Raw genomic sequence first — 57,383 nt, forward strand, 5'->3', positions numbered from 1 at the left:
ACCAGCGGGCCCTCCGGGGGCTCGTGGTGAAGTCCTCCGAGCCGCCGATCCCCGTGAGTCCCTGGTCCACGAGCTCGGTGGGCGCGTGTTCGAGCGGCAGCACGAGGTCGAGGATCTCGTGCACGTTCTCGAGTGTGCCCACGGGCAACACCGTGGAACCGAGCCCCTCGGTGCCCTCGGAGCCGCCTTTACCCGCGGTGATCACCCGGACGTGGTGGCCGTCGAAACCGCGCCACATCAGGGGTTTACCGACCTCCAAGGCCTGCACCCTCCCCGTGGGAATCGTGGAGGAGCGCTCGTTGAACAACCCGGATCGGGTGCGCACCCCGGAGGGGACCACGCTGAGCGTGAACCCCCAGCTCTTCTCGAGCCGCGAGTACACCGTGGAGACCACGCCGAGCAGCAGGGGGACGAAACTGGGGATCATGACCCGCATCACCTGGACGTTCCAGAACGCGGCGATCACCGCCGCCACCGCCATGAGCAGCAGGATCACGGCGGGCGGGGAACACACGAGGCTCAGCAGCACCCGGCTCGTGGGCACCGTGAACACGCGCCGCAACTCGTCCTGTTCACCCAACAGGCCGTACTTCCGGGCGGCCCGCACGTCCACGGTGTCGCGCCGGCCGCGCTCGCCCGTACCGGCCGCGGGGTTCCCCTGGTACGCGGGGTAGCGGTCGGTCGCGCCGGAGTCCACGGCGGGGACGACGGCGCTCGCCGCCGAACGGTCCCACGGCGCCACGCGCCCGGGGCGGGTGACCTGCGGATCCCGGTACCGGTCGGCAGCCGCCTCCCCCGTTGCTTGGCCGTCATGAGCGGCCGACGCCTCGTGGGCGTCCGGGGCGGTGTGCGGGATCGGCGCGTCCGACGCGTGGTGCGCGGCCACGAGCAGTTGTTGCCGCAGCTGGCGGGCGTGGTCGCGGCGAAGGTAGGACAGCTCGAGGACGCTGGACCCGCCGTCTGCGACGTCGAACTTCAAGGACGCGAGACCCAGGATCCGGGGGACGAACTTGCGCTCGATGTCGATGCCCTGGACCCGGTCCAGGCGGGCCTGGCGGTGCGTGCGGAACAGCCACCCCGTGCGCAGGCGCACGTGTTCGTCCGTGATCTGGTAGCGGATGAACCACCACGAGAGTAGACCCAGACCGATGAGCAGGCCGAGCACACCGCACAGGATCGCGATCGCAAGGCCCGCGCCCGCGAGCTGCACCGCCCCGCCCACGTCCATCTCGATGGGGTCCCCGTTGAGCACCGCCGTGACGAGGTCGTCCAGGAACACGTTGCCGAAGCCCCACGCGAGGGCCACCACGAGTAGCCAGCTGCGCACGAAGGGCGTGAGCGGGTGCACCCGGTGCCACGCGCCGTCGGCGTCCGCCCCGGGGCTTGGACCCGTGCCAGTGCGCTGGGCGGGCCCGGGGAGCGGACCGGAGCCCGGGTCTGCCGGCGACCCCGGCTGCGCGTAGCGGTGGGACGGGTCCGGGCTCATCACAACCCCACCATGTGCTCTTCCCCGCGCTCCGTGAGCTGCTCGCGCAACCGGCCTGCCTCCGCGCGGGGTAGCCCGGGCAGCACGGCGTCCGTGGCCGCGGACGCGGTGTGGAGCGTGAGCGTGGCCAGCCCGAACGCGTTGAGCACCGGCCCGGTCTTGATGTCCACGTACTGCATCCGCCCGTACGGCACCACGGTCAAGCTGCGGAAGAACAGGCCCTTGCGCAGCCACAGTTCGGTGGGTGCCTCCGCGTAGCCGATGGCCCGGACCCGGCGCGGAATCAGGGACAGGTTCACGAGACCCACCCCGAGCACGATCCCGGACAGCACCCACATCCACCACTGCGGGCGGTCGCCCCAGGTCCCGAGCAGACCCAGGATCAGGGGGATCGAGAAGACCGCGGTCCACACGACGGTGGAGATGGCGGAGCTGATCAGGCGTACGGAAACGTACTGGGGCGCCGCCCGGTGCCAGGTCAGTCCCGGAGGTGACAGTTCATCGGTGGCGGGCATATCCTCCCTCTCCTGGGGCGTACGGGTCCCGCCGTCCACCGTAGGGGGTTTCCTCCTCCGCGTCGGGGTCATCGGGTGGGAGCCGACACGATTTCTCCACGATCCAGCCCACGACCGCCAGCACGATCCCCGCCGCGCCTTGGGCGATGCACAGCCACAACGGTTCCTGCGTGGAACGCACCCCGAGCAGGGTGAGCTGGTCCACGCCGATCCCGGCGTGCCACCCGGCGGTCAGCGCTCCGTAGTACGCGATCGCCTGCGCCGCCGCTGCCGTGCCCACGGCCCACACGGGATCGTACGGTTTGCGCCGAGCCGGGTCGCGACGTCGCCCGGCACCGCGTTCGGGGTCCCGGTAGGCGCGCAACCGCAGCCCCAGGTACCCCACCACGAGCGCGGCCGCGAGTTCGGCGAGCAGACTGAGCCACGGCAGGATGAGCAGGCTCTGGTGTTGCCCGCTCACCACGTGATTGAGGCTCCACCCCACGGCCGCCGCGACCGCGGCGGCCGCCACGAGGGACAACACGTTCAGGTATCGCACGGGGACCCCACCTCCGGTCGCACGCGGTGCTCGGTCACGGTCAGATCCGCGAAGTCCGAGGCCTCACGGGCCAGCTTACGGACGGGACGGCCGTCGAGGTGGGCCCGCGGATCCATGAGGGCCCACGGTTCGAGCACGAACGCGCGTTCGTGGGCCCGCGGGTGCGGCAACTGCAAACGCGGATCGTCGCTGTGGACGTCCTCGAACCACACGACGTCCAGGTCCAGGGTGCGCGGCCCCCAGCGCACGTCACGCGTGCGACCGTGCTCGGCCTCGATGCTCTGGCACACCGCGAGCACCTCGAACGGCGTGAGCCGGGTACGCAGTTCCACGACCGCGTTGAGGTAGTCCGGGGAGTCCTGCGGTCCACCCACCGCGCGGGTCTCCACGACCGGTGAGCTCGCCGTGACACTGATCCCGGGTGTCGCGTCCAGCGCCCGCACGGCCTGCCGCAGCACCGTCAACCGCTGCCCCAGGTTCGCCCCCAGGGCCACAACACACCGGGCCGTCATCCGTCCGCGCCCGCCTCGTAGTGTCCGCGGCGGCGGTGGATGCTCACGGCCACGTCCGAGAACGTCACGTCGATCGGCGCCTTGGGTTTGTGGACCGTGACCTCGAGCTCGGCCACCGCGGGGAAATTCTCCACGAGCGCCCGCGCGATCTCCTCCGCGAGGGCCTCGATCAACTGGAACCGGGTCCCGATGATGATCTCCCGCACCATTTCCGCGACCTCCCCGTAGTGCACGGTGCGGGTGAGGTCGTCGCTGGTCCCGGCCGGTCGCAGGTCCACGGAGAGCACGAGGTCCACGAAGAACGGCTGACCGCTGCGGCGTTCCTTCTCGAACACGCCGTGATAGCCCACCGCGCCCAGGCCGGTGAGGGTGATCCGATCGCGATGGTTCTTGTCAGGGGCGGGTGTGTTCATGGCGGGCTCAGTTTCGCATATCCCGGGGGTGCAGTACGGCCGGGACGACGCCGCACCACGCGTGGGCCGCGGCCACCGCGTCCACCGTGGTCGGGACGTCGTGAACGCGCACGGCCCAGGCTCCCCCGAACGCGGACAGTGCGCTGATGGCTGCCGTGGCAGTGTCCCGCTCAGCCACGGGACGCGGTCCGTCCTGCGTGGCCAGCAGGGCGCCCACGAAGCGTTTGCGGGACGCGGCGATGAGGACCTTGCCGAGACCGGTCAGCCGGGGCAGGGCGCGCAGCAGTTCCCAGTTCTGCTCCCCCGCCTTGGCGAAGCCGAGCCCCGGGTCCACCATCAGGTGCTCCGGGCGGATCCCCGCGGCGAGGCAGCGCTCCCGCAGCTGCTCGAGCTCGGCGAGCACCTCGGTCACGGTGTCGTCGTAGTCCGCGAGGGACGTCATGGTCTGGGGGGTCCCGCGCGAATGCATGAGCACGTACGGCACGCCCCGGTCCCCGGCCAGCTCGATCATGCGGGGGTCCAGGTTCGTCCCGGAGACGTCGTTGATGATGTGCGCCCCGGCGTCCAGGGCGGCCTCGGCCGTGTCCGAGTGCAGGGTGTCCACGCTCACGACCACGCCGCGGTCGCTCAGTTCGCGGATCACGGCCAGCACGCGCCGCTGTTCCTCCCGCGGATCCACCCGTTCGGAGTCGGGCCGGGTGGACTCCCCGCCCACGTCCACGATGTCCGCGCCCTGTTCGGCAAGCAGCAGCCCGTGCGCCACCGCCGCGGCCTCGGTGTCGTGGCGACCGCCGTCACTGAACGAATCTGGGGTCACGTTGAGGATGCCCATCACGAGTGTGCGTCCGGTGGGCAGCGCGTCGAACGAACCCCAGCCAAGCGCGTGCCGAGCGGGCCCGGCATGGTGGGCCCGAACGCCGTCGGGCGAGCTCGCGGCGTCGTGCGGCGCGCTCATTGCGCGTGCCCCGCCTGGATCAGGTTCATGGCCTCGGCGCGGGTTGCCGGGTTACGCAGTTGACCGCGCACGGCCGACGTCACGGTCTTGGCACCGGGTTTGCGAACCCCCCGCATGGACATGCACAGGTGCTCGCACTCGATCACCACGATCGCCCCGGCCGGGTGCAGGTGCTCGCTCAGGGCCTCAACAACCTGGGTGGTGAGCCGCTCCTGGACCTGGGGACGCTTGGCGTAGAGGTCCACGAGCCGCGCGAGCTTGGACAGGCCCGTGACCTTGCCTTCCGGACCCGGGATGTACCCCACGTGAGCGAGCCCGTGGAACGGCACCAGGTGGTGCTCGCACGTGGAGTAGAACGGGATGTCCCGCACGAGCACCATCTCGGAGTGGCCGATGTCGAAGGACGTGGCCAGCAGGTCCGCGGGGTCCTGGTGCAGACCCGCGAAGACCTCGGCGTACGCGCGTGCCACCCGGGCCGGGGTGTCCCGCAGACCATCGCGGTCCGGGTCCTCCCCCACGGCCAACAGGATTTCGCGCACCGCGGCCGCAATCCGAGGTTGGTCGATCGCCGGATCGAGCTGGGGGGCATCGGCGTAGTCCGCGTAGGACCCCGACACCGGCTCGTGCGGATCGTCCTCGTGGGTGCCGTGCATCAGGGGTTCTCCCGCCGCACACCGCCCGGTTCCTGTCCGGACGGCCCGTCCGGGCCCGCGCCGGAGGCGTCGGTCCCCGGTTGTGGGTCCTGGTGCTCGGGCACCTCGAGCGGGTGTTCCGGCTTGGCGGCCACGGCCTGGTCCTGCGGTGCCATGGTGCTGGGGTCCTGGAGGTTCTTGCGGCGGGCCTCCTCCCGTTCGGCGGACGTGACCACCGGCGGGATGTCGGAGACCTCGCGCTCCTCCCCGGAAAGCCACACCGGGCGCAGGTCCCGCTTGGTGACGTCCCGGAAGATCTCCTGGATCTGGGCCTCGTTGAGGGTTTCCTTTTCGAGCAGCTCCAGGGCCAGGCGGTCCAGGACGGGACGGTTCTCGAGCAGGATCTGGTGTGCCTCGGTGTGGGCCTGGTCGAGCAGTGCCCGCACCTCGTCGTCCACGACGGCCAGCGTGTGGTCCGAGTACTCCTTGGAGCCCGAGCCCATCTCGCGGCCCACGAACGGGTCCGAGTTGTCCCCGCCGATCTTGACCGAGCCGATCCGCGAGCTCATCCCGTACTGGGTGACCATCTTGCGCGCGGTGTCCGTGGCCTTCTGGATGTCGTTGGACGCACCCGTGGAGGGGTCGTGGAACACGATCTCCTCCGCCGCGCGACCGCCCATGGCGTAGGCCATCTGGTCCAACAGCTCGTTGCGGGTCGTGGAGTACTTGTCGTCCGAGGGCATCACCATGGTGTAGCCCAGCGCGCGGCCGCGCGGCAAGATCGTGATCTTGGTGACGGGGTCCGTGTTACGCAGTGCGGCGGCGACGAGCGCGTGGCCGCCCTCGTGGTACGCGGTGACCTTGCGCTCGAGTTCCTTCATCACGCGGGAACGCTTCTGCGGGCCGGCGATCACGCGGTCGATCGCCTCGTCCACCGCGCGGTCGTCGATCAGCTGCGCGTGGGAGCGGGCGGTCAACAGCGCGGCCTCGTTCATCACGTTCGCGAGTTCCGCACCCGTGAACCCTGGCGTGCGCTTGGCCACGGAGGCCAGGTCCACGTTGTTCGCGAGCGGCTTGTTCTGGGAGTGCACGCGCAGGATCTGCTCGCGGCCCTTCATGTCGGGGGCATCCACGCCGATCTGGCGGTCGAAACGGCCCGGGCGCAACAGCGCGGGGTCCAGGACGTCCGGGCGGTTGGTCGCGGCGATCAGGATCACGTTCGTGTTGGCGTCGAAGCCGTCCATCTCCACGAGCAACTGGTTCAGGGTCTGCTCGCGTTCGTCGTTGCCGCCGCCCATACCGGCACCGCGCTGGCGGCCCACGGCGTCGATCTCGTCCACGAACACGATGGCCGGGGCGTTCTCCTTGGCCTGCTGGAACAGGTCGCGCACGCGGGACGCACCCACGCCCACGAACATCTCCACGAAGTCGGAACCGGAGATCGAGTAGAACGGAACACCGGCCTCACCCGCCACGGCCTTGGCCAGCAGGGTCTTGCCGGTACCCGGAGGGCCGTAGAGCAGCACACCCTTGGGAACCTTGGCACCCACAGCGGTGAAGCGGTCGTGCTCCACCAGGAACTGCTTGATCTCGTCGAGCTCCTGGACGGCCTCATCCGCGCCGGCCACATTCGCGAACGTGACCTCGGAGTTCTCCTTGTTGAACATCTTGGCCTTGGACCGGCCGAACTTCATGGCCTGCCCGCCGGTCTGCATGCGGGCGAAGATGAACCAGAAGATACCCAGGATGATCAGGAACGGGAGCAGGAAGCGTACGAGCGACAGGAACCAGTTGTTCTCCACGGGTTGGTCCGTGAAGCCGCTCAACTGGGCGTCGTTCATGGTCCGCACGACGTCTTCCGCGCGGGGCTGGACGTAGAAGAACTCCACGTCCTTACCGAGGTTCTGGCCGTCCCGGTTCAGATCGTCCCTGAGGCTGAGCTCCACCTTCTGCTCGCCGTCGTAGATCTTGGCTTCGTCGACCTTGTGGTCCCTGAGCAGTTCCAGACCCACGTTGGTGTCCACGCGGGACGAGGTGGGGCTGAACACGCTGGCGCCCACGGGAACCAGGACCACAATGGCCAGCAGGATCCAGAAGAGTGGACCCTTGAAGAAACTCGTGGGTTTTTTTGCCGTGGCCAAGCCGTTGATCCTCCCATGGACGTGACACGTTTCGTCACGGCCCGCTCGTGCACCTGTCTCCATGGGGCGGAGGGGTGGGGAACGGTGGCCGTGACGTGTATGGCACAATCTATCGCTTCGAATGGCGCTGCGACGCCGTGCGTGCGGTCCGTTCTTTCACAGCGCACACGATTGGGCCACGGTACACGCCTCTGCCCGACATTGGCTGGGCGTGAGGGTCCGTGCGCGACTCACTCGTAAACGTGCGGTGCGAGCGTGGCGATGCAGTCCAGGTTGCGGTACTGCTCCGCGAAGTCCAACCCGTACCCCACCACGAACTCGTTGGGGATGTCCCAGCCCACATAGCGCACGTCGATGTCCGTCTTGGCGGCGTCGGGCTTGCGCAGCAGCGTGCAGATCTCCACCGAGGCGGGTCCGCGCGACTCCAGGTTGGTGCGCAGCCAGGACAGTGTGAGGCCCGAGTCGATGACGTCCTCCACGATCAGCACGTCCTTGCCGTGCAGGTCCGTGTCCAAGTCCTTGAGGATGCGCACCACGCCCGAGGACTTGGTGCCCGAACCGTAGGAGGACACCGCCATCCAGTCCATGGGGTACTGCCCCTCGAGCTCGCGCATGAGGTCCGCCATGACCATCACCGCACCCTTGAGCACCCCCACGAGCAGCACGTCCCGCCCGTGGTAGTCGCGGTCGATCTGCTGGGCGAGTTCACGGACCTTCTGCGCGATCTGTTCCTTGGTGAACAGGACGTTGCTCAGGTCGTCGTGGACGTGTTCGGCCTTCACTGTGCACTCCCGGGGTCGTTCGTGGGTGGACTTGTCTCCAGCGGGCGAGGTCCGCGCTCACCGCGCAGCTCGAGGCACCCTCGCGCATGGGTCGCGTCCGAGCGGTGCCGCCACGCTGCCACCTTACCCGCCATCTGCACCGGCCCGGCCGCCCCGTACCCGAGCGCGAACTGCTCGAGCGCGCTCAACCGTTCGAACGTGGGCGTCTCCCCGCCCGCGAGGACACATCCCTTCGCGAGCATGCGTCGGCGCAGTGCCGCCGGGGTCCCCTGGAGGACGGCACCGTCCAGCACGACCGACGAGCCGGACGACGCCGCGGGCACCAGGGCGGCGTCGAACGCCAGGGACGCCTGTTCGTCCAGGTAGTCGGCATCGGCGCCGAGTACCGACGCCGTGCGGGCCAGTGCCCTGCCCACCCCCGGCCCCAGCTGGGACTCGAGATAGGGCAGGACCTCGTGGCGCACGCGTGCGCGGGTCAGTGCAGTGTCCGCGTTGGTGGGATCGTGCCATGGCGACAGCCCCTCGGCCGCGCACACCGTCTCGGTCTCGGCGCGCGTGACGTTGAGGAACGGACGCAGGTACAGCACGTCGTCGACATGATGCCGCTCGGGCATCCCGGACAGCGAGCGCGTTCCCGAGCCCCGGGCGAGGCCCAGCAACACGGTCTCCGCCTGGTCGTCCCGTGTGTGTCCGAGCAGGACGGCGGCAGCGCCGGTTCGGCGCGCGACATCGCTGAGGGCGCCGTAGCGGGCGAGGCGCGCGGCCATCTCGGGGCCGTGGTGCTCGCGCACCACCGTGACCCGCTCGACCGCGACGGGCTCGAGGCCGAGCTCCCGCACGGTGCGCGCCGCGTCACGGGCCACCTCGGCCGAGCCCTCTTGGAGTCCATGGTCCACCACGACGGCGCCCACCCGCACGCGGCCGCGCCGCGCGAGGTGCGCAGTCGCTGCGGCGAGCGCGAGGGAATCGGCGCCACCGCTGCATGCCACGAGCACGAGGGGCGGGCGGGGATCAGTGCCCGCCCGCGCGTGCTCGGTAGTTGTTTCCCGCGGGGTCGTTGAGGGGTCCGGACGCATCGGATCACGTGCGTCCGCTCCCCCGGCCGACGTCTCACGGGGTAGGTGGTCGACGGCGCGGGCCACCGCACGCCGGGCGCGGGCGACCACGGGATGGAGGCGACCGGTCCGTCCGTGCTGCACCCCGTCAGTCCTGGGCGGACCTGGCGCGCTGCGCCGTTTCCTCGGCCATCCCCAGGACCTTGCTCAGCACGGGGGTGGTGTCACCGAGCATGACCAGGGCGCGTTCCAGTTCCCCCACCGGAACCACCGAGGCGAGCGCGGACACGGCATCCGTATCCGTGGTGATCCGCGTGCGGATCTGTGACGTGGACAGCACCGGTTGGGATGCCTCCACCCTGTTCAGGACAGCCTCCTGGTCCGAGGACCCTGCGCTGTCCTCGAGCATGACCAAGCGTTCGTAGACCGCAGGGTTACCGATCTTGATGCGTCTGCCGCTGATGAGTTGGGAGAGCATGGGCGCGGACAGGCCCAGGACCTGGGCCAGCCTGCGCTGCGTAATACCGTAGACCCCCACCACGGCGCCAAAACGCTCTGATAGCGGCTGACCGTACAGCCGGATCTGTTGATTGATGTTTTCAGAGCTCACACGGTCATCTTGGCACAGACAACCGGGGGAAAACCCGAGAGCACGTCCCGGGTTCAACCCAGGACGCGATCCATCCAGGCCTGCGGGTCGTGGATCTCCACCTCGGTGGGCAGGGTCTCGGGTGAGGTCCACACCGTGTTGAAGCGCTCCATGCCCGCACGCTCCACGATGTACTCCACGAACTTCTGGCCGTTGCTGTACTGGCGCATCTTGGCGTCCATGCCCAGCAGGGAACGGATGAACCGGTCCAGGGCGCCGTGGGTCGCGGAGCGGTCGTCGAAGCGGCGGCGGATGGTCTTCACGGAGGGCACGATGGACGAGTCCACGGCGTCCATGACGGCGTTGGCGTGACCCTCGAGCAGGGACATCACCGCCGTCACGTGGGAGACCGTGTCACGTTCGGCGTCCGTGAGCAGATGGGTCATGGGACCCAGACCCGCGTCCGGGCGGCCGGCGGAGCGGCCCGTGATCGACGCCGCGGCGGCGCGCAGGCGATCCCACGCGGACGCGTCCAGCGAACCCAGGCGGGAGATCTGCTCGAGCATGTGATCGCGCAGCCACGGGGCCGCCGCGAACTGCACACGGTGGGTCTGTTCGTGCAGGCACACCCACAATCGGAAGTCCTCGGGGGCCACGTTGAGTTCGTGCTCGGTCCACAACACGTTGGGTGCCACGAACATGAGCCGACCCCCGGGATGGGAACGGGCCGCCTGTTCGGAGACGAGCCCGGCGTAGGGGTCGTACTGCCCCAGGACCTTGGCGGACAGGAAACCCACCAGGGCCCCCATCTCCGCGGCGATGGCCGTGGGCGCCACGCCCCGCAGGGCGGCGTCGAACGTGCCGGGGTCCTTGGCGTGCAACCGGTCGAAGACGGGCTGGACGAGCACGGAGAACGTCTGCGTGTTGGCCTTGGCCCAGCCCGCGCGATCCACCACGAGCACGGTGGAGTCCCGCAGGTTCTCCGCGGCGTCCAGACGCGTGATCGCGTGGACGTGGTGCACCGATTCATGTGCGAAGTAGCGCAGGGACTCCACGGCGCGGGACATCTCACGCGGCCCGGGTGTGGGGCCCGGCGGGGTCAGTTTGGCAGCGATCTGGGCGGCTGCGTCCCAGTCCACGAGCGAACGACATGTCAGTTCTTGGCTCATGCGCTCACTCAATCACACCCGGGCGGTCACGCGAATGGGCGGAGGCTGGAAACTCCCGGGGCACGGCGCGTTCCGCGAGTGGTCGGCTCACGCAGATCTCGCGAGCGCGGCCACCGTGCGATCCACGGTGTCCTTGGCCCGGGTGGTGTCCCCGCTGACCCCGTTGAGCACCAGGGAGTACACGAGCACGCTGCCGTCGGCGCGCTGCACGTACCCGGACAGCGCCACGACGTCCAGCAGGGTCCCGGTCTTGGCCCGGGTGACACCGCGCGCCGCGGCCTCCGCCGGGTCGTCGAAGCGCTCCGAGAGCGTTCCCTGGGCTCCCGCCAGTGGCAGCCCCCGGCCGTACGGACCGTAGCGGGGATCCGTGACCAGGGTGTCCACCGCGCGGGCGAGTGTGGTGGGGCTGACCCTGTCCTGCTGCGCCATCCCGCTCGCGTCCGCGGCCCGCAGGCCCTCGGTGTCGATCCCGTGCTCGGCCAGGGCGGCCGGGATCAGCTCCTGCACACCCGTCACGCTGCCCTCACGTCCGGAGGCCACCGCGGCGACCCGCGCGAGGCTCTCGGCGAGGGAATTGTCCGAGTGCGCGAGCATATAGGCACTCTGTTCGGACACGGGCGCGGATGCCACGCGCGCGAGCCCCACGGCGTCCTCCGGGGCACTCGCGGCACCTCCCACGGTGACGCTCGCCCCTGCGCCCAGGCGCTGTTCGAGCTGGCGCGCGAATTCTCGCGTGACCGCGGCCGCGGGGTCCTGGGGCCGTTCGCCGCGGGAACCCGGGTCCGCGCCGTCCGCGGTGGGCACCCGGTGGGAATACAGGGCCACGGGCGCCACACGGGTGATCTCCCCGGCGGCGATGTCCTCCCCCTCCCACGCGGGGTTCAGCTCCGGTCCGGCGAACAGGTCCGTGTCCAGTTCCACGGTCCACTGCCCGGAGGCCGCGGCGTCGGGATCGTCCTGTCGCAGTGCCTGCGCGGTGCGTTCCGCGAGCGTCCCCAGTCCCGCATGACCGTTGACCGCATCCGCCCGCCCCTCGCCCGGAGCGAGCAGGGTGTCACCACCGGCCACCAGGACGAGTTTGCGCGGCTGATCCCCCCGGACCACGGTGGTCTCCAGTCGTTCGTACGGGTCCACGGTCGCGGCCAGCGCCAGGGCGGTCAGCACCTTCTGGTTCGACGCCGGCACCATGGGCCGCTCCGGCGACCGCCCCGCGACCACGGTGTCCTCCCCCGCCACCGCCACGGCGGCTGCCACGGTTCCCGGGGCCCCGGTCAGACCCGCGTCCAGGGCCTCCGCCACGCCCTCGGCATCCACCGTCCCGGACGCTGCCGCCAGACCGGCCGCAGCGGGATCGGGCGACGCCGCGGCGTCGTCCGCGTCCTGCGCGTGCTGCCATGCCGGCCGTAGCTCCGCGACGACCGCGGGCACGGCGAATGTTGCCGCGACGAGCACCGCGAGCGCGAGCAGTGCACACGCGAGGGGCCAGGAGCGGCGACGCACGGAGGTACTCGGTGGGGGTGCGGGCATGGCCCTCATTCTCCCGTACCCGCCCGACACGGACAACGCACCGAGCGCCGTCGTACGCCGAGCACCGGACCGCTGCGGGCGGGCGCTGCCCTACGGCGCGGCCACGGCCGGTATCGTGGGAGCATCCGATCGAACGCGCGGCGGCTCGGCGCTGTCCCGCGCGGTGCCCGGGTGCGCGAACCGCCCGGCACACAGCACTACGACCCGAGGAGTTTGACCATGGAGCTTGACGTCACCATCGAGATCCCGCGGTATTCCCGCGTGAAGTACGAGATCGACCACGAGACCGGTCGACTCCGCCTGGACCGCGTACTCTTCACCTCCATGCAGTACCCCACGCACTACGGCTACTTCGAGAACACCCTGGGCGAGGACGGCGACCCGCTGGACGCCATGGTCATCCTGGACGTGGACGTGGTCCCCGGTGTGATCGTGGAGGCCCGGCCCATCGCCGTGTTCAACATGACGGACGAGGCCGGCGGGGACGCCAAGATCCTGTGCGTGTCCACGGACAAGCGCTACGACGAGATCCAGGGTCTCGAGGACGTCAACGAGTTCAAGCAGAAGGAGATCCAGCACTTCTTCGAGCGCTACAAGGACCTGGAGCCCAACAAGTGGGTCAAGGGCGAGGGCTGGGACGGCAAGGAGGCCGCGGAGCGGCTCATCGTGGAGGCCCAGCAGCGCTTCGAGCAGTCCCACTACGACAGCGCCGCGGAGGCCGAGCAGGACGACTGAGTCCGTCCCCCTCCACCCGGGGTCCCCGTGGTCGGTGTGCGCACCGAGCACGGGGACCTCACCCGTGCACACCGGCTCGGTGACGGTCACGCCCGGTGCCCCCCACGCCCAGTGACTCCGCATCCCGCGCCCCTCGGAACCGCGGGCGCTTATGCCTGTCGGCGGGCCGTGGTGGGATGATCCTGCGGGACGCGGCCGCGAGAACCCGGCGGTCCCCTGCGCTTCGGAAAGGTGGTACCCGTGTTCGATCCGCACGCACGTGAACACGGGCACGTCTACGTCTTCCACGGCACCGAGTCCACGCAGGTCCTGGGCCCCGAGCACCTCATGGGTCAGGTGCGCACGCTGCTGTCGGCGGCCGGAACCGATCCGGCGCCCGAGCCGTCCCTGCACCCGGACATCGTCCCGCGCCCCTACACCTCGGAATCCCAGCAGGATCCGGGTGACCCGGCACCCGAACACTGGACGGACGTGCGTAGCACGGTCACGGAAGTCTCCGTGGACCTCGGGGCGGACGCCTTCTGGGACCGGGTGGACAAGGGCAGCTGGGCCACGTGGCAGGACCGCTGGCCCGATCCCCCGGGGGGACCGTTGTTCCCGCCCAGCGCACCGGACTGGCTCGTGCGCGCCCCGCGATGGGAACTCGATCCCCTGGCTCCGGCACTCGGCCCCGCGGCGTCGGGCGGGTGGGTACGCAGTCCCGCGCGGGCGTGGGGTTCCGGGGAGCCCGCGGTCCCCCGCGACCCCTCTGACCGGCCCGGTGATCCCGCCCGCCCGGAGCCCGGAGGCACCGGCGTGGGGCTGTTCCAGCTCACGGACCTCGAGTCCTTCTGGGTCTTCGCCCCCGAGGCGGACGTCGCGGACATCATGGCGCGCTGCGAAGCGCTCGCCACCGACCACCCCGCCTTCACGTGGCTCACCGGGTACTTCGACGTCCGGGACGTCGCCGGGTCACTGCGGCTGCCGTCCCCGTGCCTGCCCATCCTGGAAGCGGACCTCGCGAGCGCGGGTTATGCCGTGGACACGTGGTGGTGACGCCACAACCACCCGCTCACGCGAGCAGGCATTGACGTGTTCGACCGCTGACCCGGCCGCCGTTCCCCGACCGGGCATCGCCTCGGACGCCCATAGCGCGGGTACTCATTGGCCCAGGGCTCACTCGCACAGGCGCAACAGCGTCGCGGCCGCCGGACGGGCCTGCCACTCCTCGTTCCACAGGGAGCGCACCACGGCCTTGGACACCGCTTGGGGTGTGATCCCGAGCTGCTGGGCCACGGTCTTCTGCTGACCTCTGGCTCCGGGGACCAGCAGGTCCACCACGCGCCACTCGGCCTCGCTGCGCTCGCTCACGATCCGACCCACGAGCTTGAGCACCGCCTGGGCCTGCTCCGCGGCCGTCGCGTCCACCGCGCTGACCCGCACGGCCGCCCGCTCGGTGTCACGGCCCGGTTGCGCGGCGAGGTGACCGTGGTTCATGCCCGGCCCCTCGGCGGTCACGGCCACGCGGCCGTCCTCGTGGTCCACGCGCGTGAGGAACACGTCCCCCACGCCGATGCCCACCGCATAACGGTCCTCGCGCACGGCGGTCATGGCCGCCGCGACCGCGGCGTGGGCGTCCTCGGTCAGACCGCGCACCTCACCCGGCGCCATGGGCTGGAACGGGGCGCGCGCGGGCACGTCACGCAGGCGCCGACACAGTTCCTGGTCCATGGCGGGGTCGGGGCGGGACGCGTCCGCCACACGCTGGGTCAGGGTCAGGACGAACACGGTTCCAGTATCGCAGTTCCGCACCGGGCAACCCGGCCACGACGCCGCGCATTTCCCGAACCGGACGTCCCGCTCAGAGCAGCGTGCACAGGATGGCCGCGGCGCCGTCGTCGTACACGCTGCCGGTGACCTCGCGGGCGACCTGCTCGACCTCGTCCGGTGCCTGACCCATGGCCACACCGCGCGCGGCCCATTGCAGCATCTCGATGTCGTTACGCCCGTCCCCCATGGCCACGGTGTGCGGGGGGTCCACGTCCAGCTGCTTGCGGATCTGCTCCAAAGCGCTGGCCTTGGAGACGCCGTTCGCGGCGACGTCGAGCCACGAGGACCAGCCCACAGAGTAGGCGACGCCGTGCAGACCGGCCTGCTCGATGGCCTGGGCGAAGTCTCCGGGGGCGTCCGTGGCGCTGTAGACCACGAGCCGCACCGCGGGCATCTCGGAGAGCTCCTGAAGGTCCACGCCCACGGCCTCGATCCCGAAGGACGAGTCCTGGAAGCGTTCGGTCGAGTAGAACTGCCCATCCACGCCCTCGAGGGCGAACTTGGCGGTGGGCAGCTTGCTGGACAGCGCCCGCAGCGCGTTGGAGGGGTCGAAGCTCACGCGGTCGGTGATCTCGTAGCGCTGCTCGAGCTGCGGGTCCAATCGCAGGGTCACGCCCCCGTTGGAGCACACCGCGAACCCGGAGTGGATGTGGCCCTGGCGGATCACGGGCAGCGTGGCGCCTTTGGAACGGCCCGTGGCGATCACTACGTGGTGGCCGGCGCCCACGACGGCGCGCAGGGTGTCCTTCACGCCGCGGGACATGTGGCCGTCGTGGTCCACGAGGGTCCCGTCCACGTCCAGCGCCACGAGGTACCGGACGCCCTCTTCCCTGGTCCAGGAACTCGAACGGGGGGTCTGCATTTTCATGGGCGCGAACGCCGCTGCAGCACTCTGCGCCTTCTCCTCGGTGTGCCGGTCATCGATGCCGGCCTGGATATCAGTCATGACAGTCATGGTGTCACATCACCATCGATGCATGTCTTGCGATGGACCGCCCGGTGACGGGAGCGTGAAGTTCCCGTCACCCGACCGGGCGCAGGACCTCCTGGCCGCGCAGGTACGGGCGCAAGATCTCGGGGACGACCACGGAACCGTCCTGTTGCTGATGAGTCTCGAGGATCGCCACGAGCCAGCGGGTCGTGGCGAGCGTCCCGTTGAGCGTGGCCACCGCGCGGGTCCCGCCCTTCTTGGTCCTGCCCTGGGCGTCCGTGGTCTCAGGCAGGCGTTCCCGGATGTTGAGCCGGCGCGCCTGGTACGTGGTGCAGTTGGATGTGGAGGTCAGCTCACGGTACTTGCCCTGGGTGGGGATCCACGCCTCGCAGTCGAACTTGCGGGCCGCGGAGGTCCCGAGGTCCCCGGCCGCGGTGTCGATCACGCGGTAGCTCAGCCCACACGCCCGCAACATCTGCTCCTCCCACGCGAGCAACCGCTCATGCTCGGCGGCGGCGTCCTCGGGGTGGCAGTAGACGAACATCTCGAGTTTGTTGAACTGGTGCACGCGGATGATCCCGCGGGTGTCCTTGCCCGCGGAACCGGCCTCGCGGCGGTAGCACGAGGACCAGCCGGCGTAGCGCAGCGGCCCGTCGCTGAGGTCCAGGATCTCGTCCGCGTGGTAGCCCGCGAGCGCGACCTCGGACGTGCCCACGAGGTAGAGGTCGTCCTTGCCCACGCGGTAGATCTCGTCGTCGTGCTCCACGTCGAATCCCGTGCCGTTCATGATGGCCGGGCGCACCAGGTTGGGCGTGGACATGGGGATGAACCCGTTGTCCAGGGCGAGGTCCTGGGCCGCGAGCAACAGTGCCGTCTCGAGGCGGGCGACGTCCCGTTTGAGAAAGTAGAAGCGCGAGCCGGAGACCTTGGCCCCGCGTTCCATGTCGATCCCGTCCAGCAACTCCCCCAGCTCCAGGTGGTCCCGGGGTTCGAAGCCCTCGGCCTCGAAGTCGCGCGGGGTGCCCTCGGTGCGCAACAGGACGAAGTCGTCCTCGCCGCCGGATGGGATGCCCTCCACGATCAGGTTGGGGAACTGGGCCACGAGCTCCTGCTGGGTGAGCTGGGCGGCGTCTGCCTCCGCCTGGGCGGCCTTGACGTCCGCGGCGAGCTGCTTGACCTGGGCGAGCAACTGCTGCTTCTCCTCACCCTGGGCCTTGGCCACCTTCTTGCCGAACGCGTTCTGCTCCGCGCGCAGGGACTCGAAGTCGGTGATCGCCCCGCGCCGCCGGGAGTCCGCCTCCAGGATGCGGTCCACCAGTCCCGCGTCCGCCCCCCGGGCGGTCTGGGAAGCACGGTAGGTCTCAGGGTCGGCGCGCAGGTCGTTGATGTCGATCACCCGTCCAGGGTATCCAACGAAACGCGCGGGTGCGCGATCCGACGTGGAGGCGGCGCCCGGCCCGCGCGCCAGTAGACTGGCCGCGTCCGACAGCCGCCTTTCGAACGATCCAGGAAGGGGACTCCCGTGCCGCAGCACACAGTGGAACCCCAGCGAGTGGCCGTGGTGATCAACCCCATCAAGGCCCAGGCAGACGCAGCACGGGACGCGGTGATCATCGCGTGCCGCAAGGGTGGTTGGGCGGATCCCGTCTTCTACGAGACAGAAGTGGACGATCCCGGGTTCTCCATGGCCCGCGGCGCCGTCGAGGAGGGCGCGGACGTCGTGCTCGCCGCGGGCGGTGACGGCACCATCCGTGCCGTGGGCGAGTCGCTGGCCGGCGGGGACATCCCGCTGGGGCTCGTGCCGCTGGGCACCGGCAACCTGCTGGCGCGCAACCTCAAGGCGGACCTCGCGGACCCGCACCACTCCGTGGACGTGGCGCTGTTCGGGTCCCAGAAGGCCATCGACACCGTGGCCGTGCACCTCGAGACGGACGACGACCGCACCGAGGACCACCGCTTCCTGGTCATGGGCGGCGCGGGTTTCGACGCCCAGATCATGGCCGACACCAAGGACGACCTCAAGGACCTCGTGGGGTGGGCCGCCTACGGCGAAGCCGGCTTCCGGCACCTGTTCAACCGGCCCCGCTGGGCGCGCTACAGCATCGACGACGGCCCCTGGGAGTCCAAGCTCGTGCGCTCCGTGATGGTGTGCAACTGCGGCGAACTCACCGCCGGGTTGGTCCTGGTGCCGGAGGCCAAGATCGACGACGGCGTGCTGGACCTCGTGGTGATGACCCCGCGCTCGCTCGTGGGCTGGCTGGGCATGGTTGCCAAGGTCGCGTTCCGCCACCGCCACGAGCTGCCCGTGATCGACTACCGCAGCGGCAAGAAGGTCCGGGTGGAGTTCCACGAACCCATCGAGTACCAGGTGGACGGCGATCCCCTGGGGCGGATCAAGGCGTTCGAGACCACCATGCACCACAAGTCCCTGCAGGTCCGCGTGCCACCGACCCAGGCCGACTGATCCGCACGCGAACGGCCCGGTCCCTCCTCTCGGAGGGACCGGGCCGTTCGTTCATGCGGGCCTCAGGGCCGACGACGCCGCGCGGGCATCATGTGCCGCACGGGCGCCACGCCCTGCACAGGCGCCACGCACCGCGCCGGCTCAGACCGCGCCTGCGAGTCCGAAGATCACCGCGGCGATCGTGAAGCCCAGCACACCGATGATGGTCTCGAGCACCGTCCAGGTCTTGAACGTGGTGCGCACGTCCATCTCCAGGAACCGGCCCACGAGCCAGAACCCGGAGTCATTGACGTGGGAGAGCACCACGGAACCGGCGGCCACGGCCACGACCATGGCCGCGAGCTGCACCACGTTGTAGTCGGCGGCCAGCACCGCCGGGGCGATCAGACCCGCGGCCGTGGTCAGCGCGACTGTGGCGGAACCCTGCGCCACGCGCATGACCGCGGCGATCAGGAAGCCCGCGATGATCAGGGGGATGCCCAGGTCCGCGAGCACGTCCTCGAGGGCGTTGCCGATCCCGGAGGTGCGCAGCACACCGCCGAACATGCCGCCGGCGCCGGTGATCAGGATGACCGAGCACACGGGGCCCAGGGCGGACTCGAACGTCTTCTCGATCGCGGAACCGCTCACCCCTCGGGCTTTGCCGATGGTCAGCGCGGCGATGATGAGCGTGAGCGTCAGGGCGATGGGCGTCTCACCGATCGCGCGCAGCAGCTCGAACCACGCCTGGGACGAGGTCTCCTCGGAGACCGCTCCGGACTTGGCGAGCGTGCCCAGGCCGGTGTTGAGGAAGATCAGCAGCATGGGCAGCAGCAGCATGGCCACCACGGTGCCCACCGCAGGAGGGTTGCGGACGTCCTCGGCCTGGCCCAGGATCGCGGGGACCGGGAGCTTGATCCGGCGCCCCGAGAACTTGCCGAACAGGTAGGAGGAGACGTACCACGTGGGGATCGCGCAGATCAGGCCCACCAGGATGATGTAGCCCACGTTCGCCTCGAAGAACGTAGCGGCGGTGACCGGACCCGGGTGGGGCGGCAGGAACACGTGCATCACGGAGAACGCGCCCACGGCGGGCAGCGCGTACGTGAGCACGCTGCCGCCCAGTCGGCGTGCGACCGAGAAGACCACGGGCAGCATGACCACCAGACCGGCGTCGAAGAAGATGGGGAAGCCGAACAGTAGGGAGGCCACACCCAGGGCCAGCGGCGCGCGCTTCTCCCCGAACGCGCGGATGAGTCGGTCCGCGAGCACCTGGGCGCCGCCCGAGGTCTCGAGCAAGCGGCCCAGCATGGCTCCCAGCCCTACGAGCAGCGCCACGCTGGCGAGCGTATTACCGAAACCGTAGAGCAGGACGGGCACCACCTGGGAGGTGGGGATGCCCGTGGCGAACGCCGTGAGCGCCGAGATGATGATCAGCGCGAGGAAGGCGTGCACGCGGAATGTGATGATCAGCACCAACAACACTGCGATGGCCGCCGCCGCGATCAGCAGCAACGGCCCGGCTGTCAGTGTCTGACTCCAGCCCTCGATCTCCATGGACGTCAATGTCCTTTCAGGTTGTTGACCCACGAACGGGCCTGGATGAAGGCGGCGTCGCTGTAGTGCTTGGCCACGTGGACCGCGCGCCCGTCGGCGCGGGGGTAGGACCCGAGGAACCGGGTGCGGGGGCAGATCCGGCGCACACCCATGAGGGCTTCGGAGACCCGGTCCTCCCGGATGTGGCCGTCGATGTCCACCGAGAAGAAGTAGTCGCCCAGGTGGGTGCCCGTGGGGCGGGACTCGATGCGGGTCAGGTTGACCCCGCGCGTGGCGAACTGCTCGAGGATCTCCAGCAGCGCCCCGGGACGGTCCTCCCACAGCGGGATCACCAGGGACGTCTTGTCCGCCCCGGTGGGCTCGGGCATGGGTGCATCTGGGCGGGCCACGAGCACGAAACGCGTGACCGCGTGCTCGTTGTCCCCGATGTCCTCGGCCAGCACGTTCAGCTCGGGGTGGCGCTGCACGACCACGGGGGAACACACGCCGGCGTCGTAGCCCAGGCCCTCGGTGCTCACCCCGCCCGTGCCGTCCAACATGTCCATGGCCGAGGCCGCCGTGGAGGACGCGGGGACGTAGCTCACGCCTGGGAGGTTCTGCTCGACCCAGCCGCGGATCTGCGCCCAGGCGTGACTGTGGGTCGCCACGGCGTGGACGTCGGACAGGCTCACGCCCGGCGGGGCCACGAGGACGAACTGGATGGGCACCAGGATCTCGCGCAGGATCCGCAGTTCGGCACCGAAGGAGACGTCGTCGAGCGTGGCGGTCACGCCGCCCTCCACCGAGTTCTCGATGGGCACCACGGCGGCGTCCACACGTTCCTCTCGAACGGCCGCGAGCGCGGCCGGGACGGAGCTCATGGGGGTGCACGCGGCGTCGTCGACCCCCGGGACCTGCCTCAGTGCCGCCTCGGTGAACGTGCCCTCGGGGCCCAGGAAGGCGTACTCACGAGCGCATGGCCCCGGGTCCACAGGACCCGAGGCCACGCCGGACAGTGCTGCGTTCACAGAACGCGCGCCGTTTCCCCGGTCTCGGACACGATGGGCTTCTCCGCGTCCGCCCACGCGCCCATGCCGCCCACCACGTTGACGGGGTCGTACCCGTACTGCGCGAGGTACGCGGTGGCGCGCAGCGAGCGGCCGCCGGAACGGCAGATCACGTAGACGTCCTGGTCCAGCGGGACCTCGTCCGTGCGCTCCGCGAGCTGCGACAGCGGCAGGTGCTGGGCACCGTCGATGTGCCCGGCATCCCACTCGTCCTGTTCGCGCACGTCCAGGATGGGTGCGCCCGCCGGGATCTCGTCCACTGTGGCGGACGGCAAGTTGTTCACGTTGTCCATGGCGTCCCTCGTCGTTCGACTGCTCAGTTCACTCGGACCCCCACCATAGCGGCAGGGCGCGGTGTTCGGCGCCGACGGCGCGGGGTGCCGCGGGCGACGTCGCTCAGCGCACGTCGGTGCCGATCTTGTCGTGCTCGGACGGGTGCGAGCGCCCCAGCTCGGACAGGCCGTGCTTGGCCACGTGACGCGTGGAGATCTCGTAGCCGATGTCGGTGCCCACGAGGATCACGATGCCCGCGATGAGGCTGTAGTACCAGTGCGGGTTGGTCATGCCGAACATGATGTACAGGCTCAGCAGGATCAGGAACGCGAGGCACCCGTAGGTGGTCACGGGAGCGTCGGGCAGCGTGAAGGACACGCCGCGCACCTGACCGTGGGCCGCGAGGTTGCGCAGCGAGCGGGCGCACGCGTACAGCGTGGCGTTCACGCGTGAGAACGCGCTCGTGACCACCGGTTCCCAGAACGGTCTGGGCACCCTCGCCCGCGTGATGATCGATCCGGGGGTACGTCATCCTCGCGGAAGCGCCTTCCTACTCGGGCGCCATGGCCGTGTTCGCGGGCGCCCAGGCGGAGGTCGTCCACGTGGCGATCGACCACGAGGGGCTGACCCCGGACGAACTCGAGGAGACCATCGAGGAGCTCGAGTCCCAGGACCGGCGCATCAAGTTCCTGTACACCATCCCGAGTTTCCAGAACGCGGGCGGGACCATGATGCCGCAGCAGCGCCGCGACCGGATCTGTGAGGTCAGCGCCGCGCACCACGTGCTGATCGCGGAGGACAACCCCTATCGCCTGCTGGGCTTCGAGGGTCAGACCGCCCGTGCCAGGCGCGCGGACGACGAGAACGTGGTCTACCTGGGCTCGGCGTCCAAGATGTTCACGCCGGGTCTGCGCGTGGGCTGGACCGTGAACCCCGATTCGCTTGCCACGATCCCGGGTCTGCAGAGCGAGGCCCCTGTGCTCAGTCCCTCAGTCTTCGCTCAGGAAGTGGTCGCCGGGTGCCTCGAGAAGTACGACTGGAGTTCCGTGCTGGACGAGTACCGCGTGCTGTACGGCAAATGGGCCCAGGCCCTGATAGACGCGTTCGACGAGCACATGCCCGACGGTGTGACCTGGACCCGCCCCGAGGGCGGCTTCTACTCGTGGATCACCCTGCCGCAGGACGTGGACTCCTACAACCTGTGCATGAAGGGCATCGACAAGGGCGTGGTGTTCGTCCCGGGCACCGCGTTCTACACGGACTGCCGCGGTGAGTACGAGGTGCGCATGTCCTTCTGCCACCCCACCGATGGCGAGATCCGCAAGGGTGCGGAGATCTTCACCATCACCCTGAAGAAGGCCATGAACGCCTGATCGGTTCGCCCGAACGCCACGGCGTCGGTGTCAACAATCCTGTGGCCCGGCGCCGTCGTTCTGCCGGGCCGTATCCGCTGCGACCTAGACTGATGGATCGAGGACCGCGGTTGCCCGATCCTTGCACCCCGCTTCGTGGGGGCGCCGTCGCGGGGGTCGGCGCACCATCACGCAACTGTGTCGGCGCCGGGGCCGGCCGTTAGGAGCCCGTTCCATGTTCCGCCTCTTCCACAACGCCACGGTGCACGCCATGAATCCGGCCACCGGATGGACTCCCCAGGCCCAGTGGCACTCCCACGACATGCCCCATCCGGACGCCATCCTGACCTCCGACGACCGCATCGTGGCCGTGGGCGACTACCAGCGGCTCAAGGATCTCGCGCCGCTCGGCACCGAACGTACCGATCTCGGCGGCACCCACGTGCTCCCGGGCATGGGCGACGGCCACATCCACTCGGCCATGTACTCCCGCTCCCTCATCGAGCCGGACATGCGCCACTGTACGTCCCTGGAGTCCGCGCTCGAGGTGCTACGCCCGTTCGTGGAGCGAGGCATGGCGGACGAGTCCATCACGTGGATCTTCGGCGGGCAGTGGAACGTTAACGCGTGGGAGGTCCCCGAGCTGCCGGACCGCCACGCGTTGGACACCGTGGCCCCGGACATCCCTGTGGCCCTGGGGTCCCTGGACTGGCACACCCTGTGGTTGAACTCCAAGGCGCTGCAGGAGCTGGGCCTGGACCGGAACGTCAAGGACCCTGACGGCGGCGAGTTCGTGCGGGACGAGCACGGTGAGCTCACCGGCGTGATCCGGGAGGCCGCGGCCATCCCCATCCGGGACGGGCTCATGCAGTCGGACGTCTCCGGCAACATCGACGACTACCTGCCCCTGGGTCAGCGTGAGCTGCTCAAGCGGGGCATCACATCCATCCACGACATCGACGGCGCGGACTGCCTGTACGCGTACCAGAAGCTGCGCGAACGCGGCGAGCTGGACATCCGCATCCACAAGGTGCTGCGCCAGGAACAGGTCCACGACTTCATCCGGCGCGGGATCCGCACGGCCTCCGGGGACGAGTGGATCTCGATCGGCCCGCTCAAGCTCTTCGCGGACGGCGCCCTGGGCTCGCACACGTGCCACATGTCCGAGGCGTGGCCGGGCACCGAGAACCACGGCATGACGGTCACGTCCCCGCACGAGCTCGAGCACTGGATCGGTCTGGCGGCGTCCGCCGGGATTGCCACGGCCGTCCACGCGATCGGCGACCAGGCCACCACGGAGGTGCTGGACGCGTTCGCCAAGAGTCAGTCGATCGCCCGGGTCTTCGGCCTGCGCCAGCGCGTGGAGCACGCCCAGTACATGAAGCGCTCGGACGTCCCCCGGTTCCGTGAGCTGGGAGTCACCGCGTCCATGCAGCCCATGCACTGCACGGCGGACATCCCCATGAACGACTTCCTGGCCGAGCGCGACCTCGTAGCCTACGGGTGGAACAGTCTGCGCGAGGCCGGCGCCGAGCTCGTGTTCGGCTCCGACGGCCCCGTAGAGGACCCCAACCCGTTCCAGGGCATCCACGCGGCCATCACCCGCACCCGGGACGGGGCGCCCGAGGGCGGGTGGCAGCCCCACGAGCGGCTCCCGCGCGCCGAGACCGTGTACTACTACACCCACGCGGTGGCCCGCGCGTCCTACGAGGAGAACCTCAAGGGCTGCCTGGCCCCGGGGATGCTCGCGGACTTCGTGAGCGTGGACCGCGACATCTTCTCCGAGGACGCCGAGGTCGTGAAGGACACCGTGGTCGAGGCCACCGTGGTGGGCGCCCAGATCCGCTACCAGCGCGCGGACTGACAGCGCGGGGCACAACGACGACGCTCACGCACGTCCCACGGGCGACGTCGCCCGCGTGCGTCCCCGGGCGACGTCGTCCGGGCGGGCGACCCTGCGGCGTCGTACCCCGCGACCGCGCAGACCGACGCGCGCTCAGCTCAGGTGCAGGTGCGGGGCCACGAAGGTCCTGGTGGCGTTACGTTCGTTCTCCAGGACCCAGCCCATGCGCTTGAGCGGGCGCAGGGAGATCACCGATTCCTGGATCTCCACGTCCGAGACGAGACTCTGGATGGCCTGCTCGGCCTCGATGATCTCCTCCACGGAGGAGAGCCACATAACCACCATCATGTTGGAGCGCCCCGTGATGGAGGAGACCACGCGGGTGCGTGGGTCCTTCGCGAGTGCCTCGGCCGCGTCCTCGTGCCGATAAGCATTCAAACGCATGAACCACTGCGCAGTCACGGGGGAGGACGAGAGCCCCTGCACCAGGTCGCAGCGGATGCTCAACAGCCCGGAGGCCAGCACCTTCTGCAGGTAGCGCCGGGCCGTAGCCGGGTGCAGCCCCGTGCTGCGGGCGATCTCCGCGGCGCTCGCGCGGCCGTCACGCATCAGGGCCTCGATCACCGGGCGCTGGTCCTCCCCGAGCGCGGTGGTTGAGGTGGGCAGGGCGGCCTGTTCGGCGGAGGTCCACGCCTGGGCCGCGGCGCGCTGCTCGTCGCTGAGCCGGTCCAGTCGCCACTTGTCGCCTGCTCGGTGCAGGCGTGACGAGAGCATGAGCTGCACCTTGGCCACGCCCGGCACCTGCGAGATCTGTTCCTCCACGAAACGGGACAGCGACTCCAGGTCGTGACTGAGCACGGTCAACCCCAGGTCCGGGGACGGCGCGAACGCCTCCACGGAGATCACCTCGGGCATCGCGGTGAAGGTGTCTACCACGTGAGCCCAGCCTCCCGGATCGCACGAGATCTCGATGAAGCTGAGCTGGTTGCGGGTGTCCGAGAGGTTGACCTGCGCCGTGATCCACGCGATGCCCGAACGTTCCAGCTTCTCCCACCGGCCGGCGAGCGTGGTGGCGTGCGCGCCCAGGATCTCGGCCGCCTCCCCCCACGTGATGCGCGGCGCCCACTGCAGCAAACTGATCAGTTCCTGATCCTGGGGGGAGAGCTCGCTCTTGATGTGGCCGTTGCTCAGCATGGGTCCTCTGTTTCCTGGGCTCGTGGCACGGGTGGCGCCGGGGTGGCGGCGCGGGCGGTGCCGTTCAGCCGTCCCAGGATGGCGGCATGCGACCCGTGGGACGGACGTACTCCCGGGCCCGACCGCGGCTCCCAACGCCCCATGATGAGTGCGAGGACCGTCCGGTGCCAAGTCGTAACCGAGACGTCCGGACACCCGAGTTGAAATAAAATCGATTAAAGCGACCCAAAATTGTAGAAATTTATGTCACACAGTTGGTTATTTGTATCACATCATGCAGAGTTGCTAGCACGCTGCATGACTGTTGCCCACAGTGACGACTTGACAGGGCTGATCTGACCCGCCCTCACCTCTCAGGATGCACGACATGTCTACTTCCACTGCTTCCTCTGAGATAGCCACCGAGACCAACCCCGGCGGCCCGGCGGTCTCCTCCAGGAAAACACTCATGAACACCGGTATCGGCAACGCACTCGAGTGGTACGACTGAAGCAGCTACGCAACGTTCTCCAGCTACTGCGCGCGTGAGATCTTCAACCCCCAGGCCACCGCCCTGCAGGCGAACCTGTTGGCCAACGTGGTCCTGATCATTCCCTGCCGTTGTGGGACAAGCTCTCCGACATCTGGGGCCGGCGTCCGTCGCTGATCATCGGCAATCTGGTGCCGCTGCTGCTGTTCTTCCCGCTCAACGCCATGGTGGGCTAGATGTTCCTCTCCCTGTTCCTGCCCGCCACGAGCGTACGCACCGTGGGCGTGGCCTTCCCGTACGCGGTGGCCGTGGCCATCTTCGGTGGCACCGCCCCGTACCTGCAGAACTGGATCAGCACGCAGTACTCGGCGGGCATGTTCTCGCTGCACGTGTGCCTGCTGCTGGTGGTCTCCACCGTGGTCGCCTCCATCCTGCCCGAGACCAAGGCCAACGACCTGCGGCACTAGGGTCCGCCTTCTCCCGGTACGACGTCGCCCCCGCACCTTCTCGGTGCGGGGGCGACGTCGTCGTACAGGGCCGGGTCCCGGACGTGGAACCCGGCCGCGCGGGAATTACTTCTTGGGGGTATGCAGCAGCTTCTTGTTGGCGAACTCCTCGATGCCGAACGGGCCGAGCTCACGGCCCACACCGGAGCGCTTGACGCCGCCGAAGGGCAGGTCCGGAGCGGTGCCGGTGACCTCGTTGACGAACACCATGCCGGAGTCCACACGCTTGGCGACCTCCAGGGCCTCGGCCTCGTCGGCGCCGAACACGGAACCGCCCAGACCGAACGAGGAGGAGTTGGCCAGCTCGATGGCCTCGTCCACGTCCTTGACCTTGTAGACCACAGCTACCGGGCCGAAGATCTCCTCGGCGTAGGCGCGCATCTCGGGGGTCACGTCCGCGAGCAGCGTGGCCTCCATCCAAGCACCGGGCTTGTCCAGCTTCTTGCCGCCGGCCAGCACCGTGGCACCCTTGTCCACGGCGTCCTGGACCTGCTCCATGATCTCGTCACGCGCGGACACGGTGCACAGCGGGCCCAGGAAGGTCTTCTCATCCGTGGGATCGCTCGGGGTGATCCCCTGCACGGCCTCCGCGAAGTTCTCCACGAAGGTCTCGTACGCGTCCTCGAGCACGATGAACCGCTTGGCGTTGGTGCACGCCTGGCCGTTGTTGTTCATGCGCCCATTCACGGCCTGCTTAACGGTGCGTTCCACGTTCTTATCGTCGAGCACGATGAAGGGGTCCGAACCGCCCAGCTCCAGCACAACCTTCTTGAGGTTCTTGCCGGCGGTCGCGGCCACGGAGGCACCCGCACGCTCGGAGCCCGTGAGGGACACACCCTGGACGGCGGGGTCCGGGATGATGATGTCCGCGATCTGGTCGCTGGACGCGAACACGTTGATGTAGACGTCCTCGGGGAAGCCCGCCTCGTGGAACAGCTCTTCCTGCACCAGCGCGGACTGCGGGACGTTACCGGCGTGCTTGAGCAGGATGGTGTTGCCCAGCATCACGTTGGGGGCCGCGAAACGGGCCACCTGGTAGTACGGGAAGTTCCACGGCATGATGCCCAGCAGGACACCCGTGGAGTCCAGGACCACACGGGCCTCTCCCCCGGTGGAGGGGGTCAGGCTGCGGCCCTTCATGAACTCCTCCGCGTTGTCCGCGTAGTAGTCGTAGATCGCGGCGACGATCTGGACCTCGCCCACGGCCTGCGCGGCCGGCTTGCCCATCTCCTCCGTGAGGATCGCGGCGAGCTCGTCCTGACGCTCGCGGTACAGCTCCGCCATCTTGTGCATCAGCTGTGCGCGCTCGGCCACCGGGACGTTGCGCCAGGAGGAGTACTCCTCGGCGGAACGCTGGACGGCGTCCTTGATCTCCTGATCCGTGGCGGTGTCGAACTTCTTGAGGGTCTCACCCGTTGCAGGGTTGATTGTTGCGTAAGCCATGCTGTCAGCGTATGCCCCGCCACACTCTCACGACATAGCGTTCACCGAGGGCGAGACTTCATGACACCTGCCCCCACCCCGCGCCGTCATTCCCCTCTCTGGCGGGACCTGCTGCCCACCGACGACGCCGCTGCTTCCGCGGCCAAGGGGGCCCAGCGCCGTCGTCCTCCGCCCGCTGTCGATGACACGAACTCGCACATAAGCCCCGGGGGCGCCGTCCGCGCGGACAATGGAGCGCAACAACCTCGACCTCCTCGACATCCCAGGACGGCATGCATGACACACGAACGCCATCTCCCGGAGCACGGCGCAGGGTTCAAGAAGGTCCTGGGGCGGCTGGACGCCATCGCCCTGGGCGTGGGGGCCATGATCGGCTTCGGCTGGGTGGTCCTCACGGGAGGCTGGCTGAACGACGCCGGGACCATGGGCGCGGTGCTCGCCATGGTGGCCGGCGGGGCGATCATGGCCGTGGTGGGCCTGGTGTACGGCGAACTCGTGGCCGCGATGCCCGCCGCGGGCGGTGAGCACAACTACCTGCTGCGGGGCATGGGTGCCAGGTGGGCGTTCATCGGCTCGTGGGCGATCACGGTCGGGTACATCACGATCGTGGCGTTCGAGGCCGTGGCCGTACCTCGCACCGTGGAGTACATCTTCCCGAACCTCAGCCACGTCCCGCTGTGGACGATCGCCGGATTCGAGGTGAACCTCACGTGGGCGCTCGTGGGTGCGCTCAGCGCCGTGGTGATCACGTGGATCAACCTACGCGGTGTGAAGCAGGCGTCCACGGTGCAGGTCTTCGTGATCATCTTCCTGGCGATCGTGGGACTCATGATGGTCTTCGGCGCGTTCACGCGCGGCTCGGAACAGAACATGGAGCCCTTCTTCCACAACGGTGTCTCCGGGTTCTCCCTGGTGCTCGTGGTGGTCCCGTTCCTGTTCGTGGGCTTCGACGTGATCCCGCAGGTCTCCGAGGAGATGCACCTGCCGCCCAAGAAACTGGGCGGCACGATCGTCACCTCCGTGCTGATAGCGACCGCGTGGTACGTGATGGTGATCCTCACCACGTCCTCGGCGATGTCCGCCCATGACCTCGCGAACGCGGACATCGCCGTGGCGGACGCGTTCGGCAACCTCTTCACCTCGGGCGCCATGGCCAACGTGCTGCTTGCCGGTGGCCTGGCCGGGATCCTCACGTCCTGGAACTCCCTGCTCATGGGTGCCTCACGTCTGCTCTGGGCCCTGGGCAACTCCCGGATGCTGCCCCGCTGGTTCGCCCAGCTGCACCCCAAGTACGGGACCCCCTCCAATGCCCTGCTGTTCGTGGGGGCGCTGTCCTTCATCGCCCCGTTCTTCGGCACCGAGATGCTCGGCTGGCTCGTGGACTCCGGCTCACCCTCGATCGTGGTGGCGTACCTGCTGGTGTCAATCGTGTTCGTGATCCTGCGACGCCGCGAACCGGAGATGGAGCGGCCCTACCGGATCGGCGGGAAGCACCACGGCGGTGTGGTGATCGGTGTGCTGTCCGTAGTGCTCTGCCTGGGACTCGCTGTGCTGTATCTGCCCGGGATGCCCGCGGGGTTGGGCACCGCCCCCTACGTGATCTTCGCGCTGTGGTGGGTCCTGGGGTTGATCTTCATGCTGCGCATCCCGCGTGGGATCGCCCCCGGCGCGGACGCCGAGGAGCGGCTCGTGGCAGCGAGCGAGTCACGAACCCGCAGCCGCTGATCGCACCGTTGCGGCCGGGCATACCATGGAGGAAGGGAGCTATGTCCCACGAGTTCGAGACTGCACCGGACCACGCCGAGTGGAGTTCCCAGAAAGGAACCAGATGAGCATCAAAGACCGGGTTTCAGAAGTCCTCGAGGCCACACCCAAGGGCCTCCTGATCAACGGCGAGTGGCGAGATGCCTCCGACGGCGGGACGTTCGACGTCGAGAATCCCGCGACCGGCGAGGTGCTGGCCACGCTAGCCTCCGCGACCGAGGAGGACTCGCGCGCGGCCATGGACGCCGCCGCGAACGCCCAGGAGTCCTGGGCCCGCACGAGCGCTCGCGAGCGTTCCGAGATCCTACGCAGGACGTTCGACCTCGTCCAGGAGCACAAGGACGATCTCGCACTGCTGATGACCCTGGAGATGGGCAAGCCGTTCAAGGAGTCCCAGGGCGAGGTCGTCTACGGCGGCGAGTTCCTGCGCTGGTTCTCCGAGGAGGCCGTGCGTCACTACGGGCGCTACGTGGACACCCCCGAGGGCAACCTCAAGATGATCGTGACCCACAAGCCCGTGGGCCCGTGCCTGCTGATCACCCCGTGGAACTTTCCGCTGGCCATGGCCACCCGCAAGGTGGCCCCCGCGGTGGCCGCCGGGTGCACCATGATCCTCAAGCCCGCGCGCCTGACCCCGCTGACCTCACAGTTCTTCGCGAAGCTCATGATCGAGGCCGGCATCCCCGCGGGTGTGCTCAACGTGGTGTCCTCCGCGTCCGCGTCCAACGTCTCCGGGCCCATCATGGAGGATCCCCGGCTGCGCAAGATCTCCTTCACGGGCTCCACCCCGGTGGGCAAGCAGCTCATGAAGACCGCTGCGGACCGCGTGCTGCGTACCTCCATGGAACTGGGCGGCAACGGCCCGTTCATCGTGTTCGAGGACGCGGACCTGGACAAGGCCGTGGATGGCGCCATGGCCGCCAAGATGCGCAACATGGGTGAGGCGTGCACCGCAGCCAACCGCTTCCTGGTGCACGAGTCCGTCGCGGACGAGTTCTCCAAGAAGTTCGCGGAGAAGCTCGACGCCCTCAAGCCCGGCAACGGTCTCGAGGAGGACACCACCGTGGGTCCCCTGGTCGAGAAGAAGGCCCGCGACAGCGTCGCCGAATTCGTCCAGGACGCGCTCGACAACGGCGCCGAGGCCGTCGTGGGCGGCAAGGCCGTGGACGGACCGGGGTACTTCTTCGAGCCCACCCTGCTGACCGGCGTGACCGAGCAGTGCCGCGTGTTCAAGGAGGAGATCTTCGGCCCCGTGGCCCCCGTGATCACGTTCAAGGACGAGGACGACGCCGTCCGCCTGGCCAACGCTACCGAGTACGGCCTGGCGTCCTACGTGTTCACCGAGGACATCTCGCGTGCCCTGCGCATCGGCGACCGCATCGAGTACGGCCTACTGGGCATGAACGTGGGAGTGATCTCCAACGCCGCGGCGCCGTTCGGCGGCGTCAAGGAATCGGGCCTGGGCCGCGAGGGCGGCGCCGAGGGCATCGAGGAGTACACCACCGTGCAGTACATGGGCATGCCCTCGCCCTGGGCCTGAGCACGCCCGCGCCCGTCTGACGGGAGGAGGGCCCCACGAGGGTCCGAACTCCCGGCACCGGCCGCACACGGACCCGCCTCGGCTGGAGCCCCGGATCACCGGGGCTTTCCGGGGCGGATCCGATTATCGAGTTTTCGCGTCCCCGTGCCGCTGTAGTGAAAGGGCAACCGAACATGGCTGACATCGAATACCGGCTCGAGCAGAAGCGCGATCTGAAGACCGCCCTCCCGGGCCCCAAGTCGCAGGAACTCGCGGCGCGGCGGGAGAAGGCGGTCGCGGCCGGCGTCGCCTCCTCCGTGCCCGTCTACGCGGACGATCTCGACGGCGGCATCATCAAGGACGCGGACGGCAACCAGCTCATCGACCTGGGCTCCGGCATCGCCGTGACCTCCGTGGGCGCCACCGCGCCCAAGGTTGTGGAGAAGGTGCGCGAGGCCGTGGGCAAGTTCACCCATACGTGCTTCATGGTGACCCCCTACGAGGGGTACGTGGAGGTCGCCGAGAAGATCGCGTCCCTGACCCCTGGGGCCTTCGACAAGCGCGCCGCGCTGTTCAACTCCGGTTCGGAGGCCGTGGAGAACGCCGTGAAGATCGCGCGCGTGCACACGAAGCGCAACGCGATCGTGGTCTTCGACCACGCCTACCACGGCCGCACCAACCTGACCCTGGCCATGACCTCCAAGGTCATGCCGTACAAGCAGGGATTCGGGCCGTTCGCCAACGAGGTGTACCGCGTTCCCATGTCCTACCCCTTCCGCGATCCGGAGGGCATGACGGGCGAGGAAGCCGCCAAGCGCGCCCTGACCCTCGTGGAGAAGCAGGTGGGTGCGGAGAACGTGGCCGCGATCGTGATCGAGCCCATCCAGGGTGAGGGCGGGTTCATCGTCCCGGCCCCGGGCTTCCTGCCCGCCCTGTCGCAGTGGTGCAAGGACAACGGCGCGGTCTTCGTCGCGGACGAGGTCCAGGCCGGCGTGGCCCGCACGGGCAAGTGGTTCTCCTCCGAGTACGAGGGTGTGGAGCCGGACCTCGTGACCTTCGCCAAGGGCATCGCCGGCGGTATGCCGCTGTCCGGAGTGGTGGGCCGCGCGGAGCTCGTGAACGTGGTGCACGGTGGCGGCCTGGGCGGCACCTACGGCGGTAACCCCGTCGCGTGCGCCGCCGCTCTCGGCGCGATCGAGACCATCGAGGACTGGAACCTCGCGGACCGTGCCCTCGAGATCGAGAAGATCATCAAGGAGGAGCTCGGCTCCCTGGCAGAGTCCTCCCCCATCGTGGGCGAGCTGCGTGGGCGCGGCGCCATGATGGCGCTCGAGTTCGTGAAGCCCCGTTCCAAGGAACCCAACGCGGACGCCGCCCAGCAGATCGCGGCCAAGTGCCTCGAGCAGGGCGTCGTCATCCTCACGTGTGGCACGTTCGGCAACAACGTGCGTCTGCTGCCGCCGCTCGTGATCGACTTCGACCTGCTACGCGAGGGCCTACGGATCTTCGCCAAGGCCATCGAGGCGGCCGGCGCCTGATCCGCGCTTCCTGAGTTTACCGCGTACGACGGCGGGCGGTCACCGGGGTTCCGGTGGCCGCCCGTTCGCGTGTCCGGCGCGCACGGCTGGGGTATCCGTCAAACGCACGACATCGACTGAGCCGCAGTCAGCCCGAAGGCGGGCTCTACCCCCCACAGTTCCCCAGGGGGCGTCCGGTCCGGAGCCCGGAGGCTACCTCACGTACACCGTGGCTTCCAGAGTCGAGTTGCCCAGGTAGTGGCCCACGGAGGCGACGCTGGTTTTGGTGGCAGCAGATGTGTCCGGTGACTGGATGACGGCGCAGGATCCCCCGTGAGAAAGTTCCGCCAGCGAGGCCGCCTCATATTCTTTGGACTTCGCATCGCCGCTGAGTGGGGGCGCACCGCTCTCAGTCACCGCGTACTGGAAGGGCCGCCAATTGTGGCCGTTGGCGTTGACGCCAGTCTCCATGAGCTGTTCCTGGGTGGCGGCATGTGAACACAATGCGCCCCATGCGTCATTGAGCTGGGGAGGCATCACGGCGTTGAGTTCTTTCTGGGCATTCGGGCTGAAAATGCGGAAATTGATGTCATTGCCCTTCAGCGTGGTGCCGTAGAGCTCAGCCAGCCGATCATTGCTGCCGACGGGCACCTTTGCCTCGGGGGCTCTGTGACTCTTGCCGGTAAATGGCGGGGTTCTGTTGATGCTTCGTAGCGGCCTCAGGTGGTACCGATAACGAGGGTGCTGGCGGCTGCTTCGATGACATCGTTGGTGATGGTGTCGAGCTCGTTGATCTTCATGACGCGCTCGATCTGCGGGAAGAGCCTCTCCAGCAGTCGGAAGTTCCCGCGGGTAATGCGGGTGATGGCTGCGATGGCCTGAGCGTCGGTGAAGTCTTCGGGGTCGAGGGTCTTGCCCAGGGAGCGCCAGTGACGCTGGAGGACGAACAGCAGCTCGTCCGTGCCCAGGGGTCGGTATTGGTGGGCGAAGCCGACACGACTGTAGAACTGCGGGTAGTGACTGAACTGCTTCTCCAGCCCAGGCATGCCGATCAGGATCAGAGCGATGTTGTCGCGGTCGTAGCGATCGCGCAGCAGCTCCAGCGCGGTGGGGCGGAGCCGTTCGGACTCATCGACGATCACCAGCTGTACGTGGTTCCTGTCGTGCCGCCATCCCCACGACTGCGGGGTGATCTGGCCGATCGCCTCCAGGTGCTGCTCGATGCAGATGTTGGTGCGGGTGATGGCCTGGGCGAGTTCGTCCTTGAGCACCCGTGGGGTGGTGAGCACGCTGGGGGTGTAGAGCACGGTACGACTCCGAGCCAGGGCGGCGTAGACCTTGGCGTCGCTGTCGGCGCGCGGCCCCCAGTTGGTCAGCAGGTCGTAGGCCTTTTCCCAGTGTGCGTAGCGACGCGCGGACAGCGTCTTACCCACCCCGGCCGGTCCGAAGCACAGGCCGATGGTGTGGCCGCGGCGCACAGCGTCGGCGAACTCGGTGAAGCGGCGGTGCTCCTTGGTGACGATGAAGCGCTGGCTCACATCAGGTCCTCCCTGTAGACCTTCAGCTTCCGCCTCGGTGCTGGCGCGGGGGCCGGCGGCTCGGCTGTCAGCGGCGCCTCGGTGGTGTGTGCGGCTACGACGGCGATGCGTTCATTGATACCTTGGCGCAGGGCTCGACGGCGGGCGTTGCGGGCAGCCTGGATCTTCTTGAGGCCGATCTTCTGGGCCTGGTGCTCCTGGTTCACGGCCTTGCAGAGAAACTCGTCATGGTCAAAGACGCGGATCTCGGTGATATCGCGCGGGTCGTAGCGGATCACCACGGGCCGTCCGACGTAGCCGGCCAGCGTCGGGGAGACGTAGCGCAGCCCCTGGAAGCGGATGCCATCGCGGTGCACCACCCGGGACTGGGCAACCGTGAGCAGCAGCCCGTCGAGATCTTCGAGGCTCTCGGGCATGCGCGGCAGCCAGCCCTCGGCGATCCACGCACTGCGCGGCGAGGTGTCAAGCTCGCTGTGCGACCGGTCGTTGTAGGTGGCCACGAACCCCTCCAGGGCGCTGTCGAGCTCGGCCAGCGACAGCTTCGGCGTCGGAGCAAGGTGGCCCTCGGTGATGTAGCCGGGCAGGTCAGCGAGAAGCTCGGTGTTGACGGTGCCGAAGAACCGTTCGATCTTGCCGCGGCCCTGGGGGCAGGCGACGGTGGAGTGGATCAGCCGGATATGGAGGTCGACGGTGGTGCGGGTGAGGTGGTAGCTGATGAAGTCGCTGCCGTGGTCGACGTAGAGCACGTCCGGCAGGCCGCACATCGGCCACGCCGGGTCGGGCTTGTGCCAGATCGCCTGCCTCAGCGCCAGCGCAGTGTTCATCGCCGAGGGCGCACCGAGAAAGACGGTGTAGCCGCAGATCGCGCGGGAGCTATCGTCAATGATCGCCGTCAGCCACGGCCGGGCGGGCTTGCCGTCGGTGCCCACCACGAGGATGTCGAGCAACGTGTGGTCGCTCTGCCACATCGCATTCGGGTGCTCGGCCTGCCGGCGCAACACCAGCTCGTACTTGTCACGGTAGGACCCCGCGCCCTCCAGGGCGAGAGTGACCATTCCCGGATCCAGGGCCGCCACGATCGAGCGGACCACGCCGTAGGAAGGCGCCAGCCACCCTCGGGTACCGCAGATACGGGTGACCCCGCGGTGGAGAGTGGCGATCGCGGGGCGGGGTTTGCTCAGCGCCAGGCCCTCGATCAACCGCACGAGCTCCGCGGGAAGATGGTGAGTACCGGCATCCGAGCGCTGTCCTGTGCTCAGGCCCGCATACCCGTCAATGCGGTAGCGGGCGTGCCAGCGCTCCAAGGTGCGCAGCCCGATCCCGGTCTCGCGGGCCAGGGCGGTCAGCGCGATGCCGTCCTCGACGTGCAGCCGCAGGATGCGCCACCGCGCCGCCCCGTCCATCTCACACCTGCTCGGCGACAGCTGCTCGGGCGCGGGCCGCCTGCTGGTGGCGATACAGCGTCGCCCGCGACCAGCCGACGAGTCGGGCGGCGTCTTCGGCGGTGCGGCCCTTCGCGCGCGCATCGGCGGCGATGTCGAGCTTCTCTGCGACCACGGCCGGGTCGACCGGAGGTCGGCCGAGGCGGGTACCGTTCTGCTTCGCCGCGGCGATCCCGGCATTGACACGCTCGGTGATCAGCTCGCGCTCATACTCGGCCAACGTGGCGAGCATGCCCATCATCATCCGGCCCGACGTCGTCTCCGGGTCGATTCCGTCCGAGACCGATCTAATCTTCACGCCTTGCCCGCGTAGCAGCGTGACCGTGTTCAGGACATCGATGAGGGACCGGCCGAGCCGGTCGATACGCCAGCCCACCACGGTGTCACCGTCCTGGGCGTAGTCGAGCAGCCGCTTCATCCCCGGTCGCTCGATCGCGGTCCGGCTACCCGAGGTCACATCCGAGAACACGTCCCGCTTCTGCACCCCGGCATCCACCAGCGCATCGACTTGCAGCTGCGCATCCTGAGTTGCCGTACTCACGCGGGTGTATCCCAGCTGCCTCATACCCTCAGCATGGTGCAGAAAGTCCTGGAAGTCACCACCCTGAGGCGCTTTTCGTCGAGACGACTTAGCGAGACACTTCCGGGTGCCCATTCACGCAGGGAATGAACCTGAGGCCAACCGCGCGCTGAACGTCTAATCAACCTATAGCTTTACGAGGCGACACTGTAAGTTCAGTTCATACTGTATAGTTCAGTGAATGCTGACTATTGTTTCTCGTGTTGACGTGATGAACCGGTTGGGCCGGGCGATGGCCGACCCCACCCGGTCGCGGATCCTGATGACCTTGCTGGAACGGCCGGCCTACCCGGCCGAACTGGCGCGGGACTTGGGGCTGACCCGGTCGAACGTGTCGAACCACCTGGCGTGCTTGCGGGACTGCGGGATCGCGGTCGCCGTGGCCGAGGGCCGCCAGACCCGGTACGAGATCGCCGATGCACACCTGGCGCGGGCGCTGACTGCTCTGGTCGAGGTCACCCTCGCGGTGGATGAGAGTGCCCCGTGCCTGGACCCGGCCTGCTCCGTGCCCGGCTGCTGCGAGAAGGGGGTGGGCGCGTGATCCTGTCCTCAACCCTCCAGGCGATCGGTCTGTTCCTGGTTACCAACATCGACGACATCATCGTGCTATCCCTGTTCTTCGGCCGTGGTGCGGGCCAGCGTGGGACCACCGTCCGAATCCTGGTCGGCCAGTACCTCGGCTTCGCCGGCATCCTGGGTGCGGCAGTGCTCGTGTCCTTAGGCGCGGGCGCGTTCTTGCCCCCGGGGGTCATCCCCTACTTCGGGCTCATCCCGCTGGGCCTGGGAGTGTGGGCGGCCTGGCAGGGGTGGCGCAGAGGCGAAGACGATAATGACGACGCCAAGATCGAGGGCAAGAATGTCGCCGTCTGGACCGTGGCCGGGGTGACCTTCGCCAACGGCGGGGACAACATCGGCGTCTACGCCCCGGCCTTCCTCAGCGTCGGCCCGGGGGCTGTGGCTGCCTACTGCATCGTGTTCCTGGCCCTGGTCGCGGTGCTGGTGGGCCTGGCCAAGTTCGTCGCCACCCGCCGACCGATCGCCGAGGTCCTGGAGCGCTGGGAACACATCCTGTTCCCCATCGTGCTGATCGGCTTGGGTTTCTTCATCCTGATCAGCGGCGGGGCCTTCGGTTTCTAACCACGCTTCCTGATCGGCAGCCTCCACCACAAAGAGATCTCCGGCCATTGTCGATGCCGACGTCCTGGCGATCGTTGCTGGCCCCAGCTTGCGGACAGTGTCGTTCCTGGATGGACGGCCCTTGCCGCCACGTATCTCAGCAAGAATGCCGCCACATACCTGCAACAGTCACAACGACGAAGGCCAAAACCGCGACGGAGAGCGACCGTTTCATGGGGGATCTACTTTCTCGGTGTGATGCGTGAGGGGAAATTCGAGCATACTGCGGCGATTTTGGCGTCGGGATCGAACAGGCGTTCATGACGGAGCTCAGAGGGTTGGACTGGTTCGATTCCCGGGTACGAGTCCTCGAGAACCTTTCCCAGGCAGTGTCGGTCCGACCGTCCTCGGCAGCGCCGCCCCCGCTCTGAGAACTTCATGACGCGCAATGGTTAGGCTGGGGTCCCCGCACACGTCCCGAACGCCATGGAGGACACGGTGGAACACTTCCCCACGTTGACCGAGACCGTTGCCGCCCTGCGCCGCGGGGAGGTGACGAGCGAGGAGCTGACCCGGCGGACGCTCGAGCGGATAACCGAGCTCAACGCGCACTTGGGGGCCTTCGTCCATGTGGCCCCAGAGGCCACCCTCGAGCGGGCCCGCAGCGCGGACGAGCGGCTCTCGAGCGCCCGAGGCGACTCCGAGGAGGATGCCTCCGAGCTCCCCGCCCTGCTGGGTATCCCCACCGCGCTCAAGGACGGGCACGACGTCGCCGGGATGCCCACCACGTGGGGTTCACTGACCACGCGGGACGAGACCGGTACCGTGCCGCCCGCCGCCGTATCCGAGCCGCTCGCCGCGACCCTCGAAGCCTCCGGTGCGGTGATCCTCGGCAAGACCCAGGTCCCCGAGTTCCTGCTCAATTGCTATTCGGAGAATCGCGCTTTCCCTCCGGCCCGCAACCCGTTCGCCCTGGACTGCTCCCCTGGCGGGTCCTCCGGGGGTCAAGCGGCCGCCGTGGCCGCGGGGATCCTGCCCGGGGCCGTGGGTTCCGACGGCGGCGGCTCCATCCGGATCCCCGCGGCGGCCTGCGGACTCATCGGCCTGAAACCCAATCGTGGGCGTGTCCCGAGCAACGACGCCCTGTCCAACGTGGGACAACTTGGGGTCAACGGCCCCATCACGCGCACCGCCAGGGATGCCGCCCTGTTCATGGACGTGCTGTGCCACACCCCCGGACACGATCGGATCGACCGTCCCGTATGGGCCGCGCCCGAGCCGTCCTTCACGGCAGTGGTCGACGCCGCCCTGGCCGGGCGGATGCCGTGGGGTGAGCGCCCGCTGCGGATCGGTGTCAGCACGGCGTCGCCCTTCGACGAGACGTACGACATCTCCGTATCACTCGAGGCGCGTGCCGCGCTCGACGACGGGGTGCGGCGCCTCGAGCGGGCGGGGCACGACGTCGTCGACGCCCGGATCTCCTACGACCCGGCCTACCCGGACGCGTTCTTCCGGCTGTGGAGCACCGTCATGGGGCAGCTGCCGCTAACCGGGCAGGAAGGACAGCTCACGGGCCTGGCCCGGGCGTTCCGGGACCGCGCGCTGACACGGTCCGCGGTGGATCTCGCCGATGCCGTGGCGGTCCTGCGGGACATCGAGGCCAATGTGATCAGCCAATATGCCCAGTACGACATGATCCTCACTCCGGCGCTGGCCATGCCCCCGCGCCCGATCGGCTGGTTCTACGAGGGCTTCGACATCACCGACCCCGCCGGTGCCGAGCAGGATTATATGCGGCAATGCCAGTACACCCCGTGGACCTCCCTGATCAACGTGGTGGGGCTGCCCGCGATCACGATCCCCACCACGTGGGCTACACCCGAGCGAGGCAACTATCCCGGGCCGGTGCCCATGGGCGTGCACCTGGTGGGAGCGGCGTCGTCCGAGGCGTGGCTGCTCGCGCTCGCGGCGCAGTTGGACCCGCCGACCACGCCGCGCGCGTCCCTGGTGGCCTGACGGCACCTGCTCTGAACGCGAGCTGCGAGCCCGCTGCCACCGGCCGTTCAGGCCCCGGCGTGCGGTGCGCGGAAACCTGCGGAAAACGACTGACGGGCGCCGCGATCGGGACTAGGTTTGAACCATGACCAACCGTGCGGGCACCGTCGCCCAACCCAGTGACCTCGTGGACATCGACCAGCTCCTGGCCGCGTACTTCGACCGCGTCCCGGACGCGGACGATCCTGACCAGCGCGTGGTGTTCGGCACCTCCGGGCACCGCGGGTCCTCACTGAAGACCTCGTTCAACGAGCACCACATCGCCGCGATCACGCAGGCGATCGTGGAGTACCGCACCGCGCAGGGCATCACCGGGCCACTGTTCATGGGCAAGGACACGCACGCGCTGTCCGGACCCGCGCAGGACACCGCGCTGCAGGTGCTCGCGGCCAACGGCGTGCGCACCCTGCTGGACTCCCGGGACGGCTTCACGCCCACCCCGGCGCTGTCCCACGCGATCCTCACGTACAACGCCTCCGAGCCCGAGGACCGCGCGGATGGCATCGTGATCACCCCGTCCCACAACCCGCCCACGGACGGCGGCTTCAAGTACAACCCCCCGCACGGCGGCCCCGCGGACACGGACGCCACCGAGTGGATCGCGAACCGCGCCAACGACCTCATTGCGGCGGGCCTCGATGGTGTGGAGCGGGTGCCCCTGGAGGAGGCCGCCGCCGCGGAGACCACCGGGACCTTCGACTTTTTGGACAGCTACGTCTCCGCGCTGCCGGAAATCATCGACCTCGAAGCCATCAAGGAATCCGGGCTGCACATCGGCGCGGATCCCATGGGCTCGGCGTCCGTGGCGTACTGGCAGGAGATCGGCGAGCGCTTCGGGCTGAACCTGACCGTGGTCAACCCCGAGGTGGACCCGCAGTGGGCGTTCATGACGCTGGACTGGGACGAGAAGATCCGCATGGATTGCTCCTCCCCCTCGGCCATGGCGTCCCTGATCGGCAACCGGGACGAGTACGACATCGCGACCGGCAACGACGCCGACAGCGACCGGCACGGCATCGTGACCCCGGATGCCGGGCTCATGAATCCCAACCACTACCTGGCCGTGGCCATCGACTACCTCTACCGCAACCGTTCCGGGTGGTCCCCGGAAGCCGGGATCGGCAAGACCCTGGTGTCGTCCTCGATCATCGACCGCGTGGCCGACTCGCTGGGCCGCCGGTTGGTGGAGGTCCCCGTGGGCTTCAAGTGGTTCGTGCCCGGTCTGCTGGACGGATCCATCGGCTTCGGCGGGGAGGAATCCGCGGGCGCGTCCTTCCTTCGGATGGACGGTTCCGCGTGGACCACTGACAAGGACGGCATCATCCTGGCGCTGCTCGCCGCGGAGATCACCGCACGCACGGGCAAGACGCCGTCGCAGCGCTACGTCGAACTCACCGAGCAGTTCGGGGATCCGGTGTACGAGCGCATCGACGCCCCGGCCGATCGCGAGCAGAAGGCCGCGCTGAAGAAGCTGTCCGCCGAGCAGGTCACCGCGGAGACCCTCGCCGGGGAACCCATCATCGCCAAGCTCACCGAGGCGCCGGGTAACGGCGCCACTGTGGGCGGGCTGAAGGTGGTCACGGAATCCGCGTGGTTCGCGGCCCGGCCGTCCGGGACCGAGGACGTGTACAAGATCTACGCGGAGTCGTTCAAGGGCGCGGAGCATTTGGCGCAGGTCCAGAAGGAGGCCAAGGCGCTCGTGGATTCAGTGATTGGCTGAGGTTGGAACGCCTCCCGCACCGGGCGGGTGCGGGAGGAGGTGTTGACCGATGATAAGTACGCGTATTCAATGAGGGGCGACCCTCGCGGCACCGTGGCAGACCCCTCGCCCCGGGGGCACATCACCGAAGGATGACACCCCCGCATGAGCTCCACCCCCGCCCGCCCGGATTCCACGAGTCCTCTGGGCCCATCCAGCATGTTGCAGTCCGAGCCCTGGGAGCGTTTCCAGACCGATCTGGGGCGTACCACCCACAGGCTCCACGGGCCCGGATGGGATGCCTTGGTGGTGGAGGAGCGATCCCGCGCCGGCCGGATCTGGTACGCGCCCTACGGGCCCGTGCTGCAGCATCCGGCAGCGCTCCCGGACGCTCTCGAGGCCCTGCGGGAGGCCGCCCGCGCCGAGTCCGTGGGGTGGCTGCGGGTGGAACCGCAGCTGCCTGCTCCCGCGCAGACGCCCTTCGGGGACGCGGTGCAGCGACAGAACGCCACGGCGGCCTCCCTGGTGGCCCTGCTCCGGGCGCACGGCGCCCGCCCCGCTCCGCGTGACATCCAGCCCGCCCACACCCGCTGGGTGGATCTCACCCGTCCGCCCGAGGCGATCCTCAAGGCCATGACGGGCACCAACCGCAACCTGTGGCGCCGGCACCGGGACAAGGGTCTCACCCTCTCGTCCAGCTCGCACCCCAGCGCCGCGGATACCGTGATCGAGCTGCTGCACCGCACCGCGGGGCGCAAGGGGTTCACGGCCCACACCTCCGAGTACCTGCGCACTGCGGCCCGCTCCCTGGGACCGCCCGGCAGCTGCACGGCGTACCTGAGCTCCGTGGACGGCACGGTGGTCAGCGCCCTGCTCACCTACGACTCCCCCACCACGCGGATCTTCGCGCACTCCGGCATGGACGCGGCGGTGCGCAAGCTGCGACCCAACCAGCCGCTGATCGCCCAGGCGCTGCTCGACGCCGCCGCGCAGGGTCAGTCGGTCGGCGACCTCTTCGGGATCGCGCCCCTGAGCCGACCCGATCATCCGTGGACGGGCTTCAGCGCGTTCAAGCGCTCCTTCGGGGGCGCGGACGTGGCACTGGGCGGCACATGGGACGTGCCCGTCGGCCGTGCCCGCTACGCGGCGTACCGGGGAATGCGTCGCGCCCGGGACGGAGCGGTCCAGCTCCGCGCCCGGGCGCGCACGGCGGTGTCCGAGGCCAGGGGTTCCCGCGCCTCGAATTAGCCCACCGGGTTTCGCCCGTCCCAGGCCCGGGCGTAGAAGTCCGAGGACAGCGAGTCCAGCAAGTCCCGGTAGTCCTCCGGTGCCAATGCCTGGACGGAGCCCTCGGGGGGCGTCTGGCGGCGCACGGACACGCCGAGGCCCGCGGCGCCGTCGTGCACGGAGAGACCGGCGGCCTCGAGGAGGGTGGGGTACATGGACAGCTGGTCCGCGCCCGCCCGCAGGGGCTGGTCCGAGGACTCCCCCGGGATCCACACGCGGTTGAAGATGGTGCGGTTGGGGTGGTGGTCCAGCTGCTCGTGGAACGCGTCCCCGGCGCTCATGTGCTTGAGGTGGTCCCCCATGACCACCACGGAGGTGTCCTCCAGGTAGCCCTGGACCCTCATGTGCTCGATGAAGCCCGCCACCTGCGTCATGGAGCACGCGAACACCGAGGTCACCTGGTTCTGGGTGTCCACGCCGCAGGAGTCGTAGACGTGCACCGGTTCGTGGGTGTCCAGGGTCAGCATGGACAGGTTAAACGGCTGGCCCGTGCGCTCGGAGCGGGCGTGCAGACGGTCCACCTCGTCCTTCGCGTGGGCCATGAGCCGCTCGTCGCTGAGCCCCCAGTCGCCGCGGAAGTTCTGCTCCGGCTCGCCGGCGGCCCGCCAGTCCGCGAGCCCCTTGTCCTCCGTGTAGCCGTGCGATCGCAGGAAGGCGTCCTTGCCGGCGAACGAGGAGTTGGCCCCGCCCAGGAACGTGCTGGTGTAGCCGTGGTTCTGCAGCACGTCCCCCAGACACGTAACGCCTCCCAGGTACTGCTCCATCCCGGCGCCGATGTCACTCGAGCTGATGCCCTCCCCCGAGCTCTTGAGGGGAATGCCGCACTGGGTGGATGTGAGCCCGGCCATGGTCCAGCCGCCGCCCTCGTACTGCTGGAGGTCGGTGACGCTGCGCCAGCCGTCCTCCGCGCGGGTGACGTCCTCCAGGGGCTTGAACGCATTCTTCTCGAACAGCTGGTCGTCCGCGAGGGTCTGCTCCCCCGACTCGAGGTAGACCACCACCAGGTTGCGCTTGCCCGCGTCCCCGGTGACAGTGGGCTGCACGTAGTGCGATCCGATGTCGTGCGGGAACTTGGCGGCCTTGACGTAGCGGGGCAGGTCCACCGCGGACGCGAAGCTCGCGGTACCCCCCACCACCACCGCAGCCACCGCGATCGCGGAGACGGATCGGACCACGCCGCGCGGGGCGCGCGCAATGTGCCCGGACAGGCGGCGGCGCCGCCACACCCACCGGCCCAGCGCGACCGCCAAGGTCAGCAACACGGGAAGCACGCCGATCAGCAGCACCGAGACCCACACGATCGACCCGCCGCCGCCGTCCGTCTGCACGGACACCAGGTTCATGCGCATCTGCCCCACGGAGATCTGACCCCAGTAGTGCCGGATGATCCCGCCCGCCGCGAGCAGGGTCAGTCCCAGCCAGATCAGGCCGTAGCAGAGGCCTCGGCCCGTCCACCGGCCCAGCCGTCTGCTCGCACGCAGAAAACCCTCGGACATGTTGTGGACCTCGTGCTCCTCGATCACCGGTGCCAGCCGGCACCGCCGCGGCCCGGGCATGGTGTGCCGCCGCCTACATATTCGTGTTCCTTCAAGGGTAGGACATGTTCCGGTCACCTGCTGTTCACCTTGTGGGCCCGCCACGGCGCCGGGCGCAGCAGGGGAGCCGACTGTCCGAGGCGGCGCCGCTCGGTCCAGCGCGAGCCTGATGCTGTCCGCAGCCGGGCCGGGGAGCGCCTGTCCCGTTCAGCTCGCGTGGGTGAGGGCCTGCACCCAGACGGCCTCCGCCACGAGGATGCCGAGTTCCACCGTGACCCCACCGGACGCTACCGTGCCCACAACGTCGGGCGGCCCCTGCATCGCCAGAGCTGCGGGCGAGCTGCCCCCCGGGACGTCACCGCCCGGCGTCGTGCCCCCGCCGGCTACGCGCACGCGCACCGTGGCGCTGCGGTCCGGACCCGGGAGCACCCGCAGCACCGCGCCCGGCCGAATCTCGGCCTCCGCGAGCACCCGCAGGGTCTCAGGGCTCTCGTCCGAGACGCGCGTGACCCGCACGGGCTCCGGGTGGGTGACGTCCCCGAGCGGAACGGCCGGGGCGGGAGTGATCACCCCGTCCCGCGAGGGGATCGCATCCCCGTGCGGGTCCTCGGACGGGTGGCCGAGCTTGGCGTCCACACGGTCGATGAATCGGTCGGTGACGGCATGCTCGAGAACCTCGGCCTCGTCGTGGATCTCGTCCCACGCGTAACCCAGCTCGGTGGCCAGGAACATCTCCAGGATGCGGTGGCGGCGCACCATGTGCACGGCCACGTCACGTCCCTCGGCGGTCAGCTCCACGACCCCGTATGCGGGCCGGGTCACCAGGCCCTGTGCGGTGAGCTTCTTCAGCGCCTCGGACACGGTGGAGGCCGCCAGACCCATTCGCGCGGCCAGCGACGTGGTGGTCACCCGCTCCGGCTCCCACTCGCCCAGCCGCCAGATGGTCTTCAGGTAGTCCTGGGTGGACGGGCTCAGCTCTGCGGGGTGCACGCGTTAAGCCTAGCGGCCCTCCGGGGACGTCCCCAAGGGTGCGCCCCGCGGCGTTCGCGCCGGGGATGACAGACGGCGACGACGACGCTGCACCCCCTCCGGGGGCCGCGCCCGGGGTGTGCCCGGGGTCGCTTCGGGTGGCGCGGCACCCGGCGACGCCGCGCCGTCGGCTGGGTGCGAGGGGTCACCGTGCGACGTCGTCAGGCCGTGCGACGGTGACGCGCCTGCGCGCCGGGCCGCTGCGGCGGAATGACTCCCGCAGGAGGCGCGCAATAACGGAGCAAACGCAGAAAATGGCGCTCAGATCTGCATGTGCTCCGTTATTGCCCATCGTAGGCCGCGGCCGTGCCGGGCTCCACACCGGGCTCGGCCGGGGGTTCACTCGTACGTGTAGAACCCCTGCCCGGAGCTGCGCCCCATGTGACCCTGGTCGATGAACTCCCGCTTCACGCGTTCCGCAACCCGCTGGGACTCCTCGGTCCCCGCATTCATGTTGATCTGGTAATAGGTCTCCATGCCCACGTGGTCCAGGATCTGGAACGGGCCCAGGGGAGAGCCGGTGGCGGTGCGCCAGGTCTTGTCGATGTCCTCGGCCTGTGCGATGTCGTTGACCCACAGGTGCGATGCCGCCGTCAGGAACGGCACCAACAGGGTGTTGAGGATGTAGCCCGCCTGCTCCTTCTTGATGTGGATGGGCACCATCCCGATCTGCCCGGCGAACTCCAGGACGGCCTCGGCCGCGGCGGGGTCCGTGCCCGCGTGCCCCATGACCTCACCGGTGTTGTTGCGCCACACCTCGTTGGCGAAGTGCAGCGCCAGGAACCGCTCCGGGTGGCCTGTGGACTCGGCAATGTCACTGGGCAGCAGCGTGGAGGAGTTGGTGCAGAGAATGGTCTTCTCCGGTGCCGCCTGTCCGATCTGGGCCCACACCTTCTTCTTGAGCTCCAGGTTCTCCGGGACGGCCTCGATCACGATGTCCGCGTCCGCGAGCGCCGCAGTGAGGTCCGTGGTGCCGCTCAACCGGGCCTTGGCCGCCTCCAGCTGCTCGGGGGTGGCCGCCACGTCCCGCGTGTACAGCAGGGACAGCTTCTCCCACTTGCCGGGCAGCGCCCCGACGATCTCCTCGCTGATGTCGTACACGGTCACGGTCTTGCCGAAGTACGCCGCCTGGAACGCGATCTGCGATCCGAGCACCCCGGATCCGATCACGGTCACGTTGGTCAGTTCAGCCATGATGTCCTCCCCCACTCCTGTGTGAGTCACGCTCGCGCGAGTCGGCCTCCCGCGGGCCCGGTGGCCACGGGCGTGGCCCCCGTCATTTACCCTACTCGCCCGTAGATTTCTCGCCAGGCGCCGACGACGCCGTACGGCCACCTCCCGCGGCACCTCACCACCGCGCGTTGGCCCCGCATCACCAGTCGGGCCCCCACCCGCGCACTAGAATCCTCGGGGCGGCACCCACGGCCCGCCCAGGACAAGGAGCACCCATGAGTTCGCCGGTTTCCCCCGACCACACCCCGCCGCCGCAGGACGAGCAGCACGAGCCACGCAAGCAGGACCGGCGCGGCGGCGTCGTCGAGCGCCTGGGCCTGAACTGGCGGCTGCACGGGGACGGCAAGCACGTGGCCCCGGGGGACGTGGTGACCCCGCGGGAGCGGCTGGCGTGGCCGCGGACCATCTCGATCGGCGCGCAGCACGTGGTGGCGATGTTCGGCGCCACGTTCCTGGTGCCGCTGCTCACCGGCTTCCCCCCGGCCACCACGTTGTTCTTCTCCGGCATCGGCACGGTGCTGTTCCTGGTGATCACGGCGGGGCGGGTGCCCAGCTACTTGGGGTCCTCGTTCGCGTTCATCGCCCCGATCACCGCGTCCGTGAACCAGTACGGTCCGGGCGGGGCGCTCGGCGGCGTGATCATGGCCGGTGCCGCGCTGTTCCTGATCGGCGTGATCGTGCAGATCGCGGGCACGGGGTGGCTGCAGAAGCTCATGCCGCCGGCCGTCACGGGCACCATCGTGGCCCTCATCGGTTTCAACCTGGCCCCCTCCGCCAAGCAGAACTTCACCGCGGCACCCGTCACGGCCCTCGTGACCCTGGGTTCGATCATCCTGATCTCGGTGTTGTTCCGCGGGCTGCTGGGCCGCCTGTCCATCCTCCTGGGCGTGGCGATTGGCTATGTCACCGCCGTGATCCGCGGTGAGGTGGACTTCACCTCGATCCAGGCCGCATGGGATGAACAAGGCGTGTTCGGCCTGCCCCAGTTCCACTCCCCCGAGTTCCACCTCAACCTGGCCGGGTTGTTCATCCCGGTGATCCTGGTGCTCGTGGCGGAGAACATCGGTCACGTGAAGTCCGTGGCGCTGATGACCGGCGACGACCTGGACCCCTACATGGGCCGCGCCATCATCTCGGACGGTCTGGCCACCATGATCGCGGGCTCCGGCGGCGGTTCGGGTACCACCACGTACGCGGAGAACATCGGAGTCATGGCCGCCACGCGCGTCTACTCGACCGCCGCGTACTGGGTGGCCGCGCTCGTCGCGATCCTGCTGAGCGTGCTGCCCGTCTTCGGCGCCGCGGTGGCCACGGTCCCCCAGGGTGTGCTGGGCGGAGCGGCCACGGTGCTGTACGGCATGATCGGCATGCTGGGCGTGCGGATCTGGGTGCAGAACCGCGTGGACTTCTCCAACCCGGTCAACCTCACGACCGCGGCGATCGCCATGATCGTGGGCATCGGCGACTACTCCTGGTCCGTGGCCGGGCTCGACTTCGCGGGCATCGCCCTGGGCACCGCCGCCGCCCTGGTGGTCTACCACCTCATGGCGGGCATCGCCCGGGCACGCGGTTCCGTGGGCTCGGACCCCCTCACCCCGGACTCTTCGCAGAGCCCGTCACCGCTGGGCTGACCCGCGGTTCACACGCTGATCGGGAGGTCCGATTCCTGATCCGCCACGTTCCGGATCCGGTCCATGTCCACCTCGGCCACCGTGGCCGGCTCCCACTGCGGGTTCTTGTCCTTGTCCACGACCATGGCGCGCACGCCCTCGATGAAGTCGTGGCCCACCGCAGTGTCCTCCGCCATACGCAGTTCGCGGCGCAGGCAGGAGACGACGTCGTCGTCCTGCGCGCCGCGCTGCAGCAGCTCGAACACGCGCGCGAGCGACGTGGGGCTCATCCCGTCCAGGTCCGAACCCGCGTTGCGCACGACCTCCTCGAAGCCGTCCGCACCATAGGTCGCCACGATCTCGTCCCAGCGCCCCACGAGTTCGGATTCCGGGGCCTGCTTGGCGTACGACGACGTCGCGACGTCCACTCCGTCCGCCAGCACGGTGTCCACGAACGCGTCCACGTCCGCGGAATCGATGTAGGTGTCCGCCAGCCCCAGCGCGATCGCATCCGCGCCGTTGATGCGCGCACCGCTCAGCCCGAGGTAGCGGGCGACGGCGAGGGATTCGTGGCGAGCGGCGTCGTCGTCGGTCGAGGAACCGGCACCCCGGGTGACGCGCGGCAGGAAATAGCTCGCCCCGATGTCCGTGAAGAAGCCGATGGCAGTCTCCGGCATGGCCATCTGCGTGGTCTCCGTGACCACTCGGTGCGAACCGTGCACGGACAGGCCCATGCCGCCGCCCATCACGATGCCGTTCATGATGGCCACGTACGGCTTGGGGTAGCGCGCGATGATCGCGTTCATGGAGTACTCGGTGCCGAAGGCGTCGCGGATCTCGTCCTGGCGGCCGCCCAACGCCGCCTCGCGGACCTCCTTGATGTCCCCGCCCGCGCAAAACGCCTTGGCGAGCTGCGAGCGGATCACGACCTGCGTGATCGCGGGATCGTCCCGCCACATCTGCAGTGCGCTGACCAGCTGGTGGTACATGCTGCGGTTCAACGCGTTCAGCGCCTTGTCACGGTTCAGGGTCAACAGCCCGGTCTGGCCCTGGATCTCGGCCCGGACGAACGATTCTTCGGTTGCCTTCATGTTCCCCATGCTAGCCAGCACCATGGGCTCATGTGACGACCAGCATGCCCCCGAGGGCGGTGGCCGCCACGACGACCGTGGAGATCGCACCGAGCAGCACGGGCTTAAAACCCACTCGCACGAGTTCCTTGGCCTTCACCCCGAGCCCCAGCGCAAACATCGCCATGCTGAGACACCACGTCTCCAGCGTGCCCAGGGCTCCCATGACCGGTTCCGGGAGGACGCCGCTCGAGGCCACCAGCACGGCGAGCACGAACCCCACCACGAACAGGGGCACGATCGGGGGTCGCTTGCCGTTGCGGGCGGCGGTGCCCGAACGGCGCGCCCGGATCCCCACGATCGTCATGACCGGCGCGAGCATGACCACGCGAGTCAGTTTGACCAATACCGCGGACGCCAGTGCCGCCGAGCCGATGGTCCCGCCCGCGGCCACGACCTGGGCGACCTCGTGGATCGAGCCGCCCGCCCACAGACCGGCTTGGTGTTCGGTCAACCCCAGGACCCCGCTGAGGAGCGGGATCACCGGGATCACCAGACTGCCGTAGAGCACCACGAGTCCCACGGCGGTCGCGACGTCCTCGTCCTCCGAGTCCGTGACCCCCTCCACCGCGGCCACGGCGGCGGCCCCGCAGATCGAGAACCCGCACGCGATCAACAGGCGCTGTGCGCGCGGGACCCCCATCAGGCCGCCGATCCACACCGTGGTCAGGATGCCCACGCCGACCACGGCCACGACGACCGCGATCATCCCGAAGCCGAGTCCCGCGATGTCCTGGAGCGAGACGGACAGGCCCAGCAGGACGAATGCCGACGCGCAGGACCCGCTTGGCGGCCACGGCGATCCCCGGAGCCAGAACCCGGGGCAGCCGGACCACGTTGGCGATCAGGGCGCCCACGACGATCGCGATCAGCAGTGGGCTCACCCCCGGGATCAACCACCCGAGCACGAGGGATACGGCCATGCCCACAGCGCAGAACGCCAGCCCGGGGAGGACCGCCGCATGGGAACCCGGTTGCCGTTCAGTGCCAGGGGCAGCCGGGGGCGCGGGCATCGTCGCACGCGCCACTGGAACAGGATGCATGGCCGATGCCGCGGCTGCGGCGGTTGCCGAGGTCGACGCCGCTCCTCGCGGGACGACTGCGCCACTGGGAGCGCCCCGCCCAGCGAGCGCACCAGTCCCACCGAGTATGCCTGCCCCGCCGAGGGCGCTTGTCCCGTCAGGGGTGCCGTGGGAAGATTCGTGACCCGTCGCCATGCCTCCACTGTGCTCGCGCGAACACCCGCCGGGTAGTCGTGATCTGAGCATTGGGTCATACACTGCTGATATGGCCGAGGTCGATCTCTCCCTACTGCGCGTGATCGTGGCCGTCATGGACCACCACTCCATGGGCGCGACCGCCCGCGCGCTGGACATGGCCCAGCCCAATGTCTCACGCGCCGTGGCCCGCGCCGAGCGGATGTGGCGGCTGCGCCTGCTGGACCGCTCACCCACCGGGTCCAGACCCACCCCCGAGGGCCGCGCCGTGGCCGAGCGCGCCCGCAGGGTCCTCGCGGAGTACGACGGGTTCACGACGGAGATCGAGAAACTGCGCCTCGAGTGGACCCAGCACGTGAAGGTCGCGGCATCCGTGACCGTGGCCGAGTACCTGGCCCCCACGTGGTTGTCCCGGTTGCGGGACTCCCACCCGGGGCTGGAGCTGCAGTTGTTCGCGTGCAACTCCGCGGAAGTCATGCGTCGCACGCGCCGGGGCGTGGTGGACGTGGGCTTCGTGGAGAGCCCGGATCCCGCGGAGGGGCTGCGAGAAACGGTGGTCGCTCGGGACCGACTGGAGGTCGTGGTGGCCCCGCTCCACCCGTGGGGTCAGCGCACCGAGCCCTTGACGGCTGCGGAACTCGCGGCCACCCCGCTGGTCATGCGTGAAGAAGGATCGGGAACGCGACGCACACTGCTCGCCGCGCTCGCGCCCCTCGTCCCGGTGCCCCCGGCCATGGAGCTCAGCTCCAACGCGGCTGTCCTCGGTGCCGTGCGGGCCGGGGTGGGCCCAGCGGTGCTCAGCGCGCTCGCCGTCGCCGCGGAGGTCGAGCGCGAGAACCTGGTGCGCGTGCCCGTGTTCGGCGGCGTGCTGGACCGTGATCTGCGCGCGGTGTGGCGCGCGGGTCTGGACACGGACGGCGCCGCGTGGCACCTCGTGGAACTCGCGGCGCACGCGCACCGCGCCACCCCGTTCAGCCCAGATCGCACTGCGCGAGCGCGGCCAGCAGATCCTTGGCCCGGCGGTCCACGTTCTCGCTGAGCATCTCGTTGGTGTGGAACGAGAAACCGATCCGCGCGTCCGGCCAGACCCCGTGCAGGCAGCCGCCCGCGCCGGAGTGACCGTAGGCCCGCTCCACTGGGCCGTACGTGCACAGGGGGTCCTGCACCTCAAACCCCAGCCCGAACGCCACGGGCCGGTCATTCACCGCGTCCCTGCCGTGGGACCACGTGCGCGTGAACGTCTCGAGGGTCGCCGGTGACACGAGTTCACCCGATGCTACGAGCGAGTAGAACCGCGCAATCGCATCCGCACCGGCGATCCCGCCTCCCGAGACCAGTCCGCTCGCGTGGAACGCGCGGGAATTGGCGGGCAGTTCCTCCCCGAGCAGTGCGTTGCCGTACATCCGCTCCACGATGGCGCGCCTTTGCGGATCCTCCAGGAACGTGCTGATCGCGTACCCGGGGGCGCGGAACACGGGAGCCACCCGGTCCTCGAGCTCGGCGGGCAGTCCCAGGTACAGCTCGAGCCCGTGGGGCCGGGCCACGTGCTCGCGCAGCAGCTGTCCGGCGCGGTGACCCGTGACCCGCACGAGCAACTCCTCAACCATGTGCCCGAACGTCACCGCGTGATACGCCACCTTGCTCCCGGGGTCCCACAGGGGCTCCTGCCGCGCGAGCACCGCCGCATGCGCGGAGGCGTCCAGCATCCCGGCGGGAGGTTCCGGATCCGTGTACACGAGTCCCACGGTGTGATCGAGGACCTGCGCCACGCTCACATGCTCCTTGCCGCGGGCCGCGAACTCGGGCCAGTAGCGCGCCACGGGCTCGTTCACATCCAGCAGCCCTCGGTCCACCGCCATGGCCACGAGGGTTGCGGAGACCCCCTTGGTCCCCGAGAACATCACGGCCAGGGTGTGCTCGTCCCACGGCCGCTCGACCGCGTCCCCCGGGGAGGACCGGCGGTCGAACGATCCCCCGTGCAGCCGGATGAGCGGGCGCCCGTCCCGGTACACGCAGAAGGACATCCCTCCGTGTGCGCGGGACAGGTGCTCCTCGAAGGTCTCACGCACCCGGCTCACGGCGGGGTCGCGCAGGTTCGTGTGCGCCGTCGTCAACTCGGCCCGGCTTCGGATGGTCATCGTCCCATCTCAGCCCGCGCTCTCGAGGGTGGGTACGTGCTCGAGCAGGGACCGCGTGTACTCGTGCCGAGGGTCGCGCAGCACGGTGTCCGTGGGCCCGTACTCCACGAGCTTCCCGTGCTCGAGCACCGCGAGCCGGTGCGAGATGTGCCGCGCCAGGGCGATGTTGTGGGTCACGAACAGCATGGCCAGCCCGCGCTCGCGCTGGATTTCCCGCAGCAGTTCGATCACGGACGCCTGCACGGACACGTCCAGCGCGGACGTGATCTCGTCGCACACCAACAACGACGGCGCGTTCACGAGCGCCCGCGCCACGGCTGCCCGCTGCCGCTCCCCGCCCGAGAGGTCACCGGGGCGACGGTCGATGTAGCTGCGTCCCAGCCGCACGGCGTCGAGCGCATCCGCCACGGCCGCGCGCCGCTGCGCTCGGGAGAGCTCCCCGTTCATCTCGAGCGGCACCTGCAGCGAGTCACCGATGCTGCGCCGCGGGTTCAGCGATGAGAACGGCGACTGGAACACGTACTGGATCCGCTGCCGCTGCTCCCGGGTGCGCTGGCGCGTCCCGGGCGCGAGCACGCGCCCGTCCAGCAGGACCTGCCCGGTGTAGCGGTCGTTGAGCCCGGCCACACTGCGGGACAGCGTGGTCTTGCCCGAGCCGGACTCCCCGAGCAGCATGGTGGTCCGCCCGGCCGGCAGGTCCATGCTGATTCCGTCCAGGATCACCGCCCGCCCGTACGCCATCCGCAGGCCCCGCACGGCGACCACGGGTTCGACGGAGGCGCGGTCGCCGCCGGCCGCCCCGGGACCGGACGCGGTGGGCACCTCGGAGGCATCCCGCGATGGGTCGGAACCTCCAGCTTCAATGCTCACCCGGGGCTCGACGACGCCGCTCCCGCGCCCCCGCGTCGCCTCCTCACTGCGCGGGGTACTCGCGTCGCGCGACCGGCTCGGCCCGGCGACGTCGTCCCCGCCGCGCCCGTCTTCCCGACCGAGGCCGTCGTCCCACGGCGCACGCACCGAGTGGACGGGTGCCACCGAGGGACCGCCGCCCATCTCGCGGGCGCCCGCCATGTCAGGAACCGCGTCCAGCAGCGTGCGCGTGTAGGGGTGTTCCGGGTGGTGCAGCACCTGCCGGGCCGAGCCCCGCTCCACGATGGTGCCGCGGAGCATGACCGCGACGTCGTCCGCGACCTGCGCCACGACCGCGAGGTCGTGCGTGATGTAGAGCCCCGCGACGTCGTGCTTGGTGGTCAGCTCGTACACGGTCTTCAGCACGAGGTCCTGCGTGGCGACGTCCAGACCCGTGGTGGGTTCGTCCAGGATGATGACCGCGGGGCGGCACGCGAACGCCATCGCGATCCCGATCCGCTGCTGCTGCCCACCGGAGAGCTCGTGCGGGAACCGGCGCTGGTACGCGCGATCGCTCGGCAGACCCACCTCGGTGAGCACCTCGGCCACGCGGGCGTCACGCACACGGGCATCGCGGCCGAACTCGTGGGCGCGCAGCACCTCCGCGATCTGCTCACCCACACGCAGGGACCCGTTGAGCGACAGCGCGGGGTCCTGAGGCACGTACGCGATCGTCCCGCCCCGCAACCCGCGCGTCCGGCGTTCGGTGAGCGTCAGCAGGTCCACGGCCTCGGGGTGGAAGCGGGACGCGCCCGCGTGCAGTTCCACGGTGCCGCGGCGCAGTTCCAGCCCGGCGCGCAGGTGGTTCATGCACGCGAGCGCCGCGGTGGTCTTGCCGGAGCCGGACTCCCCCACGAGCGCGAGGATCCGCCCGGGGTGCAGCCGGAAGCTCACGTCGTCCAGGATGAGCTCGCCGCCAGTGACCCCCACACTCAGGTGGGACACCGTGATCGCGGTGTCCACGCTCGCGCGGGGCACCACGGTGCGGGGGACGCCGCCGCCGCGGTCGTCGGCGCGTCGGTTCGTCGTGGCGGAAGTGGGGCCCCGACCCGTCGTGTGCGGGAAGTTGTCCCGGCCTACAGTGGGGCGGGCGTTACCGCCGCCCGTTGAGTCCGGAGCATTGCGTGGGGCGTTGGCACCGGAGGCGTTGTGCGGGCCGTCGGCACCGGACGCGTTGGCTCGAGCCGCGGCGCGGGCCTTCTGTTCCGAGCGTCTCATCGAGTTCCCTTCCCAGTGGTGCGCACGCGGCCCGCGGAGGCGCCGGCCACGGCGTCGGCGATCAGGTTGGTCCCCACCGTGAGCACGGCGATCGCGATGACCGGCAGGATCACACCCCACGGTTGCAAGGACAGCGCGATCCGGTTCTCGTTGATCATGAGGCCCCAGTCCGGGGTGGGCGGTTGCATCCCGAGCCCCAGGAAGGACAGGGAGGCCACCGCGCCGATCGAGTAGGTCAGCCGCAGTCCTACCTCCACCATGAGCGGGCCCATGATGTTGGGCACCACGTCCCGGCCCAGGATCTTCCACTGGGGGACGCCGTACATCTGGGAGGCCAGGACGTAGTCCTCGGCCACGACCCCGGCGGTCGCAGCGCGGATCACGCGCGCCACCCGGGGAGCGTGGGTCACGCCGATCACGAGTACCAGCACCCAGCCCTGCGGACCTAGGACGGTCACGGCCAGCAGCGCGAAGACCAGCTGCGGGATGGCGAGCAACACGTCCCCGCAGCGCATGATCACCGAGTCCAACCACCCGCCGCGCAGCGCGGCGAGCATCCCCAGGACGGCGCCCAGGCCCACGCCCACGACGGTCGCGAGCGCGGAGTACAGCAGCAATCGCCAGCCACCGGCCAGGAACCGGGAGAGCACGTCACGGCCCAGGTTGTCGGTGCCGAAGACGCCGGTCTGAAACGGTTTGCCCGCAAACGAGTTGGTGCCGTACCCGGTCCACGCGGGCACGGCCAGCGGCCCCAGCACGGCGAGGAGCAGCACGATGGCGGTGAGCACGATGCCGAGTTTCGCGGCCGGTTGCCGCAGTACACGGCGCGTGAACGACTCCGAGGTTCTCTGCGCGCTCATGAGCGGGACTCCGTACGCAGTTTCGGGTTCGCGAGGATCCCGACCACGTCGGCGAGCAGGTTCACGATCACGTAGAACGCCGCGATGATCATGGACAGCGCCTGTACCACCTGGACGTCACGTGTGTTCACGGCGTCCACCATGGCCTGACCGAGACCGGGATAGCGGAAGAGGAACTCCACGACCACGATGCCCCCGGCCAGCCACGCGAGCTGCATCGCGACCACCTGGGCCACCGGCCCGATGGCGTGCGGGAGGGCATGTTTGAAGATCACCTGGCGTTCGGGCAGCCCCTTGAGCCGGGCCATCTCCACGTACCCGGAGTCCAGAACGTCCGCCATGGTGGTGCGGGTCATGCGGATCATGTAGGGCACCACCACCAGGATCAGGGTCAGGGTGGGCAGGATCAGTTGCAGCGGGTAGTCCCACACACGCGTGCCCGGCGCGGCCATCGTGACCGAGGGCAGCAAGCGGAACACGGTCGTGGACAACAGCGTGGTCAGCGCCACGCCGATCACGAACTCGGGCAGCGCCGCCAGCACGAGCGAGATCCCCGTGAGCCCCTGATCCGCTGCGCGGCCCCGGCGCATCGCGGACCACGTGCCGAGCATGAGCCCCACGGGAATGGCGATCACGGCCGCGATGGCCATGAGCACCACAGACGCGGAGACCTTGCTCGCGAGCAAAGCGTTGACGGAACCGCCCGTGGCGGCCGACGTCCCCAGGTCCCCCACGAGCAGACCGCCCACCCACGAGAGGTAGCGCTCGTACCACGGGGCGTTGAGGTCCAGTTGTTCGCGCAGAGCGGCAAGCCGTTCGGGTGTGGCCTGCTGGCCCAGGATCGCCTGGGCCGGGTCACCAGGCAGCAACAGGGTAAAGAAGAAGACCAGAAGGGACACGGCCAGGAGCACGAAGACCGAGATGCCCAGCCGTTTCAGGATCATGGCGGCCACGCGATCACTTCCCTTCCCGGTCGATCCAGAGGGTGCGCAGCTGGAACCCGCTCACGGGCATCCCCGCGCGGTGCTCGGAACCGCCGCCCACGTAATTCTGGTACGCGTCCGCCTGGTTGAAGAACCCCCACACGATGTACCCGCCGGCGTCGTACAACCGCTTCTGGGCCCGCGCCACGAGGTCGTGCCGCGCGTCGTCGTCGAGCGTGGCCCGGGCCTTCTCGTACAGCGCAATGAACTCGGGATCCGCCCAGTGCGTCTCGTTGAACGGGGACGCCGGCAGGGTCCCGTTTGCGGTCTGGGGCAGGAAGCTGCGGGTGTACCAGAAGTCCTGGGAGAAGGGGTATTGCAGATAGCCGTCCCCGAAGAACGTGGTGGTGTCCACGCGGCGCAGGTTCACGGTGATCCCGGCCTCAGATGCCTGCTCAGCGAAGACCTGGGCGGCCTCCACCGCGCCGGACTGGATGGGTGCCGTCACGAGTTCCACCTCGAGCCCGTCCGGGTGACCCGCTTGCGTGAGCAGGTCCCGGGCCCGGGCCACGTCCCTCGTGCGCTGCTCGAGCCGCGGTGTCCCCGGGTCGAACGGAGCGTACATGTCATTGCCCACCGTGCCGTGCCCCGAAAAGACCTGCTCGACCATTTGTTCCCGGTCCACCACGAGGCGGAACGCCTCCCGCACGCGGGCGTCGTCGAACGGTGCTGTGTCCACGCGCATGGTGAACGGCAGCCAGTTACCGGTCTCGGAGACCACGGTGTACAGCCGCGGGTCCGTGTTGACTACGTCGATCAGGGACAACGGCAACTGCCCCACGACGTCCACCTGGGTGGAGAGCAGGGCGTTGACCAGCGCGTCCTGGTCGTTGAAGTTCACCAGGTGGACCTCATCCACGAACGGTGGTTCCCGCCAGTAGTCCCGGTTGGCCTCGAGCACCGTGAGTTGACCGGGTTCGAACGTGCCCAGCCGGAACGGGCCGGTGCCCACGGGTGCGGCGGGATCGTAGTCCACCGGCACGATCCCCATGGAGTACTGCGCGGTCGAGTCCACGAACATGGCATCCGGTTCCGACAGTTCGAAGCGCACCGTGTGATCGTTCACCGCCACGGTGCGCCGCAACAGGG

53 protein-coding genes (2 of these 53 only partly in view) are annotated in these 57,383 nt (G+C 69.2%); 17 read left to right on the forward strand and 36 right to left on the reverse strand.

The window, feature by feature from the left end:
* The 13 genes from ACW9PK_RS03285 to dacB form a co-directional block, all read right to left on the reverse strand.
* A protein-coding gene (locus tag ACW9PK_RS03285; RefSeq protein WP_457016469.1) for a PH domain-containing protein crosses the window boundary here: on the reverse strand, nt 1-1,486 show its 5' portion. 350 nt of this gene lie to the left of the window's left edge; only the first 1,486 of its 1,836 coding nucleotides appear in the window; the start codon lies at nt 1,484-1,486; its stop codon lies off the left edge, out of view.
* A complete protein-coding gene (locus ACW9PK_RS03290) occupies nt 1,486-2,001 on the reverse strand; it encodes a PH domain-containing protein (protein WP_457016471.1) in 516 nt (171 codons plus the stop codon). Before ACW9PK_RS03290 ends, ACW9PK_RS03285 begins: the two co-directional genes overlap by 1 nt.
* The gene (locus ACW9PK_RS03295) at nt 1,985-2,539 is read right to left on the reverse strand and encodes a DUF3180 domain-containing protein (RefSeq protein ID WP_085108101.1); all 555 of its coding nucleotides are present in this window, start codon (nt 2,537-2,539) and stop codon (nt 1,985-1,987) included. The genes ACW9PK_RS03290 and ACW9PK_RS03295 overlap by 17 nt, the downstream gene beginning before the upstream one ends.
* Nucleotides 2,527-3,051, reverse strand: a complete 525-nt coding sequence (gene folK, locus ACW9PK_RS03300) for a 2-amino-4-hydroxy-6-hydroxymethyldihydropteridine diphosphokinase (RefSeq protein WP_457016474.1) — start codon at nt 3,049-3,051, stop codon at nt 2,527-2,529. The genes ACW9PK_RS03295 and folK overlap by 13 nt, the downstream gene beginning before the upstream one ends.
* On the reverse strand, nt 3,048-3,464 hold the full coding sequence (gene folB / locus ACW9PK_RS03305; RefSeq protein ID WP_144932089.1) for a dihydroneopterin aldolase: 417 nt from the start codon (nt 3,462-3,464) through the stop codon (nt 3,048-3,050). Before folB ends, folK begins: the two co-directional genes overlap by 4 nt.
* A 7-nt stretch (nt 3,465-3,471) precedes the next feature.
* Nucleotides 3,472-4,419 carry a dihydropteroate synthase gene (gene folP / locus ACW9PK_RS03310; RefSeq protein ID WP_457016476.1) on the reverse strand — a complete coding sequence of 316 codons (948 nt, stop codon included), beginning with the start codon at nt 4,417-4,419 and terminating at the stop codon, nt 3,472-3,474.
* The gene (folE, locus tag ACW9PK_RS03315) at nt 4,416-5,072 is read right to left on the reverse strand and encodes a GTP cyclohydrolase I FolE (RefSeq protein ID WP_457016478.1); all 657 of its coding nucleotides are present in this window, start codon (nt 5,070-5,072) and stop codon (nt 4,416-4,418) included. Before folE ends, folP begins: the two co-directional genes overlap by 4 nt.
* Entirely contained in the window at nt 5,072-7,192 is a 2,121-nt protein-coding gene (ftsH, locus tag ACW9PK_RS03320; protein WP_457016481.1) for an ATP-dependent zinc metalloprotease FtsH, read from the reverse strand. Before ftsH ends, folE begins: the two co-directional genes overlap by 1 nt.
* A gap of 230 nt (nt 7,193-7,422) precedes the next feature.
* Entirely contained in the window at nt 7,423-7,974 is a 552-nt protein-coding gene (gene hpt / locus ACW9PK_RS03325) for a hypoxanthine phosphoribosyltransferase (protein ID WP_085108084.1), read from the reverse strand.
* Nucleotides 7,971-8,963, reverse strand: a complete 993-nt coding sequence (gene tilS, locus ACW9PK_RS03330; RefSeq protein ID WP_457016483.1) for a tRNA lysidine(34) synthetase TilS — start codon at nt 8,961-8,963, stop codon at nt 7,971-7,973. The genes hpt and tilS overlap by 4 nt, the downstream gene beginning before the upstream one ends.
* A gap of 214 nt (nt 8,964-9,177) precedes the next feature.
* On the reverse strand, nt 9,178-9,639 hold the full coding sequence (locus ACW9PK_RS03335) for a hypothetical protein (RefSeq protein WP_064847371.1): 462 nt from the start codon (nt 9,637-9,639) through the stop codon (nt 9,178-9,180).
* A gap of 53 nt (nt 9,640-9,692) precedes the next feature.
* Nucleotides 9,693-10,787: a zinc-dependent metalloprotease gene (locus ACW9PK_RS03340; RefSeq protein ID WP_457016486.1), complete on the reverse strand. Its 1,095-nt coding sequence runs from the start codon at nt 10,785-10,787 to the stop codon at nt 9,693-9,695.
* 87 nt (nt 10,788-10,874) lie between these two features.
* A complete protein-coding gene (gene dacB / locus ACW9PK_RS03345) occupies nt 10,875-12,314 on the reverse strand; it encodes a D-alanyl-D-alanine carboxypeptidase/D-alanyl-D-alanine endopeptidase (RefSeq protein ID WP_457016488.1) in 1,440 nt (479 codons plus the stop codon).
* A 219-nt stretch (nt 12,315-12,533) separates the two neighbouring features.
* Here dacB and ACW9PK_RS03350 point away from each other — a divergent pair, with 219 nt between their 5' ends.
* A complete protein-coding gene (locus ACW9PK_RS03350; protein ID WP_035959224.1) occupies nt 12,534-13,049 on the forward strand; it encodes an inorganic diphosphatase in 516 nt (171 codons plus the stop codon).
* A gap of 240 nt (nt 13,050-13,289) precedes the next feature.
* Nucleotides 13,290-14,084 (forward strand): hypothetical protein, encoded by a 795-nt coding sequence (locus ACW9PK_RS03355; RefSeq protein ID WP_457016490.1) that lies wholly within the window; start codon nt 13,290-13,292, stop codon nt 14,082-14,084.
* 120 nt (nt 14,085-14,204) lie between these two features.
* On the opposite strand, the gene ACW9PK_RS03360 is transcribed toward ACW9PK_RS03355, so the two are convergent.
* The 3 genes from ACW9PK_RS03360 to serS all read right to left on the reverse strand — a co-directional run bounded on the left by ACW9PK_RS03360 (nt 14,205) and on the right by serS (nt 17,185).
* Nucleotides 14,205-14,816, reverse strand: a complete 612-nt coding sequence (locus ACW9PK_RS03360; protein ID WP_457016492.1) for a hypothetical protein — start codon at nt 14,814-14,816, stop codon at nt 14,205-14,207.
* 73 nt (nt 14,817-14,889) lie between these two features.
* A complete protein-coding gene (locus ACW9PK_RS03365; protein ID WP_457016494.1) occupies nt 14,890-15,804 on the reverse strand; it encodes an HAD family hydrolase in 915 nt (304 codons plus the stop codon).
* Between the two features lie 76 nt (nt 15,805-15,880).
* Nucleotides 15,881-17,185: a serine--tRNA ligase gene (gene serS, locus ACW9PK_RS03370; protein WP_064847366.1), complete on the reverse strand. Its 1,305-nt coding sequence runs from the start codon at nt 17,183-17,185 to the stop codon at nt 15,881-15,883.
* A 126-nt stretch (nt 17,186-17,311) separates the two neighbouring features.
* Here serS and ACW9PK_RS03375 point away from each other — a divergent pair, with 126 nt between their 5' ends.
* On the forward strand, nt 17,312-18,253 hold the full coding sequence (locus ACW9PK_RS03375; protein WP_144932075.1) for a diacylglycerol/lipid kinase family protein: 942 nt from the start codon (nt 17,312-17,314) through the stop codon (nt 18,251-18,253).
* 141 nt (nt 18,254-18,394) lie between these two features.
* Here ACW9PK_RS03375 and ACW9PK_RS03380 read toward each other — a convergent pair whose 3' ends face one another.
* From ACW9PK_RS03380 to ACW9PK_RS03395, 4 genes are all read right to left on the reverse strand, one after another.
* Nucleotides 18,395-19,789 (reverse strand): GntP family permease, encoded by a 1,395-nt coding sequence (locus ACW9PK_RS03380; protein WP_368844809.1) that lies wholly within the window; start codon nt 19,787-19,789, stop codon nt 18,395-18,397.
* A 5-nt stretch (nt 19,790-19,794) separates the two neighbouring features.
* A complete protein-coding gene (gene pheA / locus ACW9PK_RS03385) occupies nt 19,795-20,796 on the reverse strand; it encodes a prephenate dehydratase (RefSeq protein WP_193520067.1) in 1,002 nt (333 codons plus the stop codon).
* Nucleotides 20,793-21,128, reverse strand: a complete 336-nt coding sequence (locus tag ACW9PK_RS03390) for a rhodanese-like domain-containing protein (RefSeq protein WP_064847362.1) — start codon at nt 21,126-21,128, stop codon at nt 20,793-20,795. Before ACW9PK_RS03390 ends, pheA begins: the two co-directional genes overlap by 4 nt.
* A 103-nt stretch (nt 21,129-21,231) precedes the next feature.
* Complete coding sequence (locus ACW9PK_RS03395; protein ID WP_457016499.1) at nt 21,232-21,603, reverse strand: hypothetical protein; 372 nt, start codon at nt 21,601-21,603, stop codon at nt 21,232-21,234.
* Between the two features lie 68 nt (nt 21,604-21,671).
* Here ACW9PK_RS03395 and ACW9PK_RS03400 point away from each other — a divergent pair, with 68 nt between their 5' ends.
* Entirely contained in the window at nt 21,672-22,481 is an 810-nt protein-coding gene (locus ACW9PK_RS03400) for an aminotransferase class I/II-fold pyridoxal phosphate-dependent enzyme (RefSeq protein ID WP_457016501.1), read from the forward strand.
* Nucleotides 22,482-22,695: 214 nt separating this feature from the next.
* Nucleotides 22,696-24,324: an amidohydrolase gene (locus tag ACW9PK_RS03405; protein WP_457016503.1), complete on the forward strand. Its 1,629-nt coding sequence runs from the start codon at nt 22,696-22,698 to the stop codon at nt 24,322-24,324.
* Nucleotides 24,325-24,456: 132 nt separating this feature from the next.
* Here the strand turns inward: ACW9PK_RS03405 and ACW9PK_RS03410 are convergent, their stop codons facing one another.
* Nucleotides 24,457-25,497: an Lrp/AsnC family transcriptional regulator gene (locus ACW9PK_RS03410; protein ID WP_457016505.1), complete on the reverse strand. Its 1,041-nt coding sequence runs from the start codon at nt 25,495-25,497 to the stop codon at nt 24,457-24,459.
* A gap of 367 nt (nt 25,498-25,864) precedes the next feature.
* Here ACW9PK_RS03410 and ACW9PK_RS03415 point away from each other — a divergent pair, with 367 nt between their 5' ends.
* On the forward strand, nt 25,865-25,987 hold the full coding sequence (locus ACW9PK_RS03415; protein ID WP_457016507.1) for a hypothetical protein: 123 nt from the start codon (nt 25,865-25,867) through the stop codon (nt 25,985-25,987).
* Between the two features lie 215 nt (nt 25,988-26,202).
* Entirely contained in the window at nt 26,203-26,433 is a 231-nt protein-coding gene (locus tag ACW9PK_RS03420) for an MFS transporter (protein WP_167318837.1), read from the forward strand.
* A 105-nt stretch (nt 26,434-26,538) separates the two neighbouring features.
* Here ACW9PK_RS03420 and ACW9PK_RS03425 read toward each other — a convergent pair whose 3' ends face one another.
* Nucleotides 26,539-27,915, reverse strand: a complete 1,377-nt coding sequence (locus tag ACW9PK_RS03425) for an NAD-dependent succinate-semialdehyde dehydrogenase (RefSeq protein ID WP_457016509.1) — start codon at nt 27,913-27,915, stop codon at nt 26,539-26,541.
* Between the two features lie 276 nt (nt 27,916-28,191).
* Between ACW9PK_RS03425 and ACW9PK_RS03430 the strand changes: the two genes are divergently transcribed.
* The 3 genes from ACW9PK_RS03430 to gabT all read left to right on the forward strand — a co-directional run bounded on the left by ACW9PK_RS03430 (nt 28,192) and on the right by gabT (nt 32,736).
* Nucleotides 28,192-29,640 carry an APC family permease gene (locus ACW9PK_RS03430; RefSeq protein WP_457016511.1) on the forward strand — a complete coding sequence of 483 codons (1,449 nt, stop codon included), beginning with the start codon at nt 28,192-28,194 and terminating at the stop codon, nt 29,638-29,640.
* A gap of 103 nt (nt 29,641-29,743) precedes the next feature.
* Nucleotides 29,744-31,219, forward strand: a complete 1,476-nt coding sequence (locus tag ACW9PK_RS03435; protein ID WP_035959265.1) for an NAD-dependent succinate-semialdehyde dehydrogenase — start codon at nt 29,744-29,746, stop codon at nt 31,217-31,219.
* Between the two features lie 173 nt (nt 31,220-31,392).
* Entirely contained in the window at nt 31,393-32,736 is a 1,344-nt protein-coding gene (gabT, locus tag ACW9PK_RS03440; RefSeq protein ID WP_457016513.1) for a 4-aminobutyrate--2-oxoglutarate transaminase, read from the forward strand.
* 192 nt (nt 32,737-32,928) lie between these two features.
* Here gabT and ACW9PK_RS03445 read toward each other — a convergent pair whose 3' ends face one another.
* The 4 genes from ACW9PK_RS03445 to ACW9PK_RS03460 form a co-directional block, all read right to left on the reverse strand.
* Nucleotides 32,929-33,366, reverse strand: a complete 438-nt coding sequence (locus tag ACW9PK_RS03445) for a hypothetical protein (RefSeq protein WP_368844816.1) — start codon at nt 33,364-33,366, stop codon at nt 32,929-32,931.
* Between the two features lie 68 nt (nt 33,367-33,434).
* Nucleotides 33,435-34,253, reverse strand: coding sequence for an AAA family ATPase (locus tag ACW9PK_RS03450; protein WP_368844817.1), 819 nt, complete (start codon nt 34,251-34,253; stop codon nt 33,435-33,437).
* Nucleotides 34,250-35,656, reverse strand: coding sequence for a Mu transposase C-terminal domain-containing protein (locus ACW9PK_RS03455; RefSeq protein ID WP_457016516.1), 1,407 nt, complete (start codon nt 35,654-35,656; stop codon nt 34,250-34,252). Before ACW9PK_RS03455 ends, ACW9PK_RS03450 begins: the two co-directional genes overlap by 4 nt.
* Nucleotide 35,657: 1 nt before the next feature.
* Nucleotides 35,658-36,260, reverse strand: coding sequence for a recombinase family protein (locus ACW9PK_RS03460; RefSeq protein ID WP_457016518.1), 603 nt, complete (start codon nt 36,258-36,260; stop codon nt 35,658-35,660).
* Nucleotides 36,261-36,456: 196 nt separating this feature from the next.
* Here ACW9PK_RS03460 and cmtR point away from each other — a divergent pair, with 196 nt between their 5' ends.
* The 5 genes from cmtR to ACW9PK_RS03485 all read left to right on the forward strand — a co-directional run bounded on the left by cmtR (nt 36,457) and on the right by ACW9PK_RS03485 (nt 42,393).
* Complete coding sequence (gene cmtR / locus ACW9PK_RS03465) at nt 36,457-36,816, forward strand: Cd(II)/Pb(II)-sensing metalloregulatory transcriptional regulator CmtR (RefSeq protein ID WP_064847475.1); 360 nt, start codon at nt 36,457-36,459, stop codon at nt 36,814-36,816.
* Nucleotides 36,813-37,412, forward strand: coding sequence for a cadmium resistance transporter (locus ACW9PK_RS03470; protein ID WP_457016520.1), 600 nt, complete (start codon nt 36,813-36,815; stop codon nt 37,410-37,412). The genes cmtR and ACW9PK_RS03470 overlap by 4 nt, the downstream gene beginning before the upstream one ends.
* 477 nt (nt 37,413-37,889) lie before the next feature.
* Nucleotides 37,890-39,407 (forward strand): amidase, encoded by a 1,518-nt coding sequence (locus tag ACW9PK_RS03475; protein WP_457016522.1) that lies wholly within the window; start codon nt 37,890-37,892, stop codon nt 39,405-39,407.
* A gap of 124 nt (nt 39,408-39,531) precedes the next feature.
* Nucleotides 39,532-41,166 carry a phosphoglucomutase (alpha-D-glucose-1,6-bisphosphate-dependent) gene (gene pgm, locus ACW9PK_RS03480; protein WP_457016524.1) on the forward strand — a complete coding sequence of 545 codons (1,635 nt, stop codon included), beginning with the start codon at nt 39,532-39,534 and terminating at the stop codon, nt 41,164-41,166.
* Between the two features lie 144 nt (nt 41,167-41,310).
* Nucleotides 41,311-42,393: a lipid II:glycine glycyltransferase FemX gene (locus ACW9PK_RS03485; RefSeq protein WP_457016526.1), complete on the forward strand. Its 1,083-nt coding sequence runs from the start codon at nt 41,311-41,313 to the stop codon at nt 42,391-42,393.
* On the opposite strand, the gene ACW9PK_RS03490 is transcribed toward ACW9PK_RS03485, so the two are convergent.
* The 3 genes from ACW9PK_RS03490 to ACW9PK_RS03500 form a co-directional block, all read right to left on the reverse strand.
* Nucleotides 42,390-43,928, reverse strand: a complete 1,539-nt coding sequence (locus tag ACW9PK_RS03490; protein WP_457016528.1) for a sulfatase-like hydrolase/transferase — start codon at nt 43,926-43,928, stop codon at nt 42,390-42,392. The genes ACW9PK_RS03485 and ACW9PK_RS03490 overlap by 4 nt on opposite strands.
* 246 nt (nt 43,929-44,174) lie before the next feature.
* Nucleotides 44,175-44,957: a metal-dependent transcriptional regulator gene (locus ACW9PK_RS03495; RefSeq protein ID WP_064847472.1), complete on the reverse strand. Its 783-nt coding sequence runs from the start codon at nt 44,955-44,957 to the stop codon at nt 44,175-44,177.
* Nucleotides 44,958-45,335: 378 nt separating this feature from the next.
* Nucleotides 45,336-46,190: a 3-hydroxyacyl-CoA dehydrogenase gene (locus tag ACW9PK_RS03500; RefSeq protein ID WP_457016530.1), complete on the reverse strand. Its 855-nt coding sequence runs from the start codon at nt 46,188-46,190 to the stop codon at nt 45,336-45,338.
* Nucleotides 46,191-46,444: 254 nt separating this feature from the next.
* On the opposite strand from ACW9PK_RS03500, the gene ACW9PK_RS03505 reads away from it, so the two are divergent.
* Nucleotides 46,445-47,860, forward strand: a complete 1,416-nt coding sequence (locus tag ACW9PK_RS03505; RefSeq protein ID WP_457016532.1) for a uracil-xanthine permease family protein — start codon at nt 46,445-46,447, stop codon at nt 47,858-47,860.
* Nucleotides 47,861-47,868: 8 nt separating this feature from the next.
* Here ACW9PK_RS03505 and ACW9PK_RS03510 read toward each other — a convergent pair whose 3' ends face one another.
* Both ACW9PK_RS03510 and ACW9PK_RS03515 read right to left on the reverse strand, forming a co-directional pair.
* Entirely contained in the window at nt 47,869-48,930 is a 1,062-nt protein-coding gene (locus ACW9PK_RS03510; protein WP_457016534.1) for an enoyl-CoA hydratase/isomerase family protein, read from the reverse strand.
* 28 nt (nt 48,931-48,958) lie between these two features.
* Nucleotides 48,959-49,678 carry a YeiH family protein gene (locus tag ACW9PK_RS03515; protein ID WP_457016536.1) on the reverse strand — a complete coding sequence of 240 codons (720 nt, stop codon included), beginning with the start codon at nt 49,676-49,678 and terminating at the stop codon, nt 48,959-48,961.
* Between the two features lie 578 nt (nt 49,679-50,256).
* Between ACW9PK_RS03515 and ACW9PK_RS03520 the strand changes: the two genes are divergently transcribed.
* A complete protein-coding gene (locus tag ACW9PK_RS03520) occupies nt 50,257-51,225 on the forward strand; it encodes a LysR family transcriptional regulator (protein ID WP_167318847.1) in 969 nt (322 codons plus the stop codon).
* Here ACW9PK_RS03520 and ACW9PK_RS03525 read toward each other — a convergent pair.
* The 5 genes in view from ACW9PK_RS03525 to ACW9PK_RS03545 are tightly spaced (at most 9 nt apart) and all read right to left on the reverse strand, a layout consistent with a single transcriptional unit that may run on beyond the window.
* Nucleotides 51,158-52,324: a serine hydrolase domain-containing protein gene (locus tag ACW9PK_RS03525; RefSeq protein WP_239321071.1), complete on the reverse strand. Its 1,167-nt coding sequence runs from the start codon at nt 52,322-52,324 to the stop codon at nt 51,158-51,160. The genes ACW9PK_RS03520 and ACW9PK_RS03525 overlap by 68 nt on opposite strands.
* 9 nt (nt 52,325-52,333) lie before the next feature.
* Nucleotides 52,334-54,451: an ABC transporter ATP-binding protein gene (locus ACW9PK_RS03530; RefSeq protein ID WP_457016539.1), complete on the reverse strand. Its 2,118-nt coding sequence runs from the start codon at nt 54,449-54,451 to the stop codon at nt 52,334-52,336.
* The gene (locus tag ACW9PK_RS03535; protein ID WP_098055782.1) at nt 54,448-55,311 is read right to left on the reverse strand and encodes an ABC transporter permease; all 864 of its coding nucleotides are present in this window, start codon (nt 55,309-55,311) and stop codon (nt 54,448-54,450) included. The genes ACW9PK_RS03530 and ACW9PK_RS03535 overlap by 4 nt, the downstream gene beginning before the upstream one ends.
* Nucleotides 55,308-56,264, reverse strand: a complete 957-nt coding sequence (locus ACW9PK_RS03540) for an ABC transporter permease (protein WP_368844828.1) — start codon at nt 56,262-56,264, stop codon at nt 55,308-55,310. Before ACW9PK_RS03540 ends, ACW9PK_RS03535 begins: the two co-directional genes overlap by 4 nt.
* A 4-nt stretch (nt 56,265-56,268) precedes the next feature.
* Nucleotides 56,269-57,383, reverse strand: partial view of an ABC transporter substrate-binding protein gene (locus ACW9PK_RS03545; protein WP_331253939.1) — the 3' portion only. 493 nt of this gene lie beyond the right edge of the window; only the last 1,115 of its 1,608 coding nucleotides appear in the window; its start codon lies beyond the right edge, outside the window; the stop codon is at nt 56,269-56,271.

The sequence above is a fragment of the Kocuria sp. MNB10 genome (assembly GCF_054073685.1).

Coding starts and splice junctions, on each gene's coding strand:
- ACW9PK_RS03290 (WP_457016471.1), bottom strand. CDS start 2,001: ATGCCCGCCACCGATGAACTGTCACCTCCGGGACTGACCTGGCACCGG.
- folK (WP_457016474.1), bottom strand. CDS start 3,051: ATGACGGCCCGGTGTGTTGTGGCCCTGGGGGCGAACCTGGGGCAGCGG.
- folB (WP_144932089.1), bottom strand. CDS start 3,464: ATGAACACACCCGCCCCTGACAAGAACCATCGCGATCGGATCACCCTC.
- folP (WP_457016476.1), bottom strand. CDS start 4,419: ATGAGCGCGCCGCACGACGCCGCGAGCTCGCCCGACGGCGTTCGGGCC.
- folE (WP_457016478.1), bottom strand. CDS start 5,072: ATGCACGGCACCCACGAGGACGATCCGCACGAGCCGGTGTCGGGGTCC.
- ACW9PK_RS03340 (WP_457016486.1), bottom strand. CDS start 10,787: ATGAGCCAAGAACTGACATGTCGTTCGCTCGTGGACTGGGACGCAGCC.
- dacB (WP_457016488.1), bottom strand. CDS start 12,314: ATGCCCGCACCCCCACCGAGTACCTCCGTGCGTCGCCGCTCCTGGCCC.
- ACW9PK_RS03350 (WP_035959224.1), top strand. CDS start 12,534: ATGGAGCTTGACGTCACCATCGAGATCCCGCGGTATTCCCGCGTGAAG.
- ACW9PK_RS03365 (WP_457016494.1), bottom strand. CDS start 15,804: ATGACTGATATCCAGGCCGGCATCGATGACCGGCACACCGAGGAGAAG.
- ACW9PK_RS03380 (WP_368844809.1), bottom strand. CDS start 19,789: ATGGAGATCGAGGGCTGGAGTCAGACACTGACAGCCGGGCCGTTGCTG.
- ACW9PK_RS03390 (WP_064847362.1), bottom strand. CDS start 21,128: ATGGACAACGTGAACAACTTGCCGTCCGCCACAGTGGACGAGATCCCG.
- ACW9PK_RS03400 (WP_457016501.1), top strand. CDS start 21,672: ATGGCCGTGTTCGCGGGCGCCCAGGCGGAGGTCGTCCACGTGGCGATC.
- ACW9PK_RS03405 (WP_457016503.1), top strand. CDS start 22,696: ATGTTCCGCCTCTTCCACAACGCCACGGTGCACGCCATGAATCCGGCC.
- ACW9PK_RS03410 (WP_457016505.1), bottom strand. CDS start 25,497: ATGCTGAGCAACGGCCACATCAAGAGCGAGCTCTCCCCCCAGGATCAG.
- ACW9PK_RS03415 (WP_457016507.1), top strand. CDS start 25,865: ATGTCTACTTCCACTGCTTCCTCTGAGATAGCCACCGAGACCAACCCC.
- ACW9PK_RS03420 (WP_167318837.1), top strand. CDS start 26,203: ATGTTCCTCTCCCTGTTCCTGCCCGCCACGAGCGTACGCACCGTGGGC.
- ACW9PK_RS03425 (WP_457016509.1), bottom strand. CDS start 27,915: ATGGCTTACGCAACAATCAACCCTGCAACGGGTGAGACCCTCAAGAAG.
- ACW9PK_RS03430 (WP_457016511.1), top strand. CDS start 28,192: ATGACACACGAACGCCATCTCCCGGAGCACGGCGCAGGGTTCAAGAAG.
- ACW9PK_RS03435 (WP_035959265.1), top strand. CDS start 29,744: ATGAGCATCAAAGACCGGGTTTCAGAAGTCCTCGAGGCCACACCCAAG.
- gabT (WP_457016513.1), top strand. CDS start 31,393: ATGGCTGACATCGAATACCGGCTCGAGCAGAAGCGCGATCTGAAGACC.
- ACW9PK_RS03455 (WP_457016516.1), bottom strand. CDS start 35,656: ATGGACGGGGCGGCGCGGTGGCGCATCCTGCGGCTGCACGTCGAGGAC.
- ACW9PK_RS03460 (WP_457016518.1), bottom strand. CDS start 36,260: ATGAGGCAGCTGGGATACACCCGCGTGAGTACGGCAACTCAGGATGCG.
- cmtR (WP_064847475.1), top strand. CDS start 36,457: ATGCTGACTATTGTTTCTCGTGTTGACGTGATGAACCGGTTGGGCCGG.
- pgm (WP_457016524.1), top strand. CDS start 39,532: ATGACCAACCGTGCGGGCACCGTCGCCCAACCCAGTGACCTCGTGGAC.
- ACW9PK_RS03485 (WP_457016526.1), top strand. CDS start 41,311: ATGAGCTCCACCCCCGCCCGCCCGGATTCCACGAGTCCTCTGGGCCCA.
- ACW9PK_RS03490 (WP_457016528.1), bottom strand. CDS start 43,928: ATGTCCGAGGGTTTTCTGCGTGCGAGCAGACGGCTGGGCCGGTGGACG.
- ACW9PK_RS03500 (WP_457016530.1), bottom strand. CDS start 46,190: ATGGCTGAACTGACCAACGTGACCGTGATCGGATCCGGGGTGCTCGGA.
- ACW9PK_RS03505 (WP_457016532.1), top strand. CDS start 46,445: ATGAGTTCGCCGGTTTCCCCCGACCACACCCCGCCGCCGCAGGACGAG.
- ACW9PK_RS03510 (WP_457016534.1), bottom strand. CDS start 48,930: ATGAAGGCAACCGAAGAATCGTTCGTCCGGGCCGAGATCCAGGGCCAG.
- ACW9PK_RS03515 (WP_457016536.1), bottom strand. CDS start 49,678: ATGATCGCGGTCGTCGTGGCCGTGGTCGGCGTGGGCATCCTGACCACG.
- ACW9PK_RS03520 (WP_167318847.1), top strand. CDS start 50,257: ATGGCCGAGGTCGATCTCTCCCTACTGCGCGTGATCGTGGCCGTCATG.
- ACW9PK_RS03525 (WP_239321071.1), bottom strand. CDS start 52,324: ATGACCATCCGAAGCCGGGCCGAGTTGACGACGGCGCACACGAACCTG.
- ACW9PK_RS03530 (WP_457016539.1), bottom strand. CDS start 54,451: ATGAGACGCTCGGAACAGAAGGCCCGCGCCGCGGCTCGAGCCAACGCG.
- ACW9PK_RS03535 (WP_098055782.1), bottom strand. CDS start 55,311: ATGAGCGCGCAGAGAACCTCGGAGTCGTTCACGCGCCGTGTACTGCGG.